Genomic DNA, 53,752 nt, shown 5'->3' with positions numbered 1-53,752 from the left:
CGCTCGGCGGCCGTGCGCAGCATGTCGGCCAGGGCGGAGCTGGGCACGCTGGTGAGCAGGGCGATGGCGGCCGGCAGCTGGGGCAGCGGCTGCTTGCGCTCCGGCGCGAACAGCCCCTCCGGCTCCAGGGCCTGGCGCACCTGCTCGAAGCGGCGCAGCACCGCGCTCAGGCTGGGGCGCAGGTCCAGCACCTGCACGCAGAGGTTGGCGCGGGCGGCCCAGAAGTTGAGTCGGCCCACCACCACCACCCCATCGCCCTCGGCGGGCTGGTGGGAGAGCTTCGCCAGCTGCGACGCCCAGACCACCGCCGAGATCGAGGCCTGGTCGTCCACCAGGGTGAGCCAGAGGTGGCCCTTCTTCAGCTGGGGCCGCGACACCGTGGCATCCAGCAGGAAACGGGGTGCAAAGCCCCGCTCCAGCAGCGTGCCGATCGCCTGGTTCAGCTCGGCGACGCTGTACCGGGGCAGCCCGGACTCAGCGCTCAAGGCGGCGGTAGCAGCTCCAGCAGTAGAGGCTCACCAGGCCCCCCAGCCCAGCGACGCTCCAGCCGACGGGGTTGTGGGCGATCAGGCCGATGCTGGTGATCACCAGGGCAGTGCTGAGCAGGCGGGCACCGTCGCGGCGGTTCCGGGGGTAGGGCAGGGCCAGGGCTGGCACTCTCGGATCGGCCCACTCTGGCTGACGCCCGGCCGCCCCCGGAGCGGGCTGACCTGGGGTGGCGGCTGCAGCTGTCCGCTGGAACCGTTTGGGCTGCGGGGGCCGACGTCGATCGATCGGGCGGCTTGGCGCCGGCTTGACGGGCCCGGGGGATCTGGCCTACGCAGGACCCACCGCCGCCGCCCATCTCCATCACCAGCCCCCGCCAGCGCCTCCAGGCCCAGCTCGCTGCACCCCTGCCCGAGCGCCCCGAGCTGGTGTTGGTGACCGATCTGGATGGCACCCTGCTGGAGGGGGAGCGGGAGGAGCGGCGCCGCTTCTACGCCTGGCTGGCCTCGCGCCGGCAGCAGGTGCTGCACGTGTTCAGCACCGGCCGTTCGCTGGAGTCGATCGCCGAGGTGCTGGAGCAGGACGAGCCCACGGGCCTGCACCCGCCCCATCTGGTGATCGGCGATGTGGGCTGCACCGTGGCCTGCGGCCGCAGCCTGCAGCCGCTACCCCTGGCCCTCGAGCCGATCGAAGCCCGCTGGCAGGGCCTGCAGGAACGGCTGGAGCCCCTGCTGCAGGGTCAGCCTGGGTTGACGCTCCAGCCCAGGGCCACCAACCGCCGCCTGGCCTATCTCGTGGATGTGGAGGTGTTTGATCGGGCCCTGATCCCCCGACTAGAGGCTGCCGGCGCCGACTGCGTGCTCTCGGGGGATCGCTACTTCGACGTGCTGCCACCGGGGGTCAACAAGGGCTCCACCCTGCTGGCGCTGCTGGAGTGGCTGGAGCTCGATGGCCGCCAGGTGGTGACCGCCGGCGACAGCCTCAACGACCTGGCCATGTTCGAGACCGGCCTGGCGGGGGTGATGGTGGGCAATGCCGAGCCCGACCTGGTGGCGGCGCTGCCGCGCCTGCCCTCGGTGTACCGGGCGCGGGCGGAGGGCTGTGCGGGCATCGCCGAGGGCCTGGCCCACTTCGGCTACGGCCACCTGCTCAGCTGAGGCGGCGGTTGGTGAGGGCCGTGGCCTGGAAGGTTGTTGGATCCTCGGGCCAGGGGTGGCGCGGATAGCGGCCGCGCAGCTCCGCGCGCACCTGCCGGTAGGCCCCTTGCCAGAAGCCAGCCAGGTCCCGGGTGATGGCGGCCGGCCGGCCGGCGGGGGAGAGCAGGTGCACCGTCACCGGCAGGCGCCCCTGGAGCACGCTGGGGCCTTCGGCCAGCCCGAACAGCTCCTGCAGCTTCACCGCCAGCACGGGTTCGCCGTCGCCGTAGTCCAGACGGGCCTGGCGGCCGGAGGGGATGGGAATGGCCTCCGGCAGCAGGGCCTCGAGCTGGCGGCGCTGGTCCCACTCCAGGCCGCTCCAGAGGGCCTCCACCAGGTTCAGGCGCTGCAGGTCGGCGGCGCTGCGCAGCCCCGGGAGCTGGTCGCCCAGCCAGGCCTCCGGATGGCTCAGCAGGGCCGCCTCGCTGCGATCGGGCCAGGGGGCGCCCAGATGGGTGTGGGCCAGCTGCAGGCGCCGCTGCAGCTGGCGGCTGGCGCTGCACCAGGGCAGCAGCGCCAGCCCGCCGCTGGCCAGCCCCTCCAGCAGGGCGGCCTGGACGGCCTCGGCCGGGGCCTCGGGCCAGGGGCGCCGCTCCAGCACCAGCGCCCCCAGCCGCAGCTCCCGCTCGCAGCGCACCCGCTGCTGGCGCGGATCCCAGTCCACCAGCTGCCGCTCCTCGCCGGCCTCCGCCGCCAGGGCTTCGAGGCTGCCGCGATCGAGGGGCAGGGCCAGGGCGATGCGGCAGTCGGCGCCGGCCCCATCGGCCCGGGCGATCGCCAGCACGTCGCTGCCCAGCAGGGCATCGCTGGGGTGCAGCTGGGCACCGCGGCCGCTGCGCAGCAGGTAGCGGCCCTGGCCTTCGGGCCGCAGCAGAGCCACCCGCTCCGGGTAGGCCAGGGCCACCAGCCGGGCGGCCGCTGTCGGGTCGGTGTGGGGATGGGGGGTGGCGGAAGGCCTGGCAGCCTTGGGCGCCGGCGCGGGGCCTGGGGCCGCGGTGGTGGAGCCATGGGTCCCCGCCGGCTCCGGCAGGCCCGCGAGCTGCCGCTCCAGCTGTTCCTGCAGGCGCAGCAGCTGCTGGCGGCGCGGATCGCGTCCGCCCCGCTCCAGCCAGTCCAGCCGGCGCCTCAGGTCGCAGCCGTCCTGCTCGCGGCTGAGGGGATCCCGCTCGCTCAGCAGGGTGGCGATGGCGCAGCCCAGGCGGGGTTCGCCCAGGTCCCGGGCCCCCAGCAGCAGGTGGGCCAGGCGCGGATGCAGGCCCAGGCCCGCCATGGCCCGGCCGTGGGCGGTGAGGGTGCCGCTGCCGTCCACGGCCTGCAGCTGGCGCAGCAGCTCCTGGCCCTCCAGCAGGTGGGCGCGCGGCGGTGGCTCCAGCCAGGGCAGGGCCTCCCCCAGGCCGGCGCCCCACTGGGCGAGCTGCAGCACCAGGGGGGCCGGATCGGCCTCCTGGATCTCGGGCGGATCGAAGGCCGGCCGGCGCTGCTGCTCCGCCGGCGACCACAGCCGCAGGCAGCGTCCTGGCCCCAGGCGACCGGCCCGGCCGGCCCGCTGCTCGGCGCTGGCCAGGCTGGCGGGCAGCGTCACCAGGCTCTCCATGCCCGTGTTGGGATCGAAGCGGCTGCGGCGGCTGAGGCCGCTGTCGATCACCAGGGTCACCCCGGCGAGGGTGAGGGAGCTCTCGGCGATGGCCGTGGCCAGCACCACCTTGCCGGCCGGGCTGCGGGCAGCGGCGATGGCCTGGCCCTGGGCCGCCAGCGGCAGGTCGCCGTGCAGCGGGGTGAGCTCCAGGTCCGCGCCCCAGCCGGTGGCGCCGATGGCGTCGAGGCAGTGGCGGATCTCCCGCTGCCCCGGCAGGAACACCAGCACCGTTTCCCCGGGGTCACGGCGATCCAGCCAGTGCTGCTCCAGCCCCCGCACCACCTGCTGGGCCAGGGATTCGCGCTCCCGGGGCAGCTGGTGGCTGATCTCCACCGGAAACGCCCGGCCCTCGCTGGTGAGCAGCCCCGCTTCGGGCAGCTGTTCGGCCAGGGGCTGCAGGTTCAGCGTCGCCGACATCACCAGCAGCCGCAGCTCCGGGGCCAGCACGCCGCGGGCCTCCCGCAGCAGGGCCAGGGCCAGGTCGGCCTCGCTGCGCCGCTCGTGGAACTCGTCGAAGATCACGCAGGCCACCCCCTCCAGGGCGGGATCGGCCTGGAGGCGACGCAGGAACAGGCCGTCGGTGAGCACCTCGATGCGGGTGGCCGCCGAGGTGCGCGCCTCAAGGCGCACCCGGTAGCCCACCCGCTCCCCGACCCGCTCCCCCAGGCCCTGGGCCAACCGCTCGGCGGCCGCCTTGGCGGCCAGGCGCCGCGGCTCCAGCATCAGGATGCGCCCATGGTCCGGACCACCCGCGCCGGCCAGGGCCTCCCGCAGGGCCAGGGGCACGCGACTGGTCTTGCCGGCGCCGGGGGGGGCCTGCAGCAGCAGGGTGCCGCCGGCGGGCAGCCGCTCCACCAGCTCGGGGAGCAGCGGCTCGATCGGCAGGGGCTCAAGCGGCAGGGATGGCTTCGCCACGGATGACTTCGCCACGGATGGACTCGGCGGCAGTGGGGAGCTCAGGGCCCTGGCGGCAGTGGGCCTCAGCGCACGTGACGGGCGCCGTCCACCGGGTGGTAGGCCTCACCGGTGGTCTCCTCGTAGACGATGGCCGGCAGCCCGGTTTCGAACATCGTCTGCAGGGCTTCCTTGAGGTAGGGGTTCCAGCCGCCGGTGCTCACCTTGCCGTGGCGCACGGTCCAGTCCCAGGTGCCCTGCAGGTCACGGGGGATGCGGCCCTCGCGGTCGCGGCGGGCCACCAGATCCTGGGATTCCACCAGGCCCACCAGGATCGGATCCTTGCCGTAGGCGGGAGTGATGCTCAGCTCCAGGCGGATCGGATCCTCCTTCACCAGCTTGAGGCGGAAGCGGGGCGGCAGCTTGAGGCCCTTGAGCACCGCAGCCACGATTCGGGTTCTTTGGTCCACCGGTCTGTCTCCGCCGAGTTCTCAAGCACGCATCGTTTGTAACAGCCCGCGGGCCCGGGTTAACAGCCCAGGGGCCGCGGGGACCTGGGCGGAGCCCACCAAAGGGCCTGGGGGGCTCTCCGCCTCAGCCGGGTTCGTTCGGCCGGCTCTTCTGCTCGCTGTCGTCGCCGAAGCGCACGGTGAGGAGGTCATCGCGGGTCAGCTCCCCATCCGCATCCAGCAGCTCGGGGTGGATGGTGAGACGGCCGGTGCGATCGCCCGTCGGCGGGCTGGGGCGATCCCCGGGGCGGGGCACGGCGCCGTAGCCGCGGCCCATCACCTTGAACGCCTGCCAGAGCAGCGCCAGAAAGCAGGCCCCATACAGCAGGGGCAGCAGTTGGGAGACGATCACGGGCATGGCAGGGAAGGCGAGGGCAGCAGGGGCGGCGAGGCGGCGGCTGCGGGGGTGGTGAAGCGGGAACTGTGATCTCACCATCATCGCGCCGATCCGGCCGGGGTGATGGCGGTGATCCGGCCCCTTCACGGGGCTTCCCCTGGCCGGTCAGGGCTCCTACGGTCCTGGCTGAGCGTTTCCGTTGACTCGATGGTCGCTTCCCTTCGCCGGGCCCTGCCCCTGCTGCTGGTCTCCTCCCTTGCCGTGGGGGCCGCCGGCAGCCCCGCCCTGATCCGTCCCGCCCGGGCCCAGGCCGCCGCTGGCACCGCCGCCCTGTCGCGCCAGTCGTTCGTGGCCGAGGCGGTGCGCCGCACGGGCCCGGCCGTCGTGACCATCGACACCGAGCGCACCGTGGTGGTGCCCGGCGGCCGTGGCGGGCCCCAGGGGCTGCTGCTGGACCCGTTCCTGCGCCAGTTCTTCGGTCTGGGTCCCGGCGCGCCGCCGCCGTCGCAGCGCACCGAGCGGGGCCAGGGCAGCGGTGTGATCTTCCAGGCCGATGGCCTGATCCTCACCAACGCCCACGTGGTGGAGAAGAGCGACCGGGTCAGCGTGGGCCTGCCCGACGGCCGCCGCACCGAGGGCAAGGTGGTGGGCCTCGATCGCCTCACCGATCTGGCGGTGGTGCGGCTGGAGGGCGGTGGCCCCTGGCCGGTGGCGCCCCTGGGCAATTCCGAATCCGTGCAGGTGGGGGACTGGGCCATCGCCGTCGGCAATCCCTTCGGCCTCGACAACACCGTCACCCTGGGGATCGTCAGCAGCATCAACCGCAACGCCAGCAAGCTCGGCATCACCGACAAGCGCCTGGAGCTGATCCAGACCGATGCCGCCATCAATCCCGGCAACTCCGGCGGGCCGCTGCTCAACGCCAACGGCGAGGTGGTGGGCATCAACACCCTGGTGCGCTCGGGGCCGGGCGCGGGCCTGGGCTTTGCGATCCCGATCAACCGGGCCCGTGGCATCGCCCAGCAGCTGATCAGTACGGGCAAGGTGAGCCACGCCATGATCGGCGTCGGGCTGGAGCCCACCCGCGGACCTGGGGGGGTGGCCAGCGCTGCCGGCGCCGTGGTGCGCTCGGTGATGCCCGGCGGTCCGGCGGCCCGGGCTGGCCTTCAGGCCGGCGATGTGATTGCCGCGGTGGGGGCGGAGGCCGTCAGTGGCCCGGCCCAGCTCACCCAGATCGTGGAGCGCTCCGGGGTGGGGCGGCCGCTGCAGCTGCGGGTTCTCCGGGCTGGAGTCCCGCTGCAGCTGCAGGTGGTACCGGTGGAGCTGTCAACCCTGATGCCTGGCTGAGCCGGGCCCCTCGGCCTGCTCGGGCAGGCTTGAGAGCACGGCTGCCGCATCCACCCCGAAGCCGGGCGGTCCGTTGAGCTGTTGGCGCATCACCCACTGGGTGGCGGCCCGCTGGCTTTGCCAGGCCTGCAGCAGCTGCTTGGCCAGGTCCTGCAGGGTCTCGAGGTCGGCGGTGGACTCGATGACGCGGTTCATCCGCTCCAGCTCGAATTGCTGGCCGAGGCTGAGGGCGAGCGGTTCTGTCATGGCGGGCAACGCGACGGAGCTCTGAAACCACCCCAACGCTACGAAGTGTTTCCGGTCACCGCGTATCCGTCGCCACCGAGCTAGGTGGTTCCCGTCAGGTTTCGCCCACCGCTGCGGCGCCGCCGCCCCCGCTCAGGCCTCCTCGCGCAGGATCTCCACGCAGCGGGTGACGCACTCGCCATCGTCGATCGAGCAGGAGGTGATGCACTCGAAGTAGGTGCTCACCGCGTCGTTGCTGGGATGCAGGCTGCCGTGGTCGCTGCGTCCGGGCTCCGGGCTGGGGGCGAACGGCTCGGAAAAATACCCAAACATGGTTCCCATGGCCCGGTCTGCAAGCTGGCGATGTCAGCCTATGCAGACAAAGCTGGCGGGTCCAGGGAAATGGGTCTTCCTGCCTAAGGCTCTGTGAAGTTGTTTGTGTGGCCCGGCTCCAGGGGCGGATCCCGCTGGGTCTGGGCCGTGGGGGCGTGGCCTGTTCAGGCCGCGGTGGCCTTGCGGGCGGCCTCCTTGGCCTTCTGCTTCTCGCGGTTGGCCTTGCGCTTGGCGTCGGCTTCACTGGCCAGCCGCCGGGCCTCGGCTTCGGCGGCCTCCTCGGCCTTCTTCTCCTGGTAGTAGGCGTAGTCGCCCCGGTAGAGCACCAGCTCGCCGTCGCGCAGCTCCACGATCCTGTTGGCCACCCGCGAGATGAAGTAGCGGTCGTGGCTCACCACCAGGGCCGCCCCCTCGTACTCCATCAGGGCGTCCTCGAGCATCTGCTTGGCGGGGATGTCGAGGTGGTTGGTGGGCTCATCCAGCACCAGCAGGTTGCAGGGGCTGAGCAGCATCAGGGCCAGGGCCAGGCGGGCCTTCTCGCCGCCCGAGAGCTTGCCCACCTCCTTGAACACGGCGTCGTTGCTGAAGCAGAAGCTGCCAAGAAGCGAGCGCACCTGGGTCTGGGTCCAGTCCGGCACCGCCTCGAACAGGGTGTCGATCACGGTCTTGGAGAGATCCAGGGCCTCGGCCTGGTTCTGCTCGAAATAGCCGGCGATCACGTTGTGATCCCCCAGGGCGGCGCGGCCCGCATCGGGCGATTCGGTGCCCATCACCAGCCGCAGCAGCGTCGACTTGCCGGCGCCGTTGGGCCCCACGAAGGCGATGCGATCGCCCCGCTCCACCTCCAGGTTGGCCTCGAGAAACAGGATCTTGTCGCCGTAGCTGTGGGTGAGCTCCTCGATCACCGCGATCTGGCGGCCGCTGCGGGGCGCCGGCGGGAACTGGAAGCGCGGGCCGCCCACGCCCTCGATCGGCGCCTCGATCCGCTCCACCTTGTCGAGCAGCTTCTCGCGGCTCTTGGCCTGGGTGGAGCGGGTGGCGCTGGCGCGGAAGCGGTCGATGTAGGCCTGCTGGGTGGCCAGCTCCTTCTGCTGCCGCTCGAAGGCCGACTGGCTGGCTTCGCGCTCGAGGGCCTTCTGCTCCAGGTGCTGGCTGTAGTTGCCCAGATAGCAGCGCGACACGCCCCGCTCCGTCTCCACGATCTGGTTGCAGACCCGATCGAGGAAGGCCCGGTCGTGGCTGATCACCACCAGGGGCACGCTCTGCTTGCAGAGGTAGTCCTCCAGCCACTGGATCGTCTCCACATCCAGGTGGTTGGTGGGTTCGTCGAGCAGCAGCAGATCGGGCTCCTGCAGCAGGATCTTGCCCAGGGCGATGCGCATCTGCCAGCCGCCGGAGTAGTCGCCCACCAGCAGCTCGGCGCCCTCGGGGGTGAAGCCGATCGTGGGAAGAAGCTTGTCGATGCGGGCGTCGAGTTCGTAGCCGTGCAGCGATTCGAAGCGGCTGTGCAGCTGCCCCAGTTCGTGGATCAGTTCATCGAGGTGGTCGGGGTCGCTGGCGGCCCTCTCGCTGGCCATCGCCTCCTCCACCTCGCGCTGGCGGTTGAGCACCGTGGCGGCCTCCCCGAAGGCCTGGAAGAGCTCCTGGCGGACGGTGCGGTGCACGTCCACATCGAACTCCTGCTGGAGATAGACGATGCGGGGATCGCCCTGCTTCACCACCTGGCCGCTGGTGGGCTCCTCCAGGCCGGCGATGATCCGCATCTGGGTGGACTTGCCGGCGCCGTTGACGCCCACCAGGCCAATGCGATCGCCCGCCTTCACCTCCCAGGTGACATCCCGCAGCACCTCGCCGGTGGGATAGATCTTCGAGACGCGTTCGAGGCGGAGCACGGGGGGTGTATCGGAGGGCGTATGGGTTGCACGGCCGCTCGGTCGGCGGCCGGCCTATCCGGCGGCCGCATGGTCAGGCCAGCCGCCGGGCCATGGCAGCCGGAAACCGTTGCAGAGGGTCATCATCCCCCCTGGCCGGCAGACTGACGGTTCCGTTCCGCCCGGTTCGCCGCCGGTCCGCCTCCGCGTGACATCCCCGGAGCGCCACAGGCGCGTTGAACTGGTGAAGCGGTTGGAGCAGGTGGCTGCCCTGGTGTCGGCGGCCGGTCTGGCGATCGTGAGCTATTGGCTGTTCTTCAGCTGGATGGGGGAGGACCGCCGCCCCCGGCCGGCCCACTCCGCCGTTCCGGCTCCCGCCGCTGCCCTACAGACCGCCGCGGGCCTTCACCAGCCACTGCTTGCTCTCGGCGTCGTCGAGGGAGGCGATGTGGGCGCGGATGGCCTCAACGCCCACCGGCAGCCCCCAGCTCTCGCCGAGGGCGGCGATCCGGGCCAGGGTGCCTGAGGGGTCCTGCAGGGCCTGGCGGAACAGATCTTGGGTGAGGGCCTGGTCGCTGCGGATGCGGTCGTAGAGCTGGGCGGCGAGCTCGGCGGCCTGGTCCGAGGGGGCACCGGCGTCGGGATGGCCTGCGGTCATGGCGGGGCATGGGCTCTGGCGTCACCCTATGCAGGCCGCCTGGCACTGGGGCCCCTTCGTGGCGCTTGTTGATGCGGCGCTCAGGCGGCCCGGTGGTCGCCGAGCTCGCCGCCGGCCCCCGGGGGCTCCATGCTGCGGGCGTCCAGGCAGAGCAGCTTGCGCAGCTGGGCGTAGTTGGCGGCCTGGGTGGTGCGTCCCTCCTGCTGGGCCCCGAACTCGGCCCGCTGCAGCACGTGGTGCAGATGGGTCAGCAGGTAGGTGCTGATCACGGCGGAAACCAGCACGTCGCTCGTCTCGGGCCTCGGCTGGGCGCGCGTCTCGACGCGCCGCTTGGCCGGGCGTTTGCCGGGGGCCGGGGCCCCGGCGGACGGGGATGTCGCCATCGGACGAGGGCGGAACTGCCGGTACCTTACTGCTGGATACTATCCGCGCCACGCTCGGTACACTCCGGGGTATCCGGTCCGCCCGCTGCCGCCCCATGGCCACCCGCCAGACCTCCTCGAGCGGCCGGCCCAAGTCGCCCCGGATCCAGGTGGTGCTGCCCGAGGAGCTCTGCGACCGCCTCGCGGCCATGGCCGAGGCGGAGGCGCGCACCGTGAGCAACATGGCGCGCGTGCTGATCCAGCAGGGGTTGGACCGCTTCGAGCACCAGCAGCGCGGGCACCAGCAGCCGCTGGGGGCCTCCGAGCTGCCGGCCGTCGGCCTCGGGCGCATCCGGGCGGCCCTGGAGCAGCAGGGCCAGGAGGAGCCGCGCCGCCTGCGGGGGGCGCCCAGGCGCCTGCGGCTGCAGCGGCCGCGGGGCTGAGCACGTGCGCCGGCGTCAGCCCGGCCGGGCGCAGACCCCCAGCACGGCCGGCCGCTGGGCGCCGGTGACGGAGGTCAGCGAGCCGGGATGGCCGAGCCGGTGCCACCAGGCCAGCAGGGCGAAGGCCAGGGCCTCGCGCTCGCTGGCGTCGATCCCCAGCTCCGTCAACGGCCGCACCCACAGGCCGCGGCAGCGTCGCCGTAACTCCTCCAGCAGCAGTCCGTTGCGGGCGCCGCCCCCGGCCACGAGCAGCTCGAGGGGCGCCGCCGGCACCTGGGCCAGGTCCTGGGCCACGACGGCGGCGCTGAAGGCCGTGAGGCTGGCCAGGGCATCGGCGGGATCCAGTTGGCCCGCTCCTGGGCCCCGGGTTCCGGCGCTGGCCTCCAGCTCGCCCAGGCGCCGCTCCAGATCGGCGCCGCCGAACAGCTCGCGGCCGGTGGACTTGGGCGGCCGCTGCTGCAGGTAGGGCTCCTGCAGCCAGCGCTGGATCAGGGCCTCGTCGCTGCGGCCACTCCGGGCCCAGGCCCCATCGGCATCGAAGCTCTGGCGGCCGCCGCTGAAGCGCTGCACCGCCAGGTCCAGCAGGGTGTTGGCGGGGCCGCAGTCCCAGCCCAGCACCGGCGCCCCCCGATCGGGACCGCTGGCGGGGGGCAGCAGGGTGAGGTTGGCGATGCCCCCCAGGTTGAGCAGGGCTCGCCAGCCGCCGATCGGCGGCAGCAGGGCGGCGTCGGCCGCCGGCACCAGCGGCGCCCCCTGGCCCCCCAGGGCCAGATCGGCGGCGCGGAAGTCGAACACCACCGGCTGGCCCAGCAGCTGGGCCAGCAGCGGACCCTGCAGCAGCTGCCAGCTGGCTCCCCGCCGGCCCTCCGCGGGGGGCCGGTGCCAGAGGGTCTGGCCATGGCAGCCCACCAGCTCGGCCCGGCCATCCGGATCACAGCGCCGCGCCGCCTCGGCCTGGGCCTCGGTGACGGCCTCCGCCAGCTCCAGCAGGTCGGCGGCCGGGATCCGCTCCCCCTGGCCGACGGCGATCAGCCGGCGGCGCAGCTCCTCGGGGTAGGGGGTGGCCCCGCTGGCGAGCAGGCGCCAGCGGGGCCGCTGCGGCGGGCCGTCGAACTGGGCCAGCACCGCATCCACGCCATCGGCGCTGGTGCCGCTCATCAGACCCAGAACCCGCATGGCGCCTTGCCCTGTTGCGGCCGGTTATAGGAGCTGGCCAGCAAAAAGCCCCCAGCCTCAGGGCTGGGGGCGGGGGATCAGGCCACAGGCCCGGTTCCGGAGTCGCCTCGGCGGGCGGGGCTCACTTGTTGGGCTGGGGGGTGGTGCGCAGGTAGGGCTTGATCTCGGTCACGCCCTTGGGGAACTTGGCGCGGGCGTCCTCGGTGGAGATCGAGGGCACCACCACGCAGTCCTCGCCGTCCTTCCAGTTCACCGGGGTGGCCACGGAGTGGTGGTCGGTGAGCTGCAGGGAATCGATCACCCGCAGGATCTCATCGAAGTTGCGGCCGGTGCTGGCGGGGTAGGTGATCTGCAGGCGCAGTTTCTTGTTCGGGTCGATGATGAACACCGAACGCACCGTCAGGTTGTTGAGGGCGTTGGGGTGGATCAGGGTGTAGAGATCGCTGACCTTCTTGTCGGCATCCGCGAGGATCGGATAGTCGACGATGGTGCACTGGGTCTCGTTGATGTCGTTGATCCAGCCCTTGTGGCTTTCGGCGGTGTCCACGCTCAGGGCGATGGTCTTGACGTTGCGCTTCTCCCACTCGGGGCGCAGGCGCGACACTTCGCCCAGCTCGGTCGTGCAGACCGGGGTGTAGTCGGCGGGGTGGGAGAACAGCACGACCCAGCTGTCACCGGCCCAGTCGTAGAAGTTGATCGGACCCAGCTGGGAATCCTGGGTGAAATCGGGAACGGTATCGCCGAGAAGCAGGGCCATGACCGGGTCGTGCGTACGAGGAACCAACGGGGTTGATGCTGCCATGCCAGCCGCGCCCGAGGCCATGCACTGGGCCAGCCCATGTGGCGATGGCTACACGGCCTGGGGTTCCCCGGGCGTCGCCAGGAACAGCCAGTCGCACAGGTGCTGCAGCCCCAGACCGGCGGTGGCCGACACGAACAGGACCTCAGGATCCAGCTGGCGGGCCTGCTCCAGGGCCGCGGCGGGGCAGCGGTCGATCTGGTTGCCCACCAGCCGGCGCGGGGCCGTGCTCTCCAGGGAATCGAGGATGGCGTGCACCGTCGTCACCTGCTCCGCCCAGCCCGGATCGGACAGGTCCACCACCACCAGCAGCTGGTCGGCCTCGAGGGTTTCCTCCAGGGTGGAGCGGAAGGCCTCCAGCAGCGGCGGGGGCAGGTCGCGGATGAAGCCCACGGTGTCCGTGAGCAGCAGGGTCTGGGGTGGACCGCCGGCCGGATCGGGGCGGCTGATGCGGCGGGTGGTGGGATCCAGGGTGGCGAACAGCTTGTTTTCCGCCAGCACCGCCTGCCCCTCCGCCGGCCTGCTGAGGGCGTTGAGCAGGGAGCTCTTGCCAGCGTTGGTGTAGCCCACCAGGGCCAGGCGCCGCTGGCCGCCGCGGCTGCCGCGGATCCGGGCCCGGTGGGCGCTGAGCTTCTGCACGTCGCGCTGCAGCTTGTCGATGCGGCGGGCGATGGCGCGCCGGTCCTTCTCCAGCTGGGTCTCGCCGGGGCCGCGGGTGCCGATGCCGCCCCCCTGGCGCGAGAGGCTCAGGCCCCGGCCGGTGAGGCGCGGCAGCCGGTAGCGCAGCTGGGCCAGCTCCACCTGCAGCCGGCCGGCGCCGCTGGCGGCCCGCTGGGCAAAGATGTCGAGGATCAGCTCGCTGCGGTCGCTCACCGGCAGGTCCAGCAGCCGCTCCAGGTTGCGGGCCTGGGCGGGGGTGAGCTCCCGGTCGGTCACCACCAGGGTGGCGCCGAGGCGCCGGGCCTCCAGGGCGGCCTCGCGCAGCTTGCCCTCGCCCCAGACCGTCTGCGGGGAGCCCTGGCCGTGGCGCTGCATCACGATCCCCACCGGGGCGGCGCCGGCGCTGCGCACCAGCCCCTCCAGTTCGGCCACCTGGCGCTGGGCCTCCTGGGGATCCGCCGGGCTGAGCACCAGCAGCAGCACCCGCTCCACGCCTGGGGTGGCCCGGCTGACGCCAACGGCTGGCGTCTCCGCCTCCGGTGGGCTGTAGTCGCAGAGGGCCTCCAGCTCGCCCTGCTGCAGGCAGGACCAGGGGTGCTGCGGATCGCCGCCGGGGCCGTAGGCCCCCGCCGGCCAGCGCCCCCCGGCGCCGGGGCTGTCGCCGTAGCGGAGCCACAGCCGCGGCTGCAGATCCAGCCCCACCACCGCCTCACCCCCCTGGGGCTCCAGCTGCCTGGCCCTGCCCACGCAGGTGATCAGCCGCAGGCCGCCGCCGGCCCGGCGCGGGCCGCCCGGCAGCCGCTCCAGCAGCCGGCCGGACTGCTCCAGCGGCCCCACCCACAGCAGGCGGCAGAGGCCGCGGCCGTCCAGCACCAGGCTCAGGGGCAGCTCCAGCTCGCGGCTCTCGGCCGCCAGGCGCTGCAGGGTCAGCAGGTCGGCGCCATCGGCCTCGGGGTGCCGCCGGTGCGCCAGCCGCTCCAGACGCCGCAGCGCCGAGGGGCGCAGGCCGGCGGTGCGGCCCAGCAGGGCGGTCTGTTTCATCGCGTGCCGGCCCCAGGGGACCTCGGGTCCGCGCCTCGGGGCCGGCGGATCAGCACCGGCCGCACCCCGGCGGCCCGGGCGCCGGCCTCATCCTCGGGGCTGTCGCCCACGTGCCACACCGCCTCCGGCTCCAGCCCCAGGGCCTCCAGCGCCAGCCGAAACGGCCGGGGATCCGGCTTGGCGGCCCCCGCCGCGCTCGACACCACCACCGCCGCAAAGGCGTCCGCGAGCCCAAGGCCCTCCAGCAGTCCGGATAGCCGCTGGTCGAAGTTGCTGACCACCGCCAGCTTCAGGCCGAGCCGTTGCCATGCTTGCAGGGGGCCGGCCACATCGGGGTAGACCTGCCAGAGGTCCGGCTCGGCGAAGCGGTCGAACAGCGCGCCGGCGAGCTGGGGCGGCAGGGGGCCCGCCTGGCCGCAGGCCGCGAAGGCCTCGGCGATCCGCGCGCCCCACCAGGCCCGCTCCGCCGCCAGCAGCTCGGCCCCCGCCAGGCCGGGGAAGGCCAGCGGCGGAGCCTGGCGGTAGATGGCCGGGAACACCCGATCCAGGGCGGCGGCCTCCACGGCGAGCCCGTGGCTGGCCGCCAGCTCGCTGTAGACGGCCCCCACCGAGCGGCGCAGGCCGATCAGGGTGCCCATGGCGTCGAGCAGCAGGCCCCGGGGTGCCACGGCCTCAGCCCCCGGCCGCCAGCCAGCCGGCCGCCACCCGCAGCTGGTGGGGCAGCCCCGGCAGGCGGGCCAGGTAGGCCAGGCGCCGCAGCCGGTCGGCCCCCGGCCCGGCCAGGGTCAGGCCCAGGCCGGTGAGGGTCGCCTGGCCGATGCCCAGGCCCAGCATCTCGCCCAGGTCGTTCCACTGGAAGGGCAGCAGCGGCTCGCCGGCCAGGGAGCGCAGCACGTTGTCCGCCACCCGCTCGGCCTGCTGGTAGGCCACCTGGGCGGTGGCGGGCCAGGCCGGTCCGCTGCCGCCCTCATCGCCCGCGGGGGCCGGACCGACTGCCGCATCCCCCAGGGCGAACAGCTCCGGCAGCCCCTCCACCTGCAGCTCCGCGCTGCAGGGCAGGCGGCCGCGGGGATCGAGGCCGGGGGCCGGCGTGATCGGCGGCACGGCCCCGGCCACCCCGCCGGTCCAGATCACCCCATCGGCCTTGAGCTGTTCCCGCTGGCGCTCGCCGGAGTCGCCGGCGGCGCGGGAGAGGCTGACGCCATCGGCCTGCACCGCCTCGACGCGGGTGCCGGTGCGCAGGCGGATGTCGCGGCGCTGCAGGGCCAGCCGCGCCTGATCCCGGTTGAACGACTTGGAGAGTGGCAGCAGATCCGGCCCCTGCTCCACCAGCTCCAGCACGGTGGATCCCTCCAGCAGGTCCGCCAGCTTGCAGATCAGCTCCACACCGCTGGCGCCGGCCCCCACCACCACCAGCCGCTGCAGGGGCCGTGGTCTGGTTTTCAGCTGCTGCACCAGGGCCTGCAGCCGCTCCACATCGGCCAGGCTGCGGAAGCCGAGGGCGTGCTCGCGCACCCCGGGCACTCCGTAGGTCTCGGGCCGGCCGCCGGTGGCCAGCACCAGGCGGCTGTAGGGGAGTGTGCGGCCGCCACTGGTCTGCAGGCGGCGGGCGCCGGTGTCGATGCCGCTCACCCGGTCCTGCAGCCAGGCCACACCGCGGCCGGCCAGCAGCTGGTCGTAGCGGGGCGCGATCTGCCAGCGGCGCAGCTCACCGCTCAGCAGCTCATAGAGCAGGGGCAGAAACAGAAAGCGCTCCTGGGGCTCGATCAGCAGCAGGGGCGGATGGCCCTGCCGCGCCGAGAGGTTCAGGGCCGTGCTGAGGCCCCCGAAGCCGCCGCCAACGATCACAACCGGTGCAGCAGCGGACATGGGCAACCGGGCCGGACCGAGCCCGGGTGGGACTGGCCGAACCCTAACCAGACCCACCGGCAGGGGAAGATGGACTCCATGACGACGACGACCGCCGGCTTCGACCTCGACAGCGCCTGCCAGGAGCTGAGCGCGGCCGATGCCCAGGGTCGCCTGCGCTGGGGCCTGGAGACCTTCGGCGACGGCTTTGCCCTCACCACCAGCTTCGGCATCCAGTCGGCGGTGCTGCTGCACATGGCCAGCCGCTTGGACGCCCCGATCCCGATCCTCTGGGTCGACACCGGCTACCTGCCCCCCGAGACCTATCAGTACGCCGAGACGCTGATGGGGTTGCTCAGCCTCAACGTTCAGCCGGTGCAGGCCACGATGAGCCCGGCCCGGATGGAGGCCCTCCACGGCCAGCTGTGGAACACCGGCCGCCTCGAAGATCTCGAGCTCTACCACCGCATCCGCAAGGTGGAGCCCCTGGACCGCGCCCTGATGGAGCGGCGGGTCCAGTGCTGGGCCAGCGGGGTGCGGGGCCGTCAGACCGACCACCGCAAGGCGATGGAGCCCCTGCAGCGGGTGCGTGGCCTCTGGGCGCTGCGGCCGCTGCTGGATTGGACCAGCAGGGACGTCTTCTATTACATGCAGGAGCACGACCTGCCCCAGCACCCCCTGTTCGAGCAGGGCTACTCGACCGTGGGCGACTGGCACTCCAGCGGCCCCGACGACGGCAGTGCCACGGGCCGCGCCACCCGCTTCGGCGGCCTCAAGCAGGAGTGCGGCATCCACCTGCCCGGCGTGGGCGGCGAGGGGATCTGAGTGGCGTCGCCCGGCCCCGCCGCTGGCGTGGCGCCGGGCGGGCGGGTGCTGCTGCTGGGCAACTCCCGCTGGCACTGGGCCGAGCGCGATGGCGCCGGGGGGCTGCGCTGCTGGCACCAGGCGGCGGCTGACGCGATCGGGGCGCCGGCGGATCTGATCGCCTGGGCGGCGGTGGGGGCTGTGCCCGGGGCGGCGGGGTTGCCGCCCGAGCGGCGGATCGGCCTGGCGCAGGTGCCCCTGGCGGCAGCCCCGCCCTGGCTGGGCATCGATCGTGCCCTGGCGGGCTGGTGGGCCTGGCAGCAGCAGCCGGACGGCGTCCGCGGCGGCGTGCTGGTGGCCGATGCGGGCACGGCCCTGAGCTTCACCCGGGTGGATGGCGCCGGGGCCTTTGCCGGCGGGCGGCTGCTGGCGGGGGTGGGCCTGCAGCTGCGCAGTCTGGCGGCCGGCACCGCCCTGTTGCCCGACCTGCCGGTGGGCGAGGCGTTGACCCTGCCTGCGGACCCCTGGCCACGGGAGACGGCGGCGGCGATGGCGCGGGGCTGCCTGGAGGCCGCGGCGGCCTCGATCGCGGCGGCCTGGCGCGATGTGGCGCTCACCGGCACCTCTGGCGATCCGGCCGCCGGGCCCTGGAGCCTCTGGCTCACCGGCGGCGACGGCGGCGCGCTGCTGCCGCTGCTGCAGCGGCAGGGCCTGCCCGTGCGCTGGGCCCCCGAGCTGTGCCTGGAGGCCCTGGCCGCCCTGGCGGACCTCTGAGGGGTTCAGGCCAGGCCCAGGTCCCGCAGGATGTCGTCGGCCATGGTTTCGGCCTTCACCTTCAGGTAGATCCGTTCGATCTTGCCCTCGCCATCCACCACGAAGGTGTGGCGCATCATGCCCATGTACTCGCGGCCCATGAACTTCTTGAGGCCATAGCTGCTGTAGCTCTCGGCCACCGGGCACGGCTCGGCGTCGGTGAGCAGGGTGAAGGGCAGGCTGTACTTGGCGATGAACTTGGCGTGGCTGGCGGCAGCGTCCTTGCTGATGCCGAGCACCTGGATGCCGTGCTGCCCGAAGGCACCCCACTGGTCGCGGAAGTTGCAGGCCTCCTTGGTGCAGCCCGGGGTGTCGTCCTTCGGATAGAAGTAGATCACCACCCGGCTGCCGCGGAAGTCACTCAGGCTCACCTCCTGGCCGGCCTGGTCGGGCAGGGTGAACGCGGGGGCGGCATCGCCGATCTGCAGGGCCATCGCGGTGCGTTGGAGACAATGGGCGCGAGCCTAGGGGGAGCCCCGATCGCCGCGCTGCCCGCCGTTCCCCACTACTGGCTGCTGCCGCTGACGGCCCAGCCCGGCGGCGCTGCAGGGCCAGCGGCAGGTCCCCCGTCGGCCGGCTTCGCGGAGGACCCGCTGGAGGCCCTGCTGGACCTGGGCCCGGGGAGTGCCCTGCCGTTGAGCGACCAGGAGCGGGCCTGGTGTGGCGCCCTCGCCGCCCCCCTGCGGGCCCGCTATGCCACCAGCCGTGCCCTGGTCCGCCGTCAGCTCGCGGCCCTGCTGGGCGGGGACCCCCGCGAGCTGCCGCTGCACAGCCCCCCCGGCGAGCCGCCGCGGCTGGCCGTTGGCTGGGGCCACCTCAGCCTCAGCCACAGCCGCGACCGCCTGCTGCTGGCCTGGTCGCCGCGGCCGATCGGCGTGGATCTGGAGGCGGCGGACCGCCGGCTGGATGGGCTCACCCTGGCGCGGCGCTTCTTCCCCGCCCCCGAGCTGGCGCAGCTGCTGCACCTGCCGGAGGCCCGGCGGCGGCGGGCGGTGCTGGAGAGCTGGGTGCGCAAGGAGGCGGCGATCAAGTGGCGGGGCTCGAGCCTGGCCAGCGAACTGCGCCACTGGCAGTGGGACCGGGAGCGCGGCGCCCTGGTCCAGTTGCGCGACGGTCTCAGCCCCGAGTGCCTCTGCCGCGAACGTGACGGCTGGCTCTGCGCCGCCGTGGGCGAGGCTGTCGGTTCGGGACTCTGGGCCTAGGGTCGCCTCGACTGGCAGCCCGCTCACCGCCGCCCGCCATGGCCCTTGCCCTGCGCCTCAGCCTGATGTCGGTGCTGGCCCTGATCGGCCTGGCCGGTCTGGTGCAGTTGCCCCTGGCGCCGCCCCTGGCCAGCCGCCCCGGTGCCGGCACCGATCGCCTGCTGGCGGATCTGGAGGGGCAGGAGTCGGCCCAGGAGTCCCGCGAGCGGGCCTCGGCGGTGCTGAGCCGCTTCGTGGGCGGCCAGATCACCCGTTACTTCTGGGGTGGCTTCAGCGGCTATCTCGACGTGCTGGGCGTCGAGGCGCCGGAGGACATGGAACCGCTGCTGCGCAGCGAGGGCGACTGGGTGCAGCTCACCCTCGTGCCCGAGGAGGGGGACGAGCGCTACGTGGCCCGGGTGGAGGCCGTGGAGAACGTGCCGCGCGGGGTGGCCTGCGTCGGCCGCGGCGAGCCGGGAGCCTTCCCGCTGCGGGCCGGTCGTCTGGGCTGCCCGCCGGGCTGGTGGGATCTGCCTTTGGCCGCCCCTGGACGGCGAGCCGCGGCCGGGGCGTCCTAGGGCGCGGTTGGCCTTCGCGTCAGGCCTGTCCGCCAGGGGCAGTTCTTGTGACGATCGGCACGCCACCGGCTGAATGCGTTGGCAAGTGGGAGGTCGATGTCTAAGTTGCGGTTGACGAGTTCCCTACTCACCCGTGCTGAAGCGTCTCGCTGCTGGCCTCTTCGCTGGCGCGGCTCTCACTGCCGTTGCCCTCCCGGCCTCTGCGGCCGTCGACAATGACCTGCCCATCCGTTGGAACACCGGCGGTGCCGTGTGGTCCACCGATCAGAGCGAGGTCGACACCTTCCTCAAGACCGGTGACATCACCGATCGCGGCCTCTCCAGCGGCATCTCCCGCTCCGGCTGGACCGCCGATGAGATCCGCAATGGCATGAACAAGACCTACAGCGTGGATCTGGTGGGCGTGTCCCGCTTCCTCTACTCCGACGCTGGGGTGAAGTTCCTCAAGAACCAGACCCGCAGCTACTTCCCCTACTGGACCATGTCCACCTACGGGGTGCAGGGTCTGCGCTCGGCGATCATCGCCGATGCCCGCGATGGTCAGATCTCCTCGGCCGGCATCATGGCCGCCCTGCCGACGGACTTCCGCCTGGCTGACACCTGCAACACCTACGACGGCAAGCAGAACGTCTGCGCCGAGGGCAAGTGCGTGGGCGAGGCCCAGTGCACCTCCCTGCTCTCCTGGTACGTGTTCCTGCCCGCCTGCATCCAGGCCAACCAGGTGGCTGACCCCATCGCCGCTGCCCCCGCCCCCGCCCCTGCCCCCATGCAGGAGCCCGTGCGCGGCCTCTGGTGATCCACGGGCCGAAGCCCTGCGCTTCGGTGCTCTTCGATCGCGTGGGCCCCGGCATTGCCGGGGCTTTTTTCATGGGCGCCGCTGGGCCAGCAGCCGCTGATGCTCCAGGTCCTGGGGGAGGCGCCGGCCCTGCTGGCGCTCCATCAGGGCGGCGGCGGCCTGCGCCGGCGCTGCTCCCAGCGCCGCTTCCACCTGTTGCCGGTAGCGGGCGCCCGGGCCGAACCAGCGCCGCCAGAGGTCCGGTGTCAGCTCCAGCTCCAGCGGTTCCCGCCACGGGTCCCAGTCCACGCTCCAGCCCAGGGCGGTCAGCGCCTGCTCCAGCAGTGGCGGCGGCGGGTCGGGCCGCAGCCAGTCGGCCTCCAGGCGCTGCAGGTCGGCCAGCAGGGCGCGATCCGCTTCGGTCAGATCCGCTCCGCTCTGCAGCAGGGCCCCCGCCGGGCCGAGCCGCGGTGCGCTGAACAGCAGCCGCAGCTCGGCGTCCGGTGCGGCCAGGGCCGTGAGCCGGGCGAGGTCCTCCGCCAGCTGCTCGCCCTGGCGGCCCCGCAGGGGCTGGCGGGCGGCGATCCACTCGAACCGCTCGCCGGGCTCCAGCTGGCCGGCCAGCGCGGCCAGGCCACCGCCGTTGCCGGCGCCCGTGCCGCCCTCCCCTGCCGCGCCGACGACCCGGGGCTGGCGCAGGCTGTCGAGCACCTGCAGCTGGGCCGCCAGCCGCTCGGCATCGGCCGGGCTGGCGGCCTGGATCACCACGCCCCCCTCCGGCGTGGCCGCCAGGGGATCGAGGGCCCAGAGCAGGGAGCGGGCCTCCAGGATCAGCACCCGGTCGTGGCGCCGCCAGCGGGCCCCCTGCCAGAGCCGCTGGCGCAGGCCGTCGAGCCGCTGGCCCTCGGCTCCCAGCTGCCGCTGCAGCCAGCGATCCAGGGCCGGATCGTCGGGGCCGCCGCTCAGGATCGGCCCCAGTTCGGCCTCGTGCTCGGCCGCGGCGGCCAGCTGGGCCGCGCGCCGCTGCTGCATCCGCGCGCGCCGATCCCCTTCCCAGCCCAGGGCGCCCGGCTGCCAGAACACCTCCCCCTGCAGCTGGTTGGGCAGGTATTGCTGCGCCACCCAGTGCTCGGCGTAGGCGTGGGGGTAGCGGTAGCCCACCCCATCGCCGAAGGCCTTGCCGTCGCGGTTGGCATCGCGCAGGTGGGAGGGCACGTCCTGGCGGCTGGTGGCCTTCACCGTCTTGAGGGCATCGAAGAAGCCCAGCAGGCTGTTGCTCTTCTCGGTGCTGGCCAGATAGAGGGCTGCCTGGGCCAGGGGATAGAGCCCCTCCGGCAGGCCCACCCGCTCGAAGGCCGCGGCGCAGGCCTCCACCACCACCATCGCCTGGGGATCGGCCAGGCCGATGTCCTCGCCGGCGGAGATCAGCATGCGCCGGAAGATGAAGCGGGGGTTCTCGCCGGCCTCCACCATCCGCGCCAGCCAGAACAGGGCCGCGTCGGGATCGCTGCCCCGCAGCGACTTGATGAAGGCGCTGATGGTGTCGAAGTGGGCGTCGCCCTGCTTGTCGTAGAGCACGGCCCGCTGCTGGATCGACTCCTCGGCGATGGCCAGGTCGATGGCGACCACGCCCTCGGCGTTCGGCTCCGTCGTCTCGACGGCCAGCTCCAGGGCATTGAGCAGGCTGCGGGCATCGCCGCCGGCCACATCCACCAGGTGGGCGGCGGCCTCCTCGCTGATCGCCACCGTGCGGTTGCCGTAGCCCCGCTCCGGATCGCTGAGGGCCCGCTGCAGCAGCTGGTGGAGGTGCCGGGCCTCCAGGGGCTGCATGCGGAACAGGCGCGAGCGGCTCACCAGCGCCTTGTTCACCTCGAAGTAGGGGTTCTCGGTGGTGGCGCCGATCAGGGTCACGGTGCCGTTCTCCACCCAGGGCAGCAGCGCGTCCTGCTGGGCGCTGTTGAAGCGGTGCACCTCATCGATGAACAGCAGGCTGCGCAGGCCGTGCTGCTCCAGGCGTCGTCTGGCCTCGTCCACCTCGGCCCGCAGGTCCTTCACGCCGGCCAGCACGGCGTTGAGGCTGCTGAAGTGGGCGCGGGTGCTGGCGGCGATGATGCGGGCCAGGGTGGTCTTGCCCACCCCGGGCGGCCCGTGCAGGATCAGGTTGCCGACCCGGTCGGCGGTGATGGCGCGGCGCAGCAGCCGGCCGGGCCCCAGGATCGCCTCCTGCCCCTGGAACTCGTCGAGCGTGCGGGGGCGCAGGCGATCGGCCAGGGGAGCCAGGCGCTGGCGCAGCTGCTCGCCCCGGTGGCTGAACAGGTCGGTCACGGTGCGCTCGGGGGGCTCGGAGGATTCGGGGACGCCGGGGGAACCCAGGAGGGTATGGGGCATCCGGGCCGTTGAGGCTGCTTGCCACAGCCCCTATTGTCCGACAGGTCAAGGGCAGGACTTCCGATGGCGTTCCCCAGGCTCCGGCGCTCCGCTGGGGCGGCCATCGCCATGGCTCTTCCCCTGGCGGCCTGCAGCCTGCCCAAACCGCCGGTCCCGCCGCCACCGCTGGTGACGCTGGCCTCCCCATCGGCGGACGACTTCGCTGACCAGGCCACCTACCAGAGCACCCTGGAGGCGATTCGGGAGCTGAAGCTCGAACCGCAGATCGAGGGCCGCATCGTGGCCATGCCCATGGCCGAGGGGCAGCGGGTGCGGGCGGGTCAGCTGCTGTTCCGCCTGGATCAGGTGCAGCAGCAGGCCCAGGTGAACGCCTCCAGTGCCGAGGCCCGCAAGGATCGGCTCAACGCCGAGCGCTACATCTTCCTCAACCAGCAGGGTGCCGTGTCCACCAAGGACCGCGACGCCTACGTGACCCAGGCGATCGAGAGCCGTGACCGGGTGATCGCCAACTCGGCCACCCTCGGTTACAAGGACGTGCTCGCGCCGATCGCCGGCGAGGTGGGCAACATCAACGTCAAGCTCGGCGATGTGGTGCGCCCCGGCAGCGTCGTCACCACGGTGGTCGACAACTCGCGCCTGTGGGTGCGCCTCGACGTGCCCTCCGAACTCTCCTGGCGCCTGAAGCCCGGTCTGCCGGTGCTGCTGGAGGCCCCCGGCCGCCCTGGCCTGCTGGCCCGCGGCAGCCTCAGCTTCCTGGCCCCCTCGGTGGACAAGAGCAGCCAGACCCTGCTGGTGAAGGCCACCTTCGCCAACCCGGACGGCACCCTGCGCAACGGCCAGCGGGTGAGCGCCACCCTGGTGTTCGACCGCCAGACGCTGCCCTCGATTCCCCAGCAGGCGGTGCTGCTCCAGGCGGGCAAGACCTTCGTGTTCCTGGCGGTGCCGCCGGCTGAGGCCAGTCGCCTGCTGGGCCGGCCGATCACGCCGGAGCCACCGGCCGGAGCCCTCGTGGCCCTGCAGGTGCCGGTGAACCTGGGCAGCCTGCAGAACGGGCGCTTCGCGGTGCGCAGCGGGATCGCCTCCCGGGATCGCGTGATTGTGGGCAACCTGGCCCAGCTGCGCTCCGGTGCCGTGGTGCGGGTCGCCCCCGCCGGTGCCAGTGCCGGGGGCAGCGGCTCATGAGCCTTTCGGACACCTTCATCCGGCGGCCGGTGCTCAGCACCGTGTGCAGCATCCTGATCCTGATGGCCGGGATGATCAGCCTGCCGCTGCTGCCGATCGAGAACCTCCCCAACATCGCGCCGCCCACGATTCAGGTGACGGCCAACCTGCCCGGCGCCGACGCCCTCACCGTCGAGAGCGCGGTGACCGGCCCCCTGGAGGAGCAGATCAACGGCGCACCGGGGATGGATTACATCACCTCCAACAGCACCAGCCAGGGGGTGAGCCAGATCAATGTCTACTTCAAGGCCACCACCGATCCCGACATTGACCAGGTCAATGTGCTCAACCGGGTGCAGACGGCCTCCTCCCAGCTGCCCCAGCAGGTGAATGCCCAGGGGGTCACGGTGGAGCAGACCGCCTCCAGCTATCTGCTCGTCTACAACCTCACCTCGACCCGGGGCCAGTTCGACCGCAACTACCTCAATGGCCTGTTCCAGCTGAACCTGCTCTACCCCCTGAGCCGTGCCGATGGCGTGGGTCAGGTGAACGTGTTCGGTGCCAGCAACCCCGCCTTCCGGCTGTGGGTGGATCCCCTCAAGCTCACCCGCTTCAACCTCACGGTTGATGACGTGATCCAGGCGTTGCAGGGGCAGAACCAGGTGGTGATCGCCGGCAGCATCGGCGGCCCTCCGGCCCCGGCCCAGAACCGCAGCACCTACCCCCTGCTGGTGAACGGCAACCTGGAGACTGTGCAGGAATTCGAGGATCTGATCCTCAGCAAGGGTCCCGGTGGCAGCCAGACCGCCAAGGGCAGTGACGGCAGCCTGATCCGCCTGCGCGATGTCGGTCGTGCTGAATACGCCTTCCAGAACTTCTCCCAGTCGGCGATCAACGCCCGCAGCGGCTACCCCTGCGTGGGCTTCGGGGTGATCCAGCTGCCGGGCAGCAACGCCATCAGCACCGCCAAGGCCGTGGATACGGTGCTCACCCAGTTCGAGAGCACCCTGCCGCCGGGGGTGGTGCTCGAGAAGGTGTTCGACCAGACCGACTTCATCAATGGGTCCATCGCCACGGCCCTTGAGGCCCTGCGCGATGCGGTGGTGCTCGTGCTGCTGATCATCTTCCTGTTCCTGCAGGACTGGAAGGCCACCGCCGTGCCGGCCCTGGCCCTGCCGATCGCCCTGCTGGGGGCCCTGATCTTCGTGAAGGCCTTCGGCTTCTCGATCAACGAACTCACCCTGCTGGGCATCATCCTGGCCACGGGTCTGGTGGTGGATGACGCCATCGTGGTGGTGGAGGCGGTGGCGGCCCGGATCGAGGCCGGCGACCCCCCGTTCCGGGCGGCCTCCAACGCCATGAAGGAGCTCACCGGCGCGATCCTGGCCACGGCGCTGGTGCTGCTGGCGGTGTTCCTGCCGGTGACCTTCTTCCCGGGCGCCACCGGCGTGATCTACCGCCAGTTCGCGCTCACGATCGTGTTCTCGATCCTGGTGAGCACCTTCAACGCGATCACCGGCAAACCGCTGCAGTCGGCGCTGCTGCTCGGCGGCGGCAAGACCGACCCCCGCGGCCTGAAGTGGACCCTGATCGGCCTGGGCCTCGGCGCCGGCTACGGCTGGCTGGCCTTCGGCTGGGTGGGATCGCTGCTGCTGGGGGCGCTCGGTGCCCTGGTGGGCTCCAACCTGGTGCCGATCTTCGCGGGCTTCAACCGCGGCTTCGACGCGCTCGCCGCGGGCTATGCGCGCCTGCTGCAGCTGGCCATCCGGCTGCGGCGCCTGCTGGTGGCGATCCTGCTGGGCGGGGTGGTGCTTACCGGCATCGCCTTTGCGGCGATTCCCACGGGCTTCGTGCCCAGCGAGGACCAGGGCTACGGCCTCGGCATCATCCAGCTGCCGCCCCAGGCCTCGCTTGAGGCCACCATGCTGGTGGCGGACCAGGCCCGCCAGATCATCGCCAAGGAGGAGGAGATCGTCTCCGGCGAGGTGATCGGCGGGGCCGGCTTCAACGGCGGCGCCCTCAACCAGGGCATCTTCTTCTTCGGCCTCAAGCCGATTGAGGAGCGCACCGCGCCCAGTCAGTCGGCGAACGCGATCATCAAGCGCCTCAACCAGGAGTTTCGCCAGATTCCGGGCGCCATCGTGCTGGCCCAGCCGCCGGCGGCCGTGCCCGGCTTCAGCGCCCAGGGCGGCTTCTCGCTGCAGTTCAACGACCTCAGCAACGGCGGCTACACCCCCACCCAGCTGGCGGGGCTGGCCGATCAGCTGATCGGTGACGCCAAGAAGACCGGCGATTTCTTCAACATCTACACCCAGTTCGTCGCCGACGCGCCGGTGTGGCGCCTGGATGTGGACCGCGACCGCATGGCCTCGCTCAATGTGAACTACGGCGATGCCATGGCCACCCTCGGCGCCCTGGCCGGCGGCCGTTTCGTGAATCCCACCTACGAGAACGGCCAGTACCGCCAGGTGTATGTGCAGGCAGAGGGCGAGCGGCGCAACGTGGTCGACGATCTGGCCAACCTCTACGTGAGCAGCGCCGACGGCCAGCTGATCCCGCTCTCCAACATGGTGAAGGCCCAGCTGGACAGCGCCCCGCCGATCGTGAGCCACTTCAACCTCTACCGCACGGTGCTGGTGCAGGGGGTGGAGGCCTTCGGCAAGAGCAGCGGCCAGGTGATCGACACCCTGGCGGACACCTTCCGCCGGCTCAACTTCACCAACATCGGCATGGACTGGTCGGCCCTCTCCCGCTCGGAGGTGCAGGCCGGCTCCCTGGCGATCCTGGTGTTCGCCCTGGGGATCGTGGTGGTCTACCTGGTGCTGTCGGCCCAGTACGGCAGCTACATCGATCCGCTGGTGATCCTGATGACGGTGCCGCTGGCCATGCTCGGCGCCCTGGTGTTCCTGGTGCTGCGCGGTCAGGTCAACAACGTCTACGCCCAGGTGGGGCTGGTGACCCTGATCGGCCTGGCGGCCAAGAACGGCATCCTGATCGTCGACCTGGCGAACCAGCGCATGGAGGCCGGGGCTAGCGCCGCCGAGGCCGCCGCCGGCGCGGCCCAGTCGCGGCTGCGGCCGATCCTGATGACGGCGATGGCGGCCCTGGCGGGCTTCTTCCCGCTGCTGGTGGCCAATGGCGCCGGTGCCCTCAGCCAGCGCTCCCTGGGGGCGGTGATCTTCGGCGGCCTGCTGGTGGCCACCGTGCTCAGCCTGTTTGTGGTGCCGTCCTTCTATGTGCTGATGAAGAACCTGGAGGCGGCCTGGTTCCCCGACAGCCAGGCTGCGCCACCCCAGCTGCCCTCGCCCTGATCAATGCCGCTCCCCCATCCCCCTGGCTATCGCGAACCGCCGCAGACGCGTTTGGATCGCCGCCGCGTTGTGTTCGCGGGTGTTGTGTTCGCCGCCATGGCAGCCTTGCTCCTCGTGCTTGGGCGCCGCGCCGCAGAAGCCCCGGGGAGCCCTCTGCCCGATGCGTCGCTGGAGCGAGCCATCGCTGTGGTGGCGGTAGCCGGCTGTTGTGGAGCCTGGGGTGAGGCCATGCGCCAGCTGGCGCGGGTCGCCCGAAGTCGCGATCCCCACGACCTGCCGCCGTCATGACGGACGTCGCTCCCAGCCTGCGCCGCTGCCTCGGCCCGCTGGAGGTGACGGCCCAGGCGGTGGGCACCGTGGGGCTCACGCTCACGGCCGTGTTCAACATCCCCGAGGCGATGCGCACGGCCGGCGCCGCCACCTGGATCAGCTACGGCCTGGCGCTGGTGGTGGTGCTGCTGGTGGGCGAAACCCTGGTGCTGTTCCGTCGGTTGCCGGGCAGCCCGAGTGGCATCGCCGCCTATGTGGGCGCCGGGCTGGGCGCGCGCCTGGGGGCCACGGCGAGCTGGGCGCTGCTGCTCGGCTACGGCGCCACCTTGGTGGCCTGCCTGCTGTTCTTCGGGTTCTTTCTGGAGCTGCTGCTGCGGCATCTGGGTTGGCCAGCACCGCCACTGCTGGCGTACCTGCTCGGCGGGCTGGGCTGCCTGGAGCTGGCCCGCCGCGACGTGCAGCTCTCCACCCGCACCATGCTGCTCACCGAGACGATCTCGGCGTTGATCATCCTGGCCCTCACGCTGGTGATCCTGCGGCACGGCTGGGGAGCCCCCGATCTGCGGGCGATCAACCCGCTCGACGACACGGCGGCCCAGGTGCGATCGGGCCTGATGGTGGCGGTGCTGAGCTTCATCGGCTTTGAGAGCGCTGCGAACCTTGGCCGCGAGGCGATGGATGCCGAGCGGGCCGTGCCCCGCAGCATCCGCATCGCCGTGGTGCTCGCCGGGGTGCTGTTCATGGTGTGGGGCGCCTTCCTGCCGGAGGGCCTGGCCTGGCTGCCGGCGGTGGCCCGCCAGAGCCTCGATCCGTTGAGCGCCCTGGCGGAGCAGATGGGCATCCCCGGCGCTGGCCTGTGGATCAAGGTGGGCGCGGTGCTGTGTCTGTTCGGCACCTGCCTCGGTGCGCTCACCGCCCTGGCGCGCCTCGCCTACGGCCTGGCGGAACAGGGGCTGCTCCCGCCGTCCCTCGCGCGCGTGCATCCGCGCTACGGCACCCCGGCCCGGGCGCTGCTGGCGGTCGGGCTGCCCCTGGTGGCTGGCGGTGCGCTCGTGGTGCAGCGCCACCTCAACATCAGCCAGATCTTCGGGCTGTTCGGCGGCTTCGCCGTGCTCGGGTTCCTGCTGGTGTACGGCCTGGTGGCGCTGTCCAGCCTGCGCGTGAGCCTGCCGGGGAACTCCCGCCGTCGCCGATTGCTGGTGGGTGGTGCCTGTCTGGTGGCCGTCAGCGCGATGGCGCTGGCCTACGTCTCCGGGGCGGTGGGGCAGCAGAACGGCATGTTGCTCACCTTCGCCGTTCTGATGGTGCTTGGGGCGCTGCGGGTCTGGTGGGTGGTGCCGGCCCTCCGGTGATCACCGCGGGCGCAGCCATATGGGTGAGGTCAGCTCCAGCCGGGCCCGGCCCGGAGAGAGGATCAAGCCCTGCCGCCGCAGACCCAGGTGCTGAGCTCATTGCTGATCGCCTTGCCCCTGCCCCATGCCCATCTGCAGGGCACGCTGCTGCCACGCGGTTTCTTTCTCGGCCTTGGGCTGATCTACCTGGCAGCCCTGGCTGTGGATCGCCTCGCGGCCCACTGGCGCTTGCCGGGGGCGGCCGCGGTGCTGCTGTTAGGCCTGCTGATTTCCACCGGGTGGTTGACCCAGGCCCAGCCCCTCGGCCCGCTGCAGGTGGACACGCTGCACCGGGTGAGCCTGGCGCTGCTGATTTTCTACGCCGGTAGAGCTGATCACGCGCTCCGTTCTGGTGGCTTTCAGCAAATCAGCGGCTCAGAACGTCCGATTACAGGCGTCCTGCCCTATTTGGCCTCCCTGATCGCGGCCTCCTGGCCACACCTCTGGGCAAGCCGCTATTCATACCGCCGCCAACGCCGCAGGGCAGAGCAGGTTGCCCAGCCGGATCAGGTTGTAGGCGATTACGTGCAAGCCAAACACCGCACTCACCTTGTCTGTGCCGCGCAGCTTGAACTGGCGCAGACCGCCCCACTGTTTGATCCAGCCAAATACCTTCTCGATGCCGCGGTGGGCATTGATCGACCTGGCGTAGCCCTGGTGACGGGTGGTGCGGCCATCGATGGCGGAGCCACCAGGGCGAGCTGTGTACTGCGCCACGTGCGGCGTCACGGCAATGCGGCGCATCTCAGCAACAAAGCCCTTGGTGTCGTAGTTCTTGTCGGCTCCAAGGGTTTTCTGGTGGGCACCGGGGATGGCCGCCGCCATCGCTTTGGCAGCATCCCGCTCTCCGGTGCCCGTCGCTTGTGTCACCTGGCAATCCACAATCAGGGCATGGCGGTTGTCCATGAGCACGTGGCCCCGGTAGCTGGGCAATGCCGGATGGGCCTTGGATTTCCGGCAGAGCAGCGCGTCGGGATCCGTGCCGGATCGATGGGTCTTGTTGCTGAGCTTGATGCAGCGGAAATCCCCTTTCGCCCGCTTCTTCCCTTCTTTCGGCTGACCAAAACCCTCGCCAGGGCCTGATGGCGGCGTCGGTGGATCGTCCTGCCCGTCGATTCGCTCCAATGAGGCATGGGACGCCCAGGCCTGCAGCCGGGTGCCATCCACGGAGAAATGCTCGTCGCTGAGCAGCGGCTTGACCTCCGGAGCGGCCATCAGCTTCTCCAGGAACTTCCCCATCACCTGCTCGTTGAGCAGACGCTCGCGGTTCTTGGTGAATGTGGTGGGGTGCCAGATCGGATCGTCGGGACCCAGGCCGACAAACCAGCGGAACAGCAGGTTGTAGTGGAGCTGCTCCAACAAAAGCCGCTCCGATCGGATCCCATAGAACGCCTGCAGCAGCGAGGCCAGCAGCAGTTGCTCGGGCGGAACTGATGGCCTGCCTTCTGTCGCGTAGAGCGCACAGAAGGTGGGATTGAGCCGATCGAGGGCATGATCCGCCAGCTTGCGGATCCGCCGCAGTGGATGGCTGGCCGGGATCCGCTCCTCGATCGACACGTAGGAGAACAGGGAGCCGCTGCGCTCCCTGTGACCTCGCATCTCAGGTGGGCAGTTGTCCCATTTTCGCAGAGGCGGACGGGTTTTTCAGCAAACTCCTAGAGCGCTCCATCAGGACAACCCTGGAAGCCTTCCAATGTGCTCGGATACGAAGCCTGGGCCAACACAGCAGACCACGATCGCTGCCCCACACCGACGTGGTCGCACCTGCAGGTGAGGGGGCTACTCACCAGCCTGGCCTCTGCATTCCTCAGGGCGTCGGCTCAAGGCGCTTCCCTGGCCGCACCGCTGTGGGCGCTGCAGGAGGCCGTGTGCCCGGTTCCCAGATCCGCACCTGCAGAGGGCCCTGCTCATTGGGCGCAAAGCGGGTGAGCCAGCCGGAGCTCCACATGATCTCCACCTCGCCGTTCTCCAGGCGCCAGGTGCCTCCGGCCTGGGCATCGATGGCGTTGAAGGCCAGGCCGTTCGACATCAGGCTCACGCTGGTGACCGGACGATCCGCCTGGGCCGGCTGGATGCGGTACACCCCCACCGCTGCAGCCATCGCTCCACGCAGCTGAACGGCCTTGCCGTGGTTGCTCGGCCGCCCCAGACGGCTCGCCCCCGGCGCCCAGGACCACTGCTGTGGCCCCGCAGGACCGGTGAGGATCGCATCGCTCCAGCCGTCGCTGTAGTCGATGCGCACGCCATTCCCCCAGGGCTGCCAGCGCCCCTGCTCATAGAGCTGGTTCGAACGGAGATGCTGACTCCCACCCAGGGGCACCCCATCCACGCCACTGGTGCTCACGGCCAGGCCATCGGCACTGAGGCGCACGTTGAAGAGGTTGTTGGCGTTGTCGCTCAGGGCCCAGACGCCTGTGAAGCGCTGGCGCTGCTGCTGCTGTTCGTCAGCGAGGCTGCGCTGGATCGACGGCTCTGCCGCCAGAGCCGGAGCAACCAAGAAGGGTTGCAGGCTGAAGGTTGCCAGTAGGGCCGACGCCCCCAGCTGGAGAACTTGGGTAGCGATCGACCCCATGCACAGCTCCAGCGAGGATCTGCCGCCTGCTTAGCAAGGTGGATGTGCTGTGTCAGCCGGGTCTGGCCGGATTGCTGCCCCTGCCGGTGGCCTTCAGCTGAACAGCCAGCCATGGAGCAGCGGGATCGTCACAAAGGACGCGGCTGTGTTGAGCAGGATGCACAGGGCCAAGCACTCCACATCCAGACCCACCCGATCGGCGATCACGAAGGTGAGGAGCTGTGTGGGCATGCCTCCTTCCAACACCACGGCCTGCAGGTAGGGATCCTGTAGGCCGATCCAGCGCGCCGCTGCCAGGATCACCAGAGGTGATACAAGGAGTTTGATGGTGCTGGCCAGCAGCAGCGGCAGTGGTTGGTGGATGCGGCGGTAGCGCAGCCCCATGCCCAGCGACAGCATCATGAGTCCGGTCACCGTGTTGCCGAGGATCCGCGTGGCTTCCATCAGGAACCCCGGGATCGGGATGCCGCTTCCGGTCCAGGCCAGAGCCAGCACGATGGCCCAGAGCGCCGGCATCGTGATCACGGCGCGGATGGCCTGACGCAGCACCCCGCTGCTCACGTTGCCGCTGAAGCTTTCGCCCAGGGCCACGCCGACGCTGAGATTGAGGGGTGTGGTGGTCACCTCGCTGAGGATCGCCACCTTCGCCACCTGCAAGGCCAGCGCAGGGAACACACCCTGCAGCACCGGCAGCCCCAGATAGGTCACGTTCCCGAAGGCGCTGGCGAGGATCAGGGCTCCCTTTTCTTCGGAACGCAGGGCCAGGGGGCGGAAGATCAGCAGCGCCAGCGCCAGGCAGCAGCCCACACCAATGGCCATCACCAGCGGGATCTGCAGCATCTCCGGTCCGGTTGGAACACTGCAGATCACCCGGAACACCAGGGCCGGCAGGAACACATTCAGCACGAGCACGCCGATGTTGCGGCGTGCGGCCTCCACATCGAGATCGGCAACCACGTAGCGGAGCAGGCTGCCGATCAGGGCGATCAGGCCGAGGGCCAACAGGACTGGCGTCATCTGTGGCGGGTCCGCAGAGCCATCCTCTCCGCATGACGTATGGATCACCATCATCGACGACTGGAACCCTGATCCGCCAGGTGCTTCTGCGTCGCCTGTGGGCGCCAATCGCTCTAGTGTCGGCCTCTCGCCACAAACAGCGTCGCCTTGGCCTGGATCCCCGCTTGAGTCGATGACGTACCTGCAGCACAGGCCTGAACTCAGCGCTGAGGGGGCCATGGTTGCCCTTCAGGCGGCGGCGGCCAAGGCCCGGGAGATCGGCACGCCCCAGTGCATCGCCGTTGTTGATCGGGGCGGCCATCTTCTGGCCTTCCTGCGCATGGATGGCGCCAAGGTGCTGAGCCAGTACTCCGCCACTCAGAAGGCCGCGACGGCTGCTTCATCGGCCGCGCCCAGCGGTGAGCTGCCGGAGCCTCTGGCGGCGGGACTGGCTGCGGCTACCCAGGGCCGCTTCACCAATCTCCGCGGCGGACTGCCGATCCTGGTGGAGGGCCGGGTGATTGGCGCCATCGGCGTCGGCTCCGGCACCGCCGAGCAGGATCTGATCGTGGCCCGGGCGGGCATCGACGCCCTGCTGGCGGCCCTGGATGGACGGGCTCCCGGATGATCCCGCGCAGCGCCGTCGCTGGTGCGATCGGCAACACGGTGGAGTGGTTTGACTTCGCCATCTATGGCTACTTCGCCAGGGAGATCGGTGAGGCCTTCTTCCCGGCGGATGTGCCGTCGCTGCAGCTGCTCAGTGCCTTCGCGGTGTTTGCCGTGGGCTATCTGATGCGGCCGATCGGTGGGCTGGTGCTGGGGCCGATCGGGGATGTGGTGGGCCGGCGCGCGTTGCTGCTGGTGAGCGTGGCGGTGATGGCCGCCTGCAGCCTGGGGATTGCCTTGCTGCCACCCACCAGCCAGTGGGGGCATGCCTCCGCCGTGTTGCTGGTGCTGCTGCGCCTGCTGCAGGGGCTTTCAGTGGGAGGTGAGTTCACCGGATCGGTGGTGGCTCTGGTGGAAACGGCACCCGTGCAGCGGCGCGGCCTCACCGCCAGCTTGGCCAGCGCCGGTGCGGTGCTGGGCTTCGTGGGGGGATCGCTGGCGGCGGCCCTGATCCACCTCTGGCTCGCCCCGCCGGCCGTGCAGCACTGGGGCTGGCGAATCCCTTTCGTGCTGGGTGCCGCCTTGGGGATCTGGGCCCTGAGCCTGCGGAGCCATCTGGAGGAGACGCGGCCCGACGCGCCCGCCATGAGCCTGGGCGCTCACCTGGCTGAGCTGCGCTCCCAGCTGCCGGCGATGTTTCGGCTGATGGCGGCGGTGGCGCTCTCCTCGGTGAGCTTCTACGCCGCCACGGTGTTTGCGGTGCAGGAGGTGTCGGCACGGCTGCCAGCGTTGGCCGCCCGTTTCAACGCCATCACCACCCTCAACCAGGCGATCGGCGTGGGTCTGATTCTGTTGGGCGGCCATCTGGCCGATCGCACTGCACCTGTGGCCCTGGCACGGCGCCTGAATCTTGTTTTGGCGGTCTCTGTGTTGCCTGGAATGCTGCTGATCGCTGCTGGCACCCCGCTGGCCTTTGGCGTGGGCCAGGTGATCGTGTTGGTGCCGCTGATGCTGTATCTGGGTGTTTACCCCTCGCTGCTGCCCGGTCTGTTCCCTGCCGCCCAGCGCTGCAGCGCCTTCTCCTTGTCCTACAGCCTGGTGGTGGCCCTGCTGGGAGGCACGCTGCCGCTGATCGCCACCTGGCTGGAGGCGAGCCTGGGTCTGACGCAGGGGCCAGCGTTGTATTGCCTGATCTGGGCGGTGCCCACCCTGCTGGCGTACCGGCAGCTGGAGAGACATCTGGTGCCTGATCGCCAGGCCTGAAGGATCACGGCGCCACCCGCACCTCCGATCCGGAGAGCGCGGTGGGCTGGCCACCTGGTGCAGCCGTGATCGTGTACACGAAGCGGCTACCGTCCGGGCTGATGAAACTGGTGGCCTTCTGGCCGTCGGGGTAGGTGGCCGTACCGATGCAGTCGGCGCTGACGCTGTAGGTGGCCATCTCGACCCCACCGGAGCCATCGGAGCCCTGGTAGCTCAGCACGATGCCGCCCTGGCCGTCGTACACCTCGCGGCCGCTCTCGGCGTAGGGCTTGCCGTTGAGCACGCCGCTCTCGTTGTAGAGATACGTGCCCTTGAGGGTGGCGTTGCTGCAGGGCAGCGGGGTGGCCGATGCGGCGCTGCCGGCGGCCAGGGTCAGCAGGATGAGGGGGAGCCGGGCGATCCGGCAGGACTGCAGTAGCAGGGCGGACATGGGTTGGCGGTGAATGGGTCGGAAGGATCAGCTCAGGCTCGTGAAATCAGGCGTGAGTGGGTTGAATCCTTTGTACGGGTGGATATGCAGCTTGATCATGGAGAAGACCAGGGCTTTGCACAGGCACCAGAGCACGATGGCTGTGATCGCCGTGTAGCGATTGGCACGATGCACGGCGCCAAGCGTGACGTTGGAAACCAGCGTCAGCAGATAGATGAAGGCCCACTTTCTCGCAAAGCCCAGATTCGATTGGCTTCCGATCGAGAGGCGTTGCTCCCGGGCTGCTTCGAGCTGCTTGATTTCGTTGAGGATCTCCGCCGCCATGGCTTTGGTGGTGCACAGGGATCCGGGCTCCCGCACGGTGCAGGCGCCAGCGTCGATCGTCCAGGCGTGCCTGTAGAGGTTGGAAAGGGTTTGATCGATCTCTGGAGCGCGCCTCATGTTGTACTCCTTGCCCCATTCGCCCTGCTCAACCAGCTGGATGTACGACGACAGGTCGCCCTTCAGCTCGCTCGCGAGTGCGGGGGATGTCGCCACGATGATCCCAAGCCTGCTGAGGGCTGTCGCTTCGTTTTGCAGTGCGGCGGTCGCTGTCGATGTGTTCTGCCATACAGACGAGGCCATGAAGGCCAGCAGCAAGGCCAGCACGGTATTGGGGACACCCACGTAAGGCGCCACCAAAGGCTTGTTGATCAGGTGGTCGAACAGTCTGGTCTTGAAAACAATCAGGTAGGCGGCAAGCCCAAGGGCTGCGCTGATGATCAGCGCAAGGATGACTGGCCCAAGGCCAAATTTTGGAAAGAAGTAGAGCATTGTTTGGGGCTGATGGATCAGGCCTCAGCCGCGGCAGGGGATGCAGGTCTGCGTGGCCAGGTCCATCCCCTCAACCGCAACAGCACCCATGATGGCCAGGCTGGGGCCACTGGACATCCGTTGTCGAGGGTCTACTCAGCTGCACGGAATCAGGCAGAGATGGTGGGCCTTGGCACTGGGCACCACTTCAGGAGTGATGCGCTGATCGAAGCTGGCGAAGCAGCCGCCCTGGCTGGCGGCGAGGGCCAGTAGGTAGGCATCGGTGATCTGGCGTGGGCCCAGCAGCCGGTCCCAGCGGATCAACCCCTCCTGCAGCAAGCTGATCGGCTCCGGCCAGAACGTATGGCTGGCATGGCTGCAGGCTTCTGCCAAGCGTGCGGCCACCAGGGCGGCCGGTTGCGCATTGGGGTAAGCCGGTTGCGCCATGATCCGCACCACGCCGTTCTCGGTGATCGGGCAGGTGGCCCAACCGTGCGCGAGTTGCCCCTCCAGCCAGCGGGTGGCGGGCCGATGGAGCAGATGGCCCTGATCCAGCAGGGCGATCAGCACGTTGATGTCCAGCAGGGCCCGGCCCATCACAGGCCAGCCTCATCCCGCAGCTGATCGATCTGCTCGTTGGTTACCACCGCTCCGCCCCGGGCCTGGAAGGGGCGAAAACCAGCCACGCCTGGCGATGCTCCGGCCGGAGCCTGGCCCGTGGCTGCTGCGCCGCTGAGCGCAGCCCGCAACAGGCGCGACACCATCTGGCCCGCCGTGGTGCCCTGGCGGCGTGCCAGTTCCCGGGCGGCGGCCAACACGTCGTCTTCGATGTCGAGCGTGGTGCGCATAGCGCCCAGTTTACATCACTGCATTAGCGCATCACTGCATCCTGGCGCCGGGGGCGCAGGGCGCGGCCCGGCCAGTCCTGCCCTGGAGCGAGGATCAAGCCGCTGCTGCCGCAGGCCCGGTGCTGAGACCACTGCTGATCGCCCTGCCCCTGCCCCACCCCCATCTGGAGGGAACGCTGCTGCCGCGCGGTTTCTTTCTTGGCCTGGGGTTGATCTATCTCGCGGCCCTAGCCGTGGATCGCCTCGCGGCCCACTGGCGCTTGCCGGGGGCGGCCGCCGTGCTGCTGCTCGGCCTGGTGATTCCCACCGAGTGGTTGTCCCAGGCCCAGCCCCTCGGCCCGCTCCAGGTGGAAACCCTGCACCGGGTGAGCCTGGCCCTGCTGATCTTCTACGCCGGTCTCATGACCGACCTGCGCCGCATCCGCGGCATGAACGCGGCGGGCCTGCGGCTGGGCTGTGGCGGTGTGGTGATCACCGTGGCGATCACGGCTGTGGCCCTTCTGCTGCTTGCCCCTCTGCTGGCGGGTGGCTTGCCCCCGGCTGCCGCGGTGCTGGCGGTGTGGTGCCTCGGGGCCACCGATAGCGGCGCCATCGAGGATCTGCTGGTGGCGCTGCGCCATTCTGTCCGCGGACCCCTCAGCCATCTGCTGCAGTTCGAGGTGGCGGTGAGCACGCTGGTCACCTTGCTGGGTTTCGGGCTGGTGGCCGGTGTGCTGCAGGCCGTACCCCATGGCGACCATCAGGCCCTCCATGGGCAGTTGGCCGGTCGCCTGATCGACCAGCTGGGGGCTGTTGGCCTTCATGTGATCGCCGGCCTGCTGGCCGGGGTGGTCGTGGGCGTCGTGGCGCCGCGCCTGATCGATGCCCTGGTGCGCTCGGAGTCGATGCTGTTGCTGGTGGCGGTGGCGCTGGCGTTCGTGGCCTTCGGCTTCGGTCAGCTCCTGGGTGGTGGTGGGCTGCTGGCGGTGTTCGTGGCCGGGGTGATGCTCTCCAATGGCCGCTACCGGATCGGACGCTTTGAGCAGCAGGCCCTGGGCCGGGTGATGCATCCGCTGAACACGGCCGCCGAAATCACGGTGCTGCTGTTGCTCGGCCTGCTGGTGAAGCCCGCGGTTCTGATCACAGTGCTGCCGCTGGGGCTTGCGCTGGCGATCGTGCTGGCGCTGGCGCGGCTGCTGGCGGTTTCGGTGCTGCTGCCGTCCGGTCGGTTCCCCTGGCCCGACCGCCTGGTCGTTGCCGGTTGTGGGCTGCGGGCGGCGGTGCCCCTGGCGTTAGCGGTGTCGATGACCGAGGAACTGCCGCATCTGCGCGGCGTCGCCCCGGCGCTGGCGGAACCTCTGGGGGCGCAGCTGCTGGCGTTGCTGTTCGTGGTGGTGCTGGCCGATCTGGTGCTGCAGCCGCTGCTGATGCGCCGACTGCTGCCTTTCAAGCCCGAGACTGCTCCGGCCTGAACGGCGAACGCGCCACCAGGGCCGTGATGCCCAGCTGCTCCCGCCAGTCGGTCAGAGACCGATCCCAGCCCTCCTCCCAGCGCTGGGCCAGCAGCGGTGCGCAGACCCGGCCCAGCTCCAGGCCATAGGCCGCCGCCTGCCCTGCGTCCACCTCGCCGGCAGGCGGACCGTCCAGGCAGCGGTGCAGCAGATCGGCCCCCAGCAGCATGGCGCTGCCGGGCCAGCGCAGCTGCATCACGTTCACGGCATTCATCGCCGCTTCTCCAGCCGCAGTGGGCGGGCAGCCGCACACCACATGCCAGAGGTCGTGGGTGTGGCGCACGCGCTGGTGCAGCCAGGTGTCGTCGCCATCGCTGCCGGCCTGGAGCACCGGATCCGGCAGGGGCTGGCCGCCCGCATCGGCGAACCAGCTGGCGTAGGCGTGGCCGAGGCTCTCCTGCGGCAGTGCCAGCAGCTCGGCCGGGCTGGGCCAGGGCCCCCAGTAGCGCTCGTGGATCAGCGGCGCGATTGCCGGGTCGCTGCGCAGGGCGGCGCGGGCGGCATCGGCCACTGGCGTGGCATAGCTGCGGGTGAGCAGATCGAAGCCGTGGCCCAGGTCGTCCGGCTTCGCCGCCAGGGCCGAGAGATCGGTGGCGAGATGCAGCAGCTGGCGGCGCAGGGAGGAACGCATGGCACGGGAGATGGTTCGCGGCCCAACCGCACGGGCGGATCAGGTGATCACGGTGGGCGTCTCCATACCGGTGCGCACGCGGATCTCGGCCAGGGCATCGGCGGCGCTGATCAGGTCGGCCAGGGCCAGCTGCGGATCCTGCTGGAGATGCCCCTCGGGCGGCACATAGCTCTCCAGGTAGACCCGCAGGGTCGCGCCCTGGGTGCCGGTGCCCGAGAGGCGGAACACGACGCGGCTGCCGTCGTCGAGCAGCAGGCGCAGCCCCTGGCCCGTGGTCAGCGATCCATCGACCGGATCGGTGTAGCTGAAGTCGTCGGCGGTGGCGATGGCGCGGCCGGCGAAGCGTTCACCCGCCAGGGAGGGCAGCATCCCCTTGAGACGGTCGTAGAGGCCATGGGCCCGGTCGCTGGCGATGGCCTCGTAGTCGTGGCGGGAGTAGTAGTGGCGGCCGAAACGGCTCCAGTGGTCCGCCATGATCGCCGCCACCGAGGTGCGCTTGCGGGCCAGCAGCTGCAGCCAGAACAGCACCGCCCAGAGGCCATCCTTCTCGCGGATGTGGTTGCTGCCGGTGCCGAAGCTCTCCTCGCCGCAGAGGGTGATGCGGCCGGCGTCCAGCAGGTTGCCGAAGAACTTCCAGCCCGTGGGCGTTTCGTAGCAGGCGATCCCCAGCTGCTGGGCCACCACGTCCACGGCGGCGCTGGTGGGCATCGAGCGGGCCACGCCGGCCAGGCCATCGGCGTAGGCCGGGGCCAGGGTGGCGTTGGCGGTGAGCACGGCCAGGCTGTCGCTGGGATTCACGAAGCAGCGCCGCCCCAGGATCATGTTGCGGTCGCCGTCGCCGTCACAGGCGGCCCCGAAGCGGTAGTCGTCGCCCTGGAGCAGCAGCTCCGCCAGCTCATGGGCGTAGGTGAGGTTGGGGTCGGGGTGGCCGCTGCCGAAATCCTCCAGGGGGACGGCGTTGCGCACCGTGCCCTTCGGCGCGCCCAGCAGCCCCTCCAGCAGCCGCTTGGCATAGGGCCCGGTCACCGCGTGCATGGCATCGAAGGCGATCGGGTAGTTGTTGCGCAGCAGATCGCCGATCTGATCGAAGTCGAACAGCTGCTGCATCAGCGCCAGGTAGTCGTCCACCCCGTCGATCACCTCCACCGTGAGCGCCGCGATGGCGTGCTGGCCCGGAGCCTCCAGGGAGACGGCCGGGGCCTCCACGATCCGGTAGCCGTCGAGGCTCTGGCTGCAGGCGTAGATGGCGTCCGTGAGCGACTCCGGCGCCGGGCCGCCGTTGGCCCCGTTCACCTTGACCCCGAAATCGCCCTCGGGCCCGCCCGGGTTGTGGCTGGCCGAGAGGATGATGCCGGCCACCGCCCCGTGCTTGCGGATCAGGTTCGAGGCCGCCGGGGTGGAGAGGATGCCGCCGGTGGTGGTGATCAGCCGGGCCACGCCATGGGCGGCCGCCATGCGGCTGATCACGTCGATGGCGCGGCGGTTGCCGTAGCGGCCATCGCCACCCACCACCAGCGTGCCGCCCGCGACCCCGGGCACGGTGCGCAGGATCGCTTCGATGAAGCTCTCCAGGTAGTGGGGCGTCTCGAACTGGCGACTGCTCTTGCGCAGGCCCGAGGTCCCTGGTTTCTGATCGGCGAAGGGCTGATCGAGCGTCACGCGCAGCACGCTGCTGGTCATCGGGGAGGGCCGGGGGGCCCCAAGCTAACTCCGCTGTTTTCTCGTGCCGGCTGCACTCTTCGCCCCGGCACCGCGGGCTGCCGGGATCGCCCGTGTCGGCATCGGCCCTGGCGGCTAGCTTGCGGCCATGCCTGAGGCCGCCCCCGTGTCGCTGTCCCGCCGCGTTCTGCCGCTGCATCGCTCCCCCTCTTGCGCCTCCCGCCGCGCCCTGGCCGGGGCGGCCCTGGTGCTGATCTCGGGTCTGGGCGCCCTCACCCTGCCCCGGGCCGCGGCTGCCGTGATGGGTGGGGCCCGGAGCAAGCCCTATCCCGAGGCGGTGGCCACCACCAAGCTGGCGGCCCAGGCGGTCCTCGATCGCGACGGGGCGGAAAGCTGCCTGCGGGGCAAGCTCACCAACGCGCTGCTGGGCCTTTCGGCCAGCTGCGAGGCCGCCGGCGAGCGCAATTCCCTCTGCCAGCTGGCGGATCGGGCCGCCGCCACCACCGGCTGGAGCATCGCCTTCATGGACAGCACGGCCCAGCAGCTGCTGGCCCTGATGGATCCCGCCAAGGCCAGGCCCTGAGGGCTGGGGCTCGGCCCCGCTGAGCCGCCGCCGCCGGCCTAACGGGTCGGGCTGCCGGATCCAGCGCCGCCAGGAGCGGCGCTGGGGGCTGGCTCCGGAGCTTTTTCACGGGTGCGGCAGACCGCCAGCAGGCTCTGGGCCGGTGCCACCAGCGCCTCGCGGCGGCTGAAGCTGTTGCTGGCAGCCGGGGTGGAGCGCGCGCTCAGATTCCAGAGCAGGTCCTTGCAGCTGGCCGGCAGGCGCGGGTGATCCAGCAGCGGATCGGCCAGGCTGCGGGAGCGGGCGCAGGCCTCTGCGGTGTTCTCCCGGGCGCAGGCCAGGGCCGCCAGCTGCACCTCCCGCAGGCTGGCCTGGCTGGGGAAGGGCACCCATCCCGCCTGGGCCCGGACCGCGGCTGGACCGGCCGCCGCGGCCAGCAGTCCCAGGGCGCTCGCCAGGAGCCAGCGGGGGCCTGGCAGCCGGATCCGGTGGACTGGGGGCATGGCGGGCGCGGAGACGGGCGTTGGCGCCATCATCGCCGCATCCGCCCGCTGCCGCAGAGCCGGCGGCCGCGCTCCAGCCGCCGCTGCAGCCGCGGGTTGAGGCCCAGTTCCGCCTCCCGCCAGAGGCGGTCCATCTCGTGGCTGAAGTGGGCCGCCAGCAGGGGTGAGTCGATCACCAGCAGGGTCTCGTCGTTCTGGTGGGCCGCACTGGGGCTCCAGTTGAAGGAGCCCGACACCACGGTGCGGCCGTCGATCACGGCCAGCTTGTGGTGCAGCTTGTCGCCCCGGGCCAGGCGGGGTGTGCCCACGCCCTCCAGGGGCCGGGCCAGGGGGCGGTTGCCGGCCTCCAGGCCGCAGTCGCGATCGGGCAGGGCCGCCCCCAGCAGATCGAGCACTTCGGAGAAGGACCGGCTGGCGAATCCAGGATCGGCCAGCACCCGCAGGGCCACGCCCCGCTGCTGCAGCTGCACCAGGCTGGTGGTGAGCTCCTGGGCCGAGAACACGAACAGGGCCAGGTCCACCCGGCGACGGGCCTCAGCCAGCACCGAGGCCAGCAGGGTCAGGCCCTGGTTGGGATCGCTGCGGCGATGGGGGGCGAACAGCAGCCGGAGGCGCGTGGGGCCGACCCACAGCTCCTGCACCCCGCCCGCCTGCTTGGCCAGCCCGAAGCGGCTGTCGGCCCGGCCGCCCGGACCGTCCCCCCACATCCGCCGGAATTCGCCCGCAAATGCGGCTGCCAGGGGTGCGCTCTCGATCTGCAGCAGGTGGTTCACGTTGCCGCGGGTGCGGTCGTCGTCCGGATCGCCGTGGATGCAGGAGGGGGTGAAGTTGGCCGAGCCGCTCACCACCAGGCGCCGGTCCACCACCAGGAACTTGGAGTGCATCAGGCCGCTGCCGGCGCTGCCGTCGGCGGTGTCATCCAGCAGGGGCACGCCGGCGCGCTTCAGGATCGCCACTGCATCGCTGCGCTGGCGCTCGTCGCCACTGAGCACGCCGTCGCGGTTGCGGTCCGCCAGGGCCATCAGCTGCTGCTTGCGCTGGCGCAGGTGTGGGCTGAGCTCGGCGTCGTGCTGCTCGCTCCAGGGCTGGCTGTAGGTGTTCTCCAGCACCACCCGCACGGTCACGCCGGCCCGCTGCCGCTCCACCAGGGCCTCCGCCACCGCCGGCAGCGACAGCTCCTGCACCGCCACCAGCAGCTCCCGCCGGGCCGAGCGGATCGCCTCCAGCAGCAGGGCTTCCAGGTCGTCGCCGCTGCGCCACTGGCCGCTGATCGGGCTGCGGTAGCGGGCCTCGGCCCGGTGGTTGAACGCCACCGTGATCCCCGGCGGCAGGGGCAGGGGGTCGGGGCTGGCTCCGCTCAGTCGGCCGGTGGCGCTGCAGCCGGCCAGGCCAGGCAGCAGCAGCAGGGAGGACAGCAGCCGCAACGGACGGTGCGGTGCAGGTCGGATCAGGGCCATGGGCGACCAGGCGGGGAGCCTCAGGGTTCCCGCGCCCGTGGACCTGGGGCCCCAGGCAGGCGGAGCGCCTGCCCGAACCTCAGTCGTGCTGCGGCATTTCGGAGGTGCGCAGCATGGCCACGAACCAGAGGCTGCTGAGCAGCACCGCCGCCGCCACGCCGGCGCCGATGCCCACCCGCACCATCAGCAGCGGCACCACCACGGGCACCGCCAGGGTGCCGGCCAGGGGCGTGAAGGCCACCAGCTTGCGGACCAGGCTCAGGCGCGGGGCCACGGCGTCCTGCGGGGTCGGCTCAGGGGAGGTCAGAACCACTCGGCCACGGCCTGGTCGCTGGGGTTGCTGTTGTCCTCGGGGGTGCGCCGCTCGAACTCCAGGGTGATGTGGCGCTTCTGCTCGCCATCCGCGGCCACGGCCTGGATCGCATAGACCTGCTGGCCGTCGCGGAAGGGCACCTGCACCCGGAAGGTGCCGTCGCTGGAGAGGGGCACCTCCTCATCGCCGATGGTGAGCCGGGCCGAGGGGTCGGTGGCGCCGTAGACGATCAGTTCGGCGTCCGCCACCAGCCAGAAGGACCGCTGGCGCGGGGCCACGCCGCCGGCGCCGGACTCATTGCGGCCGCTGGCCCACAGGCCCACGCCGGAGGCGTTGAGCCCGAGCCCGCTGCTGTCGCTGTCCTCCAGTTCGTGGAAGGCCTCGGAGCCCCGGCCCAGGCGGCGCCAGCCGGTGGTGGCCGTCTGATACAGGCGCTCGTGCAGGTTGCTGTCACTGCTGGCGCTGGGGGAGGCCACCGAGGGGAAGGTGGCGGGGGGCGTCTCCAGGGAGAAGGGCACGAACTGATCGAGGATCTGCTCGCTGGGGTGCAGGGCCGGCACCCGGGCCACGGCCGAGCTGGCCAGGGCGATCCAGCCGCCACCGGACTTGCGGTAGCCCAGCTCCACCCGGTAGTCGCGGTCGCTCAGGGGCACGGGCAGGTACCACTCGGTGGCATGGCTGTCGACGGGCACCTCCTGCAGGGTGTGGGGGTGGGCGCCGCCGTTGCTCAGGCCGGTCACATCCGCCACCCGCAGGCAGAGCTGGCTGGCGCCGGCTCGCTGGGCCTGCTGGCGGTCGGCTTCGCAGATCTCCCAGAACACGTAGGCCCACTGGGGATCACGGGGCAGGAACACCACCCGCGTCTCCGAGTCCGGACGGTGGGGCGGGGGCAGCTCGGCCTCCAGCACGGCCAGGTTGGTGGCCGTCGCCGATGCCGCCAGGCCGGAGCCTGCGTCCATGAATCCGACGCTGCCGGTCTCCGCGGCGGCCTCCGTGCCGACCTGGCGACTGCTGATGGCGCTCAGCAGCTCCTCCTTGGATTTGCGGCTGTAGAGGCTTACCCCCAGGTCGCTGGCGATCTGGCGCAGTTGGCGCAGAGTCATCCGAGCAAGCGAGGAAAGGGTCTGACTCACAGCGCCTCCGGATTGTGTTTGGGATCAGTGTGGCCAACTCTCTCCGCAATCCTCCGCGAGCGGGACACGCCGTCAGCATCCGCTGACCCCTGCCGGGGCGCTGGGCACAAAAAAAGCGACGGGGTGACCGTCGCTTTGGAGTGCCTTGGATGGGGGATGCCGAAGCGCCCGGGGGCTGGGATCAGCGCCCCAGGCTGCGGTAGGGCACCTTCGCCAGGTAATCGATGCCGGTGTTGCCGGAGGAGCCGCCACGGGTGCGGAGGGCCGGCAGGGTGCGCACCCAGGGCAGGTAGTCCTGCGGGAAGCCGCCGCGGCGCTGGGAGGCGCGCTCGGGCAGGGTGCGGGCCGTGCCGGTGTACACGATCTGGGGGAAGCCCAGGATGCCGCGGTAGTAGGCCTCGTAGCGGGGGGTGGTGATGTTGAAGGGGGTCTCACCCAGATCACGGCTGCCCACCACGCGGTTGCGGTGGTAGGGCACGGTGTCGTAGCCGAAGTTGTCCAGGTACTCCTGGCTGTTAAGGATGTCGTCCACGGCGCCGCGGATGCCGCGGGTCATGATCACGGCGGACCAGGCGATCTCCTCGGACTTGCCGTAGGTGGGACGGCCCAGCAGCTTCTCCACCAGGTGGCGGGCCACCCGGTAGTTGCTGTTGAGGTTGTAGAAGCTGCGGGTGAAGGTGTCCGAGAGGGCCAGCGAGCGGATGAAGTCCCGCACGGTGATCTGGCCGTCACGCAGCTGGGACTCCAGGGTGCGATCGCGGTCGACCTTGAAGGCGTGGAAGAACAGCTGGCGGTAGGCCGCCTCGATCACGAAGTTCTGGTCTTCCCGATCCATGGCCTTGTCCATGGATACGGCTTTCGGATCCTCATCCGAACCCACCCGCAGGGCCGCCACGCGGGAGTTCTGCGTCGTGGGCGCGTACTTCAGAAGAGGAAGGGCCACTCGAACTTCGGCATCCGTCGTGGCTGATCGTAGAAGTGCGGATCAGGGCGGCCCGCCGGGGCCTGGTCAGGGCTCACAGTCCGTAACGTTGCCTACCGCCGCGCCGATTGCCGATCGCCCGCCAGCCCGCAGGCGCCCGCTCACCAGCCCAGCAGCGAGAGGGCCGGCTCGGCCCCACCGCCCGCCTCCGCTGCGTTCGCGCCGCCGGCCTCCGCCGGTGCTGCCGCGTCGTCGTCGGCATGGCAGCGGGTCTCGACGCAGAAGGAGGCGGTGTTGGAGAGCCCCTCCACCGTGCTGGTGCGCAGCCGCACGTCCGGCCCGGCGAAGCTGAACCGCTCGAGCGAGCTCATCGTCTCGTAGTCGGTGGTGAGCAGCAGGTGGTCGCGCGCGTCCATGGCGAAGTGGCCGGCCACCGGTGCGGTCTCGGCATAGCCCCGGTCGCGCAGCAGCAGCCCGGCGCGGCCCCGCTCATCGGTGGGGATCAGGCCGAACAGGCTCTCGCCCTCGTGGGCCTCACCGGCCTTGTCCCAGGCCATCGAGCCGCTCCAGCGCACCCGGCAGCCCCCCACCAGCCCCGCCGGATCCTGGCCGTGCAGTTCGGCGATCGCCCGCAGCCGGGCATCGCCGAGCTCCAGCTCCTCCACCACGATCAGCGAGCCGCCGGCCTCGGCGCGGCGGTGCAGCAGGTGGTGGCTGCTGCGCTGGGAGCGCCAGCGGCCGCAGCTCAGCTGGAAGAAGCTGAGGGCGTCGGCGATCGGGGTGGTCACGGGCCAGCGTCGTCTGCAGCGATGATCGCAAGCCAGCGCCTCCCCCTGCCCGGTCGAGCCCACCGTGTCGAGCCCCTGTGTTGCGCCCCCGCGTTGAGCCGGCCCTGCGGCGCCCGCTGTGTTGATGGGAGCCCTGGCGGCGCTGGCCGCCGCCCTCTGCTGGACCGTGGCCAGCAGCCTCTGGCGCGGCCTGCCGACTTCGCTCTCGCCCGCCCGGCTCAACCTCTACAAGAACCTGCTGGCCCTGGCGTTGCTGCTGCCGCTGGTGGCGCTGCGGCCCTGGTCGGCGCCGGCCGGCCCGCTGGCGCTGCTGCTGCTCAGCGGCGTGCTCGGGATCGCCGCCGGTGACAGCTTCTATTTCGCCGCCCTGCGGCGCCTGGGCACCCGCCGCACCCTCACGCTCGATGCCGGCGGCCCCGGCCTGGCGGCGGTGGCCGGTGCCCTGCTCCTGGCGGAGTGGCCCACGGCCGGCCAGTGGCTGGGCCTGGGGCTGATCAGCCTGGCGGTGCTGCTGGTGGCCCGGCAGCGGCCCAGCGACGGGCTGGCGGTACCCGGTTCGGCTGCCAGCCAGCGGCGCGGCATCGCCCTGGCCCGCGCCGCCCTGGTCTGCGGCAGTGGCGGCGCCCTGCTGGCCCGGGCCGCCCTGCGGGCCAGCGCCTTGGATCCGCTGCAGTCGGCCACGCTGCGGCTGGCGGCCGCTGCCCTGGTGCTGCTGCCCCTGCTGCGCGCTCTGCCGCCCCTGGGCCAGGGGCCGCGGCCCGCCGGCCGTCGCTGGCCCCTGGCGCTGGCGGCCACCCTGCTGGGCACCAGCCTGGGCATTGCCCTGCAGCAGGCCGCCCTGCAGCGGCTCCCGGGCGGTCTGGCGGTGGCGCTGATGGCCACGGCCCCGGTGATGGCCCTGCCGCTGGCGGGCCTGGACGGGGACCGGCCGGGCCCGACCGGGGTGGCCGCTGCCCTGCTGGCCCTGGTGGGCGTCAGCTGTGTGGTGGGGCTGGGTTCGGGCTGAGGTCCGGGTCGGCGGCGAGGCGGGCATCGGCCTGGCGGCGGCCCCAGGTCACCAGGTCGGCGATCGTGAGCTGCAGGGGCGGGCGCTGCTGCTCCTGGGCGATCGCCTCCAGCTGCACGGCGGCCTTGCCCAGCTGCTCCAGCAGCACCGGGGTGAAGCCGGGATCGGCCTGGAGGGCGGGCTGGCCGGCGGCCCAGCGGCCCAGGGCCTCGGCCGCTGGGAGGTCCGCCCCAGGGGCGTCGGCCGATGACGGGGCCGCCTGCTGCAGGCAGCGCAGGCTGTGGGCCAGCAGGCGCAGGTGGTGGCGCTCCAGGGCCGGCAGCAGGCTGCTCTCCAGCTCCTGCAGGTCCTGAAGGCTCAGCACGGCTCGGGGCTTTGGGGCTGCAGTCGGAAGCCGCAGGCGTGGCTCCCCTCCAGCAGCCAGTGGATCCGCTCCACCTGGCAGTCGGGGAAGGTGTGGCGTATCAGCTGCAGTTCCTGGTCGCACACGCAGGGGAACTGTTCGGCGATGCGCATCACGGAACAGTGGAATTCGCTCATCAGCCAGGCGGGTCCCTCGCCCTCGCGGCGGAATTCGGCCACGTAGCCCTCGCGCCGGCGCAGTTCCACCAGGCGCTCGAGCCGCTGGGGCAGGGGCCCGCTGCCGATCTGCTGGCGGTAGTCGGTGGCCTTGTCGGCGGCCTGCTGGCGCAGCAACCCCCGCACCATGTCCGGCGGCAGGCTGGCGGCCATCGAGCTGAGCAGGCCCAGGGCGAAGTGTTCGCTGCCGTCGGGGAAGTGGCCGCGGCCGGCGGGGGTGAGGTGCCAGCGGTTGCTGGGTCGACCGGGGCCCTCCGGCGCCGGGCTGGCCTCCACCAGGCCCTCCTCCTCCAGGCCGCGCAGGTGGCGGCGCATCACCTGCACCGACACGCCGAGCTCCTCAGCCAGCTGGCCCGCTGTCCGTTCACCCTGTTGCAGCAACAGGGTTAGGGCGGCTTCGCGGGTGGGGGCCTGGGTAGAGGCGCTCATGGCAGCGACCGATCTGCTACACCCTGCCACGTCCGAAGGGCAGCTGTGGGACCGGCAGGCGCCACAATGGCGGGTCCCCACCCAGTCGCCGGCCTGCCTGCCCTAGGCTCCTGGATACGAAACGCCATCGTTTCGTAATTCCCGTGATGGCCTGGGCCTGGCCGCACCCGGTTCGCCCCGTTCTCCCGACCCCATGTCCGACGCTCCCAGCACTCCGGCGGCCCCGGCGACAGCGCAGGCTTCCGACAGCCTTGAGGTGATCCGCAAGTTCGCCGAGACCTACGCCCAGCGCACCGGCACCTATTTCTGCAGTGATCCCGGTGTGACCGCGGTGGTGCTGGAGGGTCTGGCCCGCCACAAGGACGATCTGGGCGGTGCCCTCTGCCCCTGCCGTCACTACGAGGACAAGCAGGCCGAGGTGGCCCAGGCGTTCTGGAACTGCCCCTGCGTGCCGATGCGCGAGCGCAAGGAGTGCCATTGCATGCTGTTCCTCACGGAGGACAACCCGTTCCGGGGCGAGAAGCAGACCATCGGCCTCGACGAGATCAAAGCCCTGACCGCCGGCTGACCCGGCTCTATCCCGCACCTTCCATGAGCAGCCCGCAGGCCGTTGGTGATCTGGTGAGCCAGCCATACAAGTATGGCTTTGTCACCGATATCGAAACCGAGAAGATCGCCAAGGGCCTCAGCGAGGATGTGGTGCGGCTGATCTCCAGCAAGAAGGACGAGCCGGCCTTTCTGCTCGACTTCCGGCTGCGGGCCTACCGGCACTGGTTGACCATGGCCGAGCCCGACTGGGCCGCCCTGGGCTATCCGCCGATCGACTACCAGGAGATCATCTATTACGCGGCGCCCAAGCAGCAGGTCAAGAAGGCCAGCCTCGACGAGGTGGATCCCAAGCTGCTGGAGACCTTCGACAAGCTCGGCATCCCGCTGAGTGAGCAGAAGCGCCTCTCCAACGTGGCCGTGGATGCCGTGTTCGACAGCGTGTCGATCGCCACGACCTACAAGGAGAAGCTGGCCGAGCACGGCGTGATCTTCTGCTCGATCAGCGAGGCGGTGAAGGAACACCCGGAGCTGATCGAGCGCTATCTCGGCACGGTGGTGCCCAGCAACGACAACTACTTCGCGGCCCTGAACTCCGCCGTGTTCAGCGACGGCTCCTTCGTGTTCATTCCCAAGGGAGTGGACTGTCCGATGGAGCTCTCCACCTACTTCCGCATCAACTCCGGCGACACGGGCCAGTTTGAGCGCACCCTGATCGTGGCCGAGGAGGGCGCCTCGGTGAGCTACTTGGAGGGCTGCACCGCCCCGATGTTCGACACCAACCAGCTGCATGCTGCCGTGGTGGAGCTGGTGGTGCTGGATGACGCCTCCATCAAGTATTCCACCGTGCAGAACTGGTACGCCGGTGATGAGAATGGCGTGGGTGGCATCTACAACTTCGTGACCAAGCGCGGCCAGTGCCGCGGCGCCCGCAGCAAGATCAGCTGGACCCAGGTGGAAACGGGCTCAGCCATCACCTGGAAATACCCCAGCTGCGTGCTGCAGGGGGCCGATTCGGTGGGCGAGTTCTACTCCGTGGCGCTCACCAACAACCGCCAGCAGGCCGACACCGGCACCAAGATGATCCATGTGGGGCCCCGCACCCGCTCCACGATCGTGAGCAAGGGCATCAGCGCCGGCCATTCCGCCAACAGCTACCGGGGTCTGGTGCAGATCGGCCCCAAGGCGGTGGGGGCCAAGAACTACAGCCAGTGCGATTCGATGCTGATCGGCGACCAGGCGGCCGCCAACACCTATCCCTACATCCGCTCCCAGCAGCCCCAGGCGGCGGTGGAGCACGAGGCCAGCACCTGCCGGATCTCGGAGGATCAGCTCTTCTACCTGCAGAGCCGCGGCATCGGCTTCGAAGAGGCGGTGTCGATGATGGTGAGCGGCTTCTGCCGCGATGTGTTCAACCAGCTGCCGATGGAATTCGCGGCCGAGGCCGACAAGCTGTTGGCCCTGAAGCTGGAGGGCTCGGTGGGCTGATCCCGCCCCCCAGGCCGACGCCTCCAGGTGCACTGATCTGGGCCCCCGCGCCGGTCCGTGCCCACCGATTCCGCTCTGTTCTCGTCCTCTCCATTTCCCGATCTGCCCGTGATTCGTCCCGATGCCCCCGTTCTGCTTGAGATCCGGGATCTGCATGCCCGGGTTGAGGCCAAGGCGATCCTCAAGGGCGTGAACCTCACGATCCGCGCCGGCGAGATCCACGCGGTGATGGGCCGCAACGGCAGCGGTAAGAGCACCCTCTCCAAGGTGCTGGCGGGCCACCCCGCCTACACCGTCACCGGTGGAAGCGTGACCTACCGCGGCGAGAACCTGCTGGAGCTGGACCCCGAGACCCGCGCCCGCGCCGGTGTGTTCCTCGGCTTCCAGTACCCGGTGGAGATCCCGGGGGTGAGCAATCTGGAATTCCTGCGGGTGTCCACCAACGCCCGCCGCCTGCACCGCGGCGAGGCCGAACTCGACACCTTCGAGTTTGAGGACCTGGTGCGCGAGCGCCTGCAGGTGGTGCAGATGGATCCGGCCTTCCTGGAGCGCTCGGTGAACGAGGGCTTCAGCGGCGGCGAGAAGAAGCGCAACGAGATCCTGCAGATGGCCCTGCTGGAACCGCTGGTGGCCATCCTCGACGAGACCGACTCAGGCCTCGACATCGACGCCCTGCGCATCGTGGCCGGCGGCGTGAACCACCTGGCCACCCCCGACACCGCCACCCTGCTGATCACCCATTACCAGCGCCTGCTGGATGCGATCACCCCGGATTACGTGCATGTGATGGCGGCGGGCCGGATCCTGCGCACCGGCGGCAAGGAGCTGGCCCTGGAGCTGGAGCAGCGCGGCTACGACTGGGTGGATGCGGAACTGGCGGCCCTGGACGGTGCCGAGGCCGATCGCCTGCCCGCGGAGGTGGCCTGATGGTGGCCAGCGCCACGGCCCAGGTGCCCGCCGCCAACGGCGGCGGCCTGGAGGGCTGGACCCGGCAGCTGCTGGAGCGCCTGCCGGCGGCGGCAGGACCCCTGGCGGCGGTGCAGGAGCGGGGCCGGGCGGCCCTGGCGGCGCTGCCCGTACCCTCCTCGCGTCAGGAGGACTGGCGCTTCACCGATCTCTCCCTGCTCACGGGCCTGGAGCCGGCGGCGCCCGGCGCGGCGGCCCAGGCGGCGGGTGATCTGCCCCCCGCCGCTCCGGGCGTGGTTCGCCTGCTGCTGGATGGCCGCAGCGACCCCCTGGCGGGGGTCACCCTGCCCCTGGGCCTCTCGGCGCTGAACCCGGCGGAGCTGGCCCAGGCCCTGGGCCACACCCTGGCCGCCACCGGCTGCGAACAGCACTGGCCGGTGGAGCTGAACCATGCCACCAGCGAGCAGGTGCTGGCCCTGCGGGTCGCCAGTCGCCACAGCGTGACGCTGGAGCTGGTGAGCGTTGCGGGCGCCGGACTGCTGCCGCTGCGGCTGCTGCTGATCCTGGAGGAGAAGGCCGAGCTGGACCTCTCCCAGCTGGTGCAGGCCCAGGGAGCTGGCCTTACCTCGCTGGTGCTGGAGGCGCATCTGGCCCGCAGCGCGAGGCTGCACCACGGCCTCGTGGCCCTGGGCCAGCCTCAGGCGGGTCTGCTGGCCCACCTGGCCCTGGAGCAGGAGCCCGAGAGCGCCGTCACCCTCGTGTCGGCAACGGCCGGCTGGGGGCTGGCCCGGCTCGAGCCGCGCGTGCGCCAGGTGGATGGCGGCGCCCGCACCACCCTGCGGGGCCTGCAGCTGGTGGATGGCCGCCAGATCGCCGATACCCACAGCCATGTGCTCTTCTCCGGCCCCGAGGGCGAGCTGGACCAGCTCCATAAGGCGGTGGCCGATGGTGCCGGCCGCAGCGTGTTCAACGGCGCCGTGCGGGTGCCGCGCCCTGCCCAGCGCACCAACGCCGCCCAGCTCAGCCGCAGCCTGCTGCTCTCCGACCGGGCCCGGATCGACACCAAACCCGAGCTGGAGATCGTGGCCGACGACGTGAAGTGCGCCCACGGCGCCACCGTGAGCTGCCTGCAGACCGACGAGCTCTTCTATTTGCAGAGCCGGGGGCTGGCGGCCAGTCAGGCCTCCGACCTGCTGCAGCGGGCCTTCTGCGAGGAGGTGTTGCGCGAACTACCCGCCGCCGCCCGCAGCTGGGGCTCCTTCCAGGCCATGCTGAGCGCTGCCGGCAGCGGGGAGGACAGGCCATGACCAGCACGGTGCCCGCCGCCGGATTTGAAGCGGCCACGGCCGTGCGCCTGGCGACCCACGAGGTTGACCTGGCTGCCGTGGCCCCCGTGGCGAATCCCGGCCTTGATCCCACCGAGGATCTGGCCGCCCTGACCCGGCCCGACTTCCCCCTGCTGGCCCAGACCGCCTGCCTGGGTCAGCGGCTGATCTATCTCGACCACGCCGCCACCAGCCAGAAGCCGCGCCAGGTGCTCGCGGCCCTGCAGCACTACTACGACCACGACAACGCCAACGTGCACCGTGGCGCCCACCAGCTGAGCGCCCGGGCCACCGAGGGCTTCGAGGGGGCCCGCGCCAAGACGGCGGCCTTCGTGGGGGCGGCCTCGCCCAACGAGATCGTGTTCACCCGCAACGCCAGCGAGGCAATCAACCTGGTGGCCCGCACCTGGGGTGAGGCCAACCTGCTGCCCGGCGATGAGGTGCTGCTCACGGTGATGGAGCACCACAGCAACCTGGTGCCCTGGCAGCTGCTGGCGGCCCGCACCGGCTGCGTGCTGCGCCATGCGGGTCTCACCGAGAGCGGTGAGCTGGATCTCGACGACCTGCGCAGCAAGATCACCGAGCGCACCCGGCTGGTGAGCCTGGTACAGGTGAGCAACACCCTGGGCTGCCTCAATCCGATCGCTGCGATTGCGCCCCTGGCCCACGCCGCCGGTGCCCTGCTGCTGGTGGATGCCTGCCAGAGCCTGCCCCATCTGCCGGTGAACGTGGCACAGCTGGGGGCCGACTTCCTGGTGGGCAGCTCCCACAAGCTCTGCGGGCCCACCGGCATGGGCTTCCTCTGGGGGCGCGAGGCGCTGCTGGAGGCGATGCCGCCCTTCCTCGGCGGCGGCGAGATGATTCAGGACGTGTATCTGGACCACAGCAGCTGGGCGGGGCTGCCCCACAAGTTCGAGGCGGGCACGCCGGCCATCGGCGAGGCGATCGGCATGGGCGCGGCCCTTGATTACCTCAACGCCATCGGCCTGGAGCGGATCCACGCCTGGGAGCAGCGGCTGACGCGTCACCTGTTCGCGCGCCTGCAGGCGATCGATGGCCTGCGGATCCTCGGCCCCACCCCGGAGCAGCAGCCCGACCGCGGTGCCCTGGCCGCCTTCACGGTGGAGGGCCTGCACGCCAACGACATGGCCGAGCTGCTGGATGCGGCCGGCATCTGCATCCGCAGCGGCCACCACTGCACCCAGCCCCTGCACCGCCACTACGGCCTGAGTGCCAGCGCCCGCGCCAGCCTCAGCTTCACCACCAGCTTCGAGGAGATCGACCGCTTCGCCGAGGAGCTGCAGGGCACGATCGGCTTCCTGCGGGAGCACAGCTGAGGGCGGTGCTCCCGCAGGATCGTTCGCACGCCAGCTCCTGCTTCGCCTTCGAGGCCGGCTTCACGTCCGATTCTGAGCTGCTTCTGCTGGCGGTGCGACGCCAGCTGGATCTGGCCGGCGTTAACTGGGTCGAGTTCAGCGCTGGCGAACGGACCGAGCTGATGGCCTGGCCGGATGATCCCGTGCCCATTGAGGCCCTGCGAACCTACCTGCTGGCGCACACTGAGGCGCTGGCGGCCGGGGCGCCGGGCCAAGGAGCTACGGCGGCCCGTGTGGCCGAACCCTGGCAGCAGGGCGATGGTCTGCCGGAGCTGGTGGCCGCCTCGTGCCGGCAGCTGGGCTTGGTGGTGCGTGCTTAAGCTCGATGACTTGGAGCCCTTCCCCCGGGTGAAGCTCGGCCAACCCGGATACGAACACTGCAACCTGCCGCGGGCCCTGGCCGAGTTCGGTCTGCGGGCCTAGATGTTCTGTCTCAGCAGGTTGTTCAGCTGACAAGGGGGTGTGAGGCCGCTACGGGTTGAGGTGCGACCCACCAACCCCGACCTCACGCCTCCATGCATAGCCACCCCAATGCCCGCCTGACACAGCGAGGCCGGCTCCGGCTTGTGACCCAGCACCTGGAGCACGGCCGCAGCCTCGCCGAGCTGGCAGCCGAGAACGGGATCAGTCTCCGCTGCG

At 71.1% G+C, this 53,752-nt stretch carries 56 protein-coding genes (1 of these 56 cut by a window edge); 22 read left to right on the top strand and 34 right to left on the bottom strand.

Translation table 11 applies throughout. The annotated features are described in order from the left end of the window. Both xseA and ACLV7J_RS14095 read right to left on the bottom strand, forming a co-directional pair. Window positions 1-485, bottom strand: the beginning of a protein-coding gene (gene xseA, locus ACLV7J_RS14100; protein WP_411869703.1) for an exodeoxyribonuclease VII large subunit. It extends 676 nt beyond the left edge of the window; only the first 485 of its 1,161 coding nucleotides appear in the window; it begins with the start codon at window positions 483-485; its stop codon lies beyond the left edge, outside the window. Continuing rightward, window positions 475-657 carry a hypothetical protein gene (locus ACLV7J_RS14095; RefSeq protein ID WP_411869702.1) on the bottom strand — a complete coding sequence of 61 codons (183 nt, stop codon included), beginning with the start codon at window positions 655-657 and terminating at the stop codon, window positions 475-477. The genes xseA and ACLV7J_RS14095 overlap by 11 nt, the downstream gene beginning before the upstream one ends. Window positions 658-920: 263 nt before the next feature. On the opposite strand from ACLV7J_RS14095, the gene ACLV7J_RS14090 reads away from it, so the two are divergent. Continuing rightward, complete coding sequence (locus ACLV7J_RS14090; protein ID WP_411869701.1) at window positions 921-1,643, top strand: HAD family hydrolase; 723 nt, start codon at window positions 921-923, stop codon at window positions 1,641-1,643. On the opposite strand, the gene hrpB is transcribed toward ACLV7J_RS14090, so the two are convergent. The 3 genes from hrpB to ACLV7J_RS14075 form a co-directional block, all read right to left on the bottom strand. Continuing rightward, window positions 1,636-4,248 carry an ATP-dependent helicase HrpB gene (hrpB, locus tag ACLV7J_RS14085; RefSeq protein WP_411869700.1) on the bottom strand — a complete coding sequence of 871 codons (2,613 nt, stop codon included), beginning with the start codon at window positions 4,246-4,248 and terminating at the stop codon, window positions 1,636-1,638. The genes ACLV7J_RS14090 and hrpB overlap by 8 nt on opposite strands. Before the next feature lie 50 nt (window positions 4,249-4,298). After that, a complete protein-coding gene (locus ACLV7J_RS14080) occupies window positions 4,299-4,682 on the bottom strand; it encodes a hypothetical protein (protein WP_255126970.1) in 384 nt (127 codons plus the stop codon). Between the two features lie 124 nt (window positions 4,683-4,806). Continuing rightward, window positions 4,807-5,079, bottom strand: a complete 273-nt coding sequence (locus ACLV7J_RS14075) for a DUF2973 domain-containing protein (protein ID WP_411869699.1) — start codon at window positions 5,077-5,079, stop codon at window positions 4,807-4,809. Window positions 5,080-5,265: 186 nt separating this feature from the next. On the opposite strand from ACLV7J_RS14075, the gene ACLV7J_RS14070 reads away from it, so the two are divergent. Next, on the top strand, window positions 5,266-6,405 hold the full coding sequence (locus ACLV7J_RS14070; protein ID WP_411869698.1) for a trypsin-like peptidase domain-containing protein: 1,140 nt from the start codon (window positions 5,266-5,268) through the stop codon (window positions 6,403-6,405). Here ACLV7J_RS14070 and ACLV7J_RS14065 read toward each other — a convergent pair. The 5 genes from ACLV7J_RS14065 to ACLV7J_RS14045 all read right to left on the bottom strand — a co-directional run bounded on the left by ACLV7J_RS14065 (window position 6,385) and on the right by ACLV7J_RS14045 (window position 9,875). Continuing rightward, window positions 6,385-6,651 (bottom strand): hypothetical protein, encoded by a 267-nt coding sequence (locus tag ACLV7J_RS14065; RefSeq protein ID WP_411869697.1) that lies wholly within the window; start codon window positions 6,649-6,651, stop codon window positions 6,385-6,387. The two genes, ACLV7J_RS14070 and ACLV7J_RS14065, sit on opposite strands and share 21 nt — an antisense overlap. A 132-nt stretch (window positions 6,652-6,783) precedes the next feature. Further along, a complete protein-coding gene (locus ACLV7J_RS14060; RefSeq protein ID WP_411869696.1) occupies window positions 6,784-6,972 on the bottom strand; it encodes a hypothetical protein in 189 nt (62 codons plus the stop codon). Window positions 6,973-7,127: 155 nt separating this feature from the next. After that, a complete protein-coding gene (locus ACLV7J_RS14055) occupies window positions 7,128-8,855 on the bottom strand; it encodes an ABC-F family ATP-binding cassette domain-containing protein (protein WP_411869695.1) in 1,728 nt (575 codons plus the stop codon). Between the two features lie 364 nt (window positions 8,856-9,219). After that, window positions 9,220-9,492 carry a hypothetical protein gene (locus ACLV7J_RS14050; protein WP_255126964.1) on the bottom strand — a complete coding sequence of 91 codons (273 nt, stop codon included), beginning with the start codon at window positions 9,490-9,492 and terminating at the stop codon, window positions 9,220-9,222. A gap of 80 nt (window positions 9,493-9,572) precedes the next feature. After that, on the bottom strand, window positions 9,573-9,875 hold the full coding sequence (locus tag ACLV7J_RS14045; protein ID WP_411869694.1) for a hypothetical protein: 303 nt from the start codon (window positions 9,873-9,875) through the stop codon (window positions 9,573-9,575). A gap of 95 nt (window positions 9,876-9,970) precedes the next feature. Between ACLV7J_RS14045 and ACLV7J_RS14040 the strand changes: the two genes are divergently transcribed. Continuing rightward, window positions 9,971-10,297: a ribbon-helix-helix domain-containing protein gene (locus ACLV7J_RS14040; protein ID WP_411869693.1), complete on the top strand. Its 327-nt coding sequence runs from the start codon at window positions 9,971-9,973 to the stop codon at window positions 10,295-10,297. A gap of 15 nt (window positions 10,298-10,312) precedes the next feature. Here ACLV7J_RS14040 and ACLV7J_RS14035 read toward each other — a convergent pair whose 3' ends face one another. From ACLV7J_RS14035 to ACLV7J_RS14015, 5 genes are all read right to left on the bottom strand, one after another. Beyond that, window positions 10,313-11,473: an anhydro-N-acetylmuramic acid kinase gene (locus tag ACLV7J_RS14035; protein ID WP_411869692.1), complete on the bottom strand. Its 1,161-nt coding sequence runs from the start codon at window positions 11,471-11,473 to the stop codon at window positions 10,313-10,315. 121 nt (window positions 11,474-11,594) lie between these two features. Further along, entirely contained in the window at window positions 11,595-12,230 is a 636-nt protein-coding gene (locus ACLV7J_RS14030) for a peroxiredoxin (RefSeq protein ID WP_255126958.1), read from the bottom strand. Between the two features lie 93 nt (window positions 12,231-12,323). Then, on the bottom strand, window positions 12,324-13,973 hold the full coding sequence (gene hflX / locus ACLV7J_RS14025) for a GTPase HflX (protein ID WP_411869691.1): 1,650 nt from the start codon (window positions 13,971-13,973) through the stop codon (window positions 12,324-12,326). Further along, on the bottom strand, window positions 13,970-14,641 hold the full coding sequence (locus ACLV7J_RS14020) for an HAD-IA family hydrolase (RefSeq protein WP_411869690.1): 672 nt from the start codon (window positions 14,639-14,641) through the stop codon (window positions 13,970-13,972). The genes hflX and ACLV7J_RS14020 overlap by 4 nt, the downstream gene beginning before the upstream one ends. Before the next feature lie 4 nt (window positions 14,642-14,645). Further along, on the bottom strand, window positions 14,646-15,842 hold the full coding sequence (locus ACLV7J_RS14015) for an NAD(P)/FAD-dependent oxidoreductase (RefSeq protein WP_411869689.1): 1,197 nt from the start codon (window positions 15,840-15,842) through the stop codon (window positions 14,646-14,648). 78 nt (window positions 15,843-15,920) lie between these two features. Here ACLV7J_RS14015 and ACLV7J_RS14010 point away from each other — a divergent pair, with 78 nt between their 5' ends. Continuing rightward, window positions 15,921-16,646 (top strand): phosphoadenylyl-sulfate reductase, encoded by a 726-nt coding sequence (locus ACLV7J_RS14010; RefSeq protein WP_411869688.1) that lies wholly within the window; start codon window positions 15,921-15,923, stop codon window positions 16,644-16,646. Next, complete coding sequence (locus ACLV7J_RS14005; protein WP_411869687.1) at window positions 16,647-17,399, top strand: type III pantothenate kinase; 753 nt, start codon at window positions 16,647-16,649, stop codon at window positions 17,397-17,399. It abuts the gene before it with no gap. A gap of 5 nt (window positions 17,400-17,404) precedes the next feature. Here ACLV7J_RS14005 and bcp read toward each other — a convergent pair whose 3' ends face one another. After that, on the bottom strand, window positions 17,405-17,872 hold the full coding sequence (gene bcp / locus ACLV7J_RS14000; protein WP_411869686.1) for a thioredoxin-dependent thiol peroxidase: 468 nt from the start codon (window positions 17,870-17,872) through the stop codon (window positions 17,405-17,407). Between the two features lie 18 nt (window positions 17,873-17,890). Between bcp and ACLV7J_RS13995 the strand changes: the two genes are divergently transcribed. The 3 genes from ACLV7J_RS13995 (at window position 17,891) to ACLV7J_RS13985 (ending at window position 19,993) form a co-directional block, all read left to right on the top strand. Beyond that, window positions 17,891-18,640, top strand: coding sequence for a 4'-phosphopantetheinyl transferase family protein (locus ACLV7J_RS13995; RefSeq protein ID WP_411869685.1), 750 nt, complete (start codon window positions 17,891-17,893; stop codon window positions 18,638-18,640). A 38-nt stretch (window positions 18,641-18,678) separates the two neighbouring features. After that, window positions 18,679-19,197 carry a hypothetical protein gene (locus ACLV7J_RS13990; protein WP_411869684.1) on the top strand — a complete coding sequence of 173 codons (519 nt, stop codon included), beginning with the start codon at window positions 18,679-18,681 and terminating at the stop codon, window positions 19,195-19,197. Window positions 19,198-19,330: 133 nt separating this feature from the next. Continuing rightward, window positions 19,331-19,993 carry an alpha/beta hydrolase gene (locus ACLV7J_RS13985; protein ID WP_411869683.1) on the top strand — a complete coding sequence of 221 codons (663 nt, stop codon included), beginning with the start codon at window positions 19,331-19,333 and terminating at the stop codon, window positions 19,991-19,993. Window positions 19,994-20,062: 69 nt separating this feature from the next. On the opposite strand, the gene ACLV7J_RS13980 is transcribed toward ACLV7J_RS13985, so the two are convergent. After that, window positions 20,063-22,297, bottom strand: coding sequence for an AAA family ATPase (locus ACLV7J_RS13980; protein ID WP_411869709.1), 2,235 nt, complete (start codon window positions 22,295-22,297; stop codon window positions 20,063-20,065). Between the two features lie 171 nt (window positions 22,298-22,468). On the opposite strand from ACLV7J_RS13980, the gene ACLV7J_RS13975 reads away from it, so the two are divergent. From ACLV7J_RS13975 to ACLV7J_RS13965, 3 genes are all read left to right on the top strand, one after another. Further along, window positions 22,469-23,542, top strand: a complete 1,074-nt coding sequence (locus ACLV7J_RS13975) for an efflux RND transporter periplasmic adaptor subunit (protein ID WP_411869682.1) — start codon at window positions 22,469-22,471, stop codon at window positions 23,540-23,542. Next, the gene (locus ACLV7J_RS13970) at window positions 23,539-26,832 is read left to right on the top strand and encodes an efflux RND transporter permease subunit (protein WP_411869681.1); all 3,294 of its coding nucleotides are present in this window, start codon (window positions 23,539-23,541) and stop codon (window positions 26,830-26,832) included. Before ACLV7J_RS13975 ends, ACLV7J_RS13970 begins: the two co-directional genes overlap by 4 nt. A gap of 284 nt (window positions 26,833-27,116) precedes the next feature. After that, entirely contained in the window at window positions 27,117-28,454 is a 1,338-nt protein-coding gene (locus ACLV7J_RS13965; protein WP_411869680.1) for an APC family permease, read from the top strand. Window positions 28,455-28,952: 498 nt separating this feature from the next. Here ACLV7J_RS13965 and ACLV7J_RS13960 read toward each other — a convergent pair whose 3' ends face one another. The 3 genes from ACLV7J_RS13960 to ACLV7J_RS13950 form a co-directional block, all read right to left on the bottom strand. Then, window positions 28,953-30,092 carry an IS5 family transposase gene (locus tag ACLV7J_RS13960; RefSeq protein ID WP_411869679.1) on the bottom strand — a complete coding sequence of 380 codons (1,140 nt, stop codon included), beginning with the start codon at window positions 30,090-30,092 and terminating at the stop codon, window positions 28,953-28,955. Between the two features lie 208 nt (window positions 30,093-30,300). After that, window positions 30,301-30,990 carry a hypothetical protein gene (locus ACLV7J_RS13955; protein ID WP_411869678.1) on the bottom strand — a complete coding sequence of 230 codons (690 nt, stop codon included), beginning with the start codon at window positions 30,988-30,990 and terminating at the stop codon, window positions 30,301-30,303. A gap of 168 nt (window positions 30,991-31,158) precedes the next feature. Further along, on the bottom strand, window positions 31,159-32,082 hold the full coding sequence (locus tag ACLV7J_RS13950) for an AEC family transporter (protein ID WP_411869677.1): 924 nt from the start codon (window positions 32,080-32,082) through the stop codon (window positions 31,159-31,161). A 172-nt stretch (window positions 32,083-32,254) separates the two neighbouring features. Between ACLV7J_RS13950 and ACLV7J_RS13945 the strand changes: the two genes are divergently transcribed. Together ACLV7J_RS13945 and ACLV7J_RS13940 are read left to right on the top strand one after the other, a co-directional pair. Further along, complete coding sequence (locus tag ACLV7J_RS13945) at window positions 32,255-32,689, top strand: GlcG/HbpS family heme-binding protein (RefSeq protein WP_197211790.1); 435 nt, start codon at window positions 32,255-32,257, stop codon at window positions 32,687-32,689. After that, complete coding sequence (locus ACLV7J_RS13940; RefSeq protein WP_411869676.1) at window positions 32,686-33,930, top strand: MFS transporter; 1,245 nt, start codon at window positions 32,686-32,688, stop codon at window positions 33,928-33,930. Before ACLV7J_RS13945 ends, ACLV7J_RS13940 begins: the two co-directional genes overlap by 4 nt. Window positions 33,931-33,934: 4 nt before the next feature. Here the strand turns inward: ACLV7J_RS13940 and ACLV7J_RS13935 are convergent, their stop codons facing one another. From ACLV7J_RS13935 to ACLV7J_RS13920, 4 genes are all read right to left on the bottom strand, one after another. Next, window positions 33,935-34,360 (bottom strand): hypothetical protein, encoded by a 426-nt coding sequence (locus ACLV7J_RS13935; RefSeq protein ID WP_411869675.1) that lies wholly within the window; start codon window positions 34,358-34,360, stop codon window positions 33,935-33,937. Between the two features lie 27 nt (window positions 34,361-34,387). Further along, a complete protein-coding gene (locus tag ACLV7J_RS13930) occupies window positions 34,388-35,173 on the bottom strand; it encodes a hypothetical protein (RefSeq protein ID WP_411869674.1) in 786 nt (261 codons plus the stop codon). Window positions 35,174-35,308: 135 nt separating this feature from the next. Next, the gene (locus ACLV7J_RS13925; RefSeq protein WP_411869673.1) at window positions 35,309-35,749 is read right to left on the bottom strand and encodes a TA system VapC family ribonuclease toxin; all 441 of its coding nucleotides are present in this window, start codon (window positions 35,747-35,749) and stop codon (window positions 35,309-35,311) included. Next, window positions 35,749-36,000, bottom strand: coding sequence for a hypothetical protein (locus ACLV7J_RS13920; protein WP_411869672.1), 252 nt, complete (start codon window positions 35,998-36,000; stop codon window positions 35,749-35,751). The genes ACLV7J_RS13925 and ACLV7J_RS13920 overlap by 1 nt, the downstream gene beginning before the upstream one ends. Before the next feature lie 119 nt (window positions 36,001-36,119). On the opposite strand from ACLV7J_RS13920, the gene ACLV7J_RS13915 reads away from it, so the two are divergent. Further along, on the top strand, window positions 36,120-37,451 hold the full coding sequence (locus tag ACLV7J_RS13915) for a cation:proton antiporter (protein WP_411869671.1): 1,332 nt from the start codon (window positions 36,120-36,122) through the stop codon (window positions 37,449-37,451). Here the strand turns inward: ACLV7J_RS13915 and ACLV7J_RS13910 are convergent. Together ACLV7J_RS13910 and ACLV7J_RS13905 are read right to left on the bottom strand one after the other, a co-directional pair. Continuing rightward, on the bottom strand, window positions 37,426-38,121 hold the full coding sequence (locus ACLV7J_RS13910) for a Coq4 family protein (RefSeq protein ID WP_411869670.1): 696 nt from the start codon (window positions 38,119-38,121) through the stop codon (window positions 37,426-37,428). The two genes, ACLV7J_RS13915 and ACLV7J_RS13910, sit on opposite strands and share 26 nt — an antisense overlap. Window positions 38,122-38,160: 39 nt before the next feature. Next, on the bottom strand, window positions 38,161-39,801 hold the full coding sequence (locus ACLV7J_RS13905; RefSeq protein WP_411869669.1) for an alpha-D-glucose phosphate-specific phosphoglucomutase: 1,641 nt from the start codon (window positions 39,799-39,801) through the stop codon (window positions 38,161-38,163). A 127-nt stretch (window positions 39,802-39,928) separates the two neighbouring features. Between ACLV7J_RS13905 and ACLV7J_RS13900 the strand changes: the two genes are divergently transcribed. Continuing rightward, the gene (locus ACLV7J_RS13900; protein WP_411869668.1) at window positions 39,929-40,363 is read left to right on the top strand and encodes a hypothetical protein; all 435 of its coding nucleotides are present in this window, start codon (window positions 39,929-39,931) and stop codon (window positions 40,361-40,363) included. A gap of 38 nt (window positions 40,364-40,401) precedes the next feature. Here ACLV7J_RS13900 and ACLV7J_RS13895 read toward each other — a convergent pair whose 3' ends face one another. The 6 genes from ACLV7J_RS13895 to ACLV7J_RS13870 all read right to left on the bottom strand — a co-directional run bounded on the left by ACLV7J_RS13895 (window position 40,402) and on the right by ACLV7J_RS13870 (window position 45,458). Continuing rightward, entirely contained in the window at window positions 40,402-40,845 is a 444-nt protein-coding gene (locus ACLV7J_RS13895; RefSeq protein ID WP_411869667.1) for a hypothetical protein, read from the bottom strand. A 29-nt stretch (window positions 40,846-40,874) separates the two neighbouring features. Then, a complete protein-coding gene (locus tag ACLV7J_RS13890) occupies window positions 40,875-42,302 on the bottom strand; it encodes a phospholipase D-like domain-containing protein (RefSeq protein ID WP_411869666.1) in 1,428 nt (475 codons plus the stop codon). A gap of 79 nt (window positions 42,303-42,381) precedes the next feature. After that, complete coding sequence (locus ACLV7J_RS13885; protein ID WP_411869665.1) at window positions 42,382-42,576, bottom strand: hypothetical protein; 195 nt, start codon at window positions 42,574-42,576, stop codon at window positions 42,382-42,384. A gap of 29 nt (window positions 42,577-42,605) precedes the next feature. Beyond that, entirely contained in the window at window positions 42,606-43,748 is a 1,143-nt protein-coding gene (locus ACLV7J_RS13880) for a DUF4912 domain-containing protein (protein ID WP_411869664.1), read from the bottom strand. Window positions 43,749-43,929: 181 nt separating this feature from the next. Next, the gene (locus ACLV7J_RS13875; protein ID WP_411869663.1) at window positions 43,930-44,691 is read right to left on the bottom strand and encodes a phycobilisome rod-core linker polypeptide; all 762 of its coding nucleotides are present in this window, start codon (window positions 44,689-44,691) and stop codon (window positions 43,930-43,932) included. A gap of 140 nt (window positions 44,692-44,831) precedes the next feature. Then, window positions 44,832-45,458: a phycobiliprotein lyase gene (locus ACLV7J_RS13870; RefSeq protein WP_411869662.1), complete on the bottom strand. Its 627-nt coding sequence runs from the start codon at window positions 45,456-45,458 to the stop codon at window positions 44,832-44,834. Between the two features lie 124 nt (window positions 45,459-45,582). Here ACLV7J_RS13870 and ACLV7J_RS13865 point away from each other — a divergent pair, with 124 nt between their 5' ends. Then, complete coding sequence (locus ACLV7J_RS13865; RefSeq protein ID WP_411869661.1) at window positions 45,583-46,464, top strand: EamA family transporter; 882 nt, start codon at window positions 45,583-45,585, stop codon at window positions 46,462-46,464. On the opposite strand, the gene ACLV7J_RS13860 is transcribed toward ACLV7J_RS13865, so the two are convergent. Together ACLV7J_RS13860 and sufR are read right to left on the bottom strand one after the other, a co-directional pair. After that, window positions 46,433-46,828: a hypothetical protein gene (locus tag ACLV7J_RS13860; protein ID WP_411869660.1), complete on the bottom strand. Its 396-nt coding sequence runs from the start codon at window positions 46,826-46,828 to the stop codon at window positions 46,433-46,435. The two genes, ACLV7J_RS13865 and ACLV7J_RS13860, sit on opposite strands and share 32 nt — an antisense overlap. Continuing rightward, window positions 46,822-47,472, bottom strand: a complete 651-nt coding sequence (gene sufR / locus ACLV7J_RS13855) for an iron-sulfur cluster biosynthesis transcriptional regulator SufR (RefSeq protein ID WP_411869659.1) — start codon at window positions 47,470-47,472, stop codon at window positions 46,822-46,824. The genes ACLV7J_RS13860 and sufR overlap by 7 nt, the downstream gene beginning before the upstream one ends. A 193-nt stretch (window positions 47,473-47,665) precedes the next feature. Here sufR and ACLV7J_RS13850 point away from each other — a divergent pair, with 193 nt between their 5' ends. From ACLV7J_RS13850 to ACLV7J_RS13825, 6 genes are all read left to right on the top strand, one after another. Then, entirely contained in the window at window positions 47,666-48,040 is a 375-nt protein-coding gene (locus tag ACLV7J_RS13850) for a ferredoxin-thioredoxin reductase catalytic domain-containing protein (RefSeq protein ID WP_411869658.1), read from the top strand. Between the two features lie 23 nt (window positions 48,041-48,063). Continuing rightward, window positions 48,064-49,506 (top strand): Fe-S cluster assembly protein SufB, encoded by a 1,443-nt coding sequence (sufB, locus tag ACLV7J_RS13845; RefSeq protein ID WP_411869657.1) that lies wholly within the window; start codon window positions 48,064-48,066, stop codon window positions 49,504-49,506. Between the two features lie 108 nt (window positions 49,507-49,614). Next, window positions 49,615-50,433 (top strand): Fe-S cluster assembly ATPase SufC, encoded by an 819-nt coding sequence (gene sufC / locus ACLV7J_RS13840; RefSeq protein ID WP_411869708.1) that lies wholly within the window; start codon window positions 49,615-49,617, stop codon window positions 50,431-50,433. Further along, a complete protein-coding gene (locus ACLV7J_RS13835) occupies window positions 50,433-51,719 on the top strand; it encodes a SufB/SufD family protein (RefSeq protein WP_411869656.1) in 1,287 nt (428 codons plus the stop codon). The genes sufC and ACLV7J_RS13835 overlap by 1 nt, the downstream gene beginning before the upstream one ends. Continuing rightward, window positions 51,716-53,074, top strand: a complete 1,359-nt coding sequence (locus tag ACLV7J_RS13830) for a SufS family cysteine desulfurase (protein ID WP_411869655.1) — start codon at window positions 51,716-51,718, stop codon at window positions 53,072-53,074. Before ACLV7J_RS13835 ends, ACLV7J_RS13830 begins: the two co-directional genes overlap by 4 nt. A 5-nt stretch (window positions 53,075-53,079) precedes the next feature. After that, window positions 53,080-53,433: a nitrate reductase associated protein gene (locus tag ACLV7J_RS13825; RefSeq protein ID WP_411869654.1), complete on the top strand. Its 354-nt coding sequence runs from the start codon at window positions 53,080-53,082 to the stop codon at window positions 53,431-53,433. Window positions 53,434-53,752 lie beyond the last annotated feature (319 nt).

The organism is Vulcanococcus limneticus LL (assembly GCF_943369875.1).
GTDB lineage: Bacteria > Cyanobacteriota > Cyanobacteriia > PCC-6307 > Cyanobiaceae > Vulcanococcus > Vulcanococcus limneticus_A.
The sequence above is the reverse complement of the archived record's forward strand: the minus strand, read 5'-3'. Positions and strand labels throughout refer to the sequence as shown.

Bases quoted from the DNA above. Each gene is read 5' to 3' on its own strand.
- ACLV7J_RS14075 (WP_411869699.1), bottom strand. From the start codon at position 5,079: ATGCCCGTGATCGTCTCCCAACTGCTGCCCCTGCTGTATGGGGCCTGC.
- ACLV7J_RS14070 (WP_411869698.1), top strand. From the start codon at position 5,266: ATGGTCGCTTCCCTTCGCCGGGCCCTGCCCCTGCTGCTGGTCTCCTCC.
- ACLV7J_RS14065 (WP_411869697.1), bottom strand. From the start codon at position 6,651: ATGACAGAACCGCTCGCCCTCAGCCTCGGCCAGCAATTCGAGCTGGAG.
- ACLV7J_RS14060 (WP_411869696.1), bottom strand. From the start codon at position 6,972: ATGGGAACCATGTTTGGGTATTTTTCCGAGCCGTTCGCCCCCAGCCCG.
- ACLV7J_RS14050 (WP_255126964.1), bottom strand. From the start codon at position 9,492: ATGACCGCAGGCCATCCCGACGCCGGTGCCCCCTCGGACCAGGCCGCC.
- ACLV7J_RS14045 (WP_411869694.1), bottom strand. From the start codon at position 9,875: ATGGCGACATCCCCGTCCGCCGGGGCCCCGGCCCCCGGCAAACGCCCG.
- ACLV7J_RS14040 (WP_411869693.1), top strand. From the start codon at position 9,971: ATGGCCACCCGCCAGACCTCCTCGAGCGGCCGGCCCAAGTCGCCCCGG.
- ACLV7J_RS14035 (WP_411869692.1), bottom strand. From the start codon at position 11,473: ATGCGGGTTCTGGGTCTGATGAGCGGCACCAGCGCCGATGGCGTGGAT.
- ACLV7J_RS14030 (WP_255126958.1), bottom strand. From the start codon at position 12,230: ATGGCCCTGCTTCTCGGCGATACCGTTCCCGATTTCACCCAGGATTCC.
- hflX (WP_411869691.1), bottom strand. From the start codon at position 13,973: ATGAAACAGACCGCCCTGCTGGGCCGCACCGCCGGCCTGCGCCCCTCG.
- ACLV7J_RS14015 (WP_411869689.1), bottom strand. From the start codon at position 15,842: ATGTCCGCTGCTGCACCGGTTGTGATCGTTGGCGGCGGCTTCGGGGGC.
- ACLV7J_RS14010 (WP_411869688.1), top strand. From the start codon at position 15,921: ATGACGACGACGACCGCCGGCTTCGACCTCGACAGCGCCTGCCAGGAG.
- bcp (WP_411869686.1), bottom strand. From the start codon at position 17,872: ATGGCCCTGCAGATCGGCGATGCCGCCCCCGCGTTCACCCTGCCCGAC.
- ACLV7J_RS13995 (WP_411869685.1), top strand. From the start codon at position 17,891: ATGGGCGCGAGCCTAGGGGGAGCCCCGATCGCCGCGCTGCCCGCCGTT.
- ACLV7J_RS13990 (WP_411869684.1), top strand. From the start codon at position 18,679: ATGGCCCTTGCCCTGCGCCTCAGCCTGATGTCGGTGCTGGCCCTGATC.
- ACLV7J_RS13975 (WP_411869682.1), top strand. From the start codon at position 22,469: ATGGCTCTTCCCCTGGCGGCCTGCAGCCTGCCCAAACCGCCGGTCCCG.
- ACLV7J_RS13970 (WP_411869681.1), top strand. From the start codon at position 23,539: ATGAGCCTTTCGGACACCTTCATCCGGCGGCCGGTGCTCAGCACCGTG.
- ACLV7J_RS13965 (WP_411869680.1), top strand. From the start codon at position 27,117: ATGACGGACGTCGCTCCCAGCCTGCGCCGCTGCCTCGGCCCGCTGGAG.
- ACLV7J_RS13960 (WP_411869679.1), bottom strand. From the start codon at position 30,092: ATGCGAGGTCACAGGGAGCGCAGCGGCTCCCTGTTCTCCTACGTGTCG.
- ACLV7J_RS13950 (WP_411869677.1), bottom strand. From the start codon at position 32,082: ATGACGCCAGTCCTGTTGGCCCTCGGCCTGATCGCCCTGATCGGCAGC.
- ACLV7J_RS13945 (WP_197211790.1), top strand. From the start codon at position 32,255: ATGACGTACCTGCAGCACAGGCCTGAACTCAGCGCTGAGGGGGCCATG.
- ACLV7J_RS13940 (WP_411869676.1), top strand. From the start codon at position 32,686: ATGATCCCGCGCAGCGCCGTCGCTGGTGCGATCGGCAACACGGTGGAG.
- ACLV7J_RS13935 (WP_411869675.1), bottom strand. From the start codon at position 34,360: ATGTCCGCCCTGCTACTGCAGTCCTGCCGGATCGCCCGGCTCCCCCTC.
- ACLV7J_RS13930 (WP_411869674.1), bottom strand. From the start codon at position 35,173: ATGCTCTACTTCTTTCCAAAATTTGGCCTTGGGCCAGTCATCCTTGCG.
- ACLV7J_RS13925 (WP_411869673.1), bottom strand. From the start codon at position 35,749: ATGGGCCGGGCCCTGCTGGACATCAACGTGCTGATCGCCCTGCTGGAT.
- ACLV7J_RS13920 (WP_411869672.1), bottom strand. From the start codon at position 36,000: ATGCGCACCACGCTCGACATCGAAGACGACGTGTTGGCCGCCGCCCGG.
- ACLV7J_RS13910 (WP_411869670.1), bottom strand. From the start codon at position 38,121: ATGCGTTCCTCCCTGCGCCGCCAGCTGCTGCATCTCGCCACCGATCTC.
- ACLV7J_RS13905 (WP_411869669.1), bottom strand. From the start codon at position 39,801: ATGACCAGCAGCGTGCTGCGCGTGACGCTCGATCAGCCCTTCGCCGAT.
- ACLV7J_RS13900 (WP_411869668.1), top strand. From the start codon at position 39,929: ATGCCTGAGGCCGCCCCCGTGTCGCTGTCCCGCCGCGTTCTGCCGCTG.
- ACLV7J_RS13895 (WP_411869667.1), bottom strand. From the start codon at position 40,845: ATGCCCCCAGTCCACCGGATCCGGCTGCCAGGCCCCCGCTGGCTCCTG.
- ACLV7J_RS13890 (WP_411869666.1), bottom strand. From the start codon at position 42,302: ATGGCCCTGATCCGACCTGCACCGCACCGTCCGTTGCGGCTGCTGTCC.
- ACLV7J_RS13865 (WP_411869661.1), top strand. From the start codon at position 45,583: ATGGGAGCCCTGGCGGCGCTGGCCGCCGCCCTCTGCTGGACCGTGGCC.
- sufR (WP_411869659.1), bottom strand. From the start codon at position 47,472: ATGAGCGCCTCTACCCAGGCCCCCACCCGCGAAGCCGCCCTAACCCTG.
- ACLV7J_RS13850 (WP_411869658.1), top strand. From the start codon at position 47,666: ATGTCCGACGCTCCCAGCACTCCGGCGGCCCCGGCGACAGCGCAGGCT.
- sufB (WP_411869657.1), top strand. From the start codon at position 48,064: ATGAGCAGCCCGCAGGCCGTTGGTGATCTGGTGAGCCAGCCATACAAG.
- ACLV7J_RS13835 (WP_411869656.1), top strand. From the start codon at position 50,433: ATGGTGGCCAGCGCCACGGCCCAGGTGCCCGCCGCCAACGGCGGCGGC.
- ACLV7J_RS13830 (WP_411869655.1), top strand. From the start codon at position 51,716: ATGACCAGCACGGTGCCCGCCGCCGGATTTGAAGCGGCCACGGCCGTG.